The 54,268-nt window shown below is 67.0% G+C and carries 56 protein-coding genes, 1 pseudogene and 1 riboswitch (2 of these 58 only partly in view); of the genes and pseudogenes, 32 read left to right on the top strand and 25 right to left on the bottom strand.

Going from position 1 to position 54,268, the window contains the following annotated elements; genetic code table 11:
* A protein-coding gene (gene mnmA / locus ACTHQV_RS04625; protein ID WP_440488596.1) for a tRNA 2-thiouridine(34) synthase MnmA crosses the window boundary here: on the bottom strand, positions 1-434 show its 5' end (the start). Its footprint begins 661 nt before the window's first position; the window shows 434 of its 1,095 coding nt (coding positions 1-434); the start codon lies at positions 432-434; its stop codon lies beyond the left edge, outside the window.
* Between the two features lie 178 nt (positions 435-612).
* On the opposite strand from mnmA, the gene ACTHQV_RS04620 reads away from it, so the two are divergent.
* The 3 genes from ACTHQV_RS04620 (at position 613) to ACTHQV_RS04610 (ending at position 1,580) form a co-directional block, all read left to right on the top strand.
* Positions 613-816 carry a hypothetical protein gene (locus tag ACTHQV_RS04620; protein WP_440488595.1) on the top strand — a complete coding sequence of 68 codons (204 nt, stop codon included), beginning with the start codon at positions 613-615 and terminating at the stop codon, positions 814-816.
* 100 nt (positions 817-916) lie between these two features.
* Positions 917-1,219 (top strand): CtrA inhibitor SciP, encoded by a 303-nt coding sequence (gene sciP, locus ACTHQV_RS04615; RefSeq protein WP_440488594.1) that lies wholly within the window; start codon positions 917-919, stop codon positions 1,217-1,219.
* A 109-nt stretch (positions 1,220-1,328) separates the two neighbouring features.
* Positions 1,329-1,580, top strand: a complete 252-nt coding sequence (locus ACTHQV_RS04610) for a GlsB/YeaQ/YmgE family stress response membrane protein (protein ID WP_056458690.1) — start codon at positions 1,329-1,331, stop codon at positions 1,578-1,580.
* Positions 1,581-1,682: 102 nt separating this feature from the next.
* Here the strand turns inward: ACTHQV_RS04610 and ACTHQV_RS04605 are convergent, their stop codons facing one another.
* Both ACTHQV_RS04605 and msrA read right to left on the bottom strand, forming a co-directional pair.
* Positions 1,683-3,653, bottom strand: a complete 1,971-nt coding sequence (locus ACTHQV_RS04605) for a GAF domain-containing protein (RefSeq protein ID WP_440488593.1) — start codon at positions 3,651-3,653, stop codon at positions 1,683-1,685.
* Positions 3,654-3,795: 142 nt separating this feature from the next.
* Positions 3,796-4,338, bottom strand: a complete 543-nt coding sequence (gene msrA / locus ACTHQV_RS04600; protein ID WP_440488592.1) for a peptide-methionine (S)-S-oxide reductase MsrA — start codon at positions 4,336-4,338, stop codon at positions 3,796-3,798.
* A 65-nt stretch (positions 4,339-4,403) separates the two neighbouring features.
* Between msrA and galE the strand changes: the two genes are divergently transcribed.
* Positions 4,404-5,405 (top strand): UDP-glucose 4-epimerase GalE, encoded by a 1,002-nt coding sequence (gene galE / locus ACTHQV_RS04595; protein WP_440488591.1) that lies wholly within the window; start codon positions 4,404-4,406, stop codon positions 5,403-5,405.
* On the opposite strand, the gene ligD is transcribed toward galE, so the two are convergent.
* Positions 5,406-7,817, bottom strand: a complete 2,412-nt coding sequence (gene ligD, locus ACTHQV_RS04590; protein ID WP_440488590.1) for a DNA ligase D — start codon at positions 7,815-7,817, stop codon at positions 5,406-5,408.
* A gap of 1 nt (position 7,818) precedes the next feature.
* Positions 7,819-8,718, bottom strand: coding sequence for a non-homologous end joining protein Ku (gene ku / locus ACTHQV_RS04585; RefSeq protein WP_440488589.1), 900 nt, complete (start codon positions 8,716-8,718; stop codon positions 7,819-7,821).
* Positions 8,719-8,835: 117 nt separating this feature from the next.
* On the opposite strand from ku, the gene pdxH reads away from it, so the two are divergent.
* From pdxH to ACTHQV_RS04565, 4 genes are all read left to right on the top strand, one after another.
* The gene (gene pdxH, locus ACTHQV_RS04580) at positions 8,836-9,411 is read left to right on the top strand and encodes a pyridoxamine 5'-phosphate oxidase (protein ID WP_440488588.1); all 576 of its coding nucleotides are present in this window, start codon (positions 8,836-8,838) and stop codon (positions 9,409-9,411) included.
* Complete coding sequence (locus ACTHQV_RS04575) at positions 9,408-10,364, top strand: cation diffusion facilitator family transporter (RefSeq protein ID WP_440488587.1); 957 nt, start codon at positions 9,408-9,410, stop codon at positions 10,362-10,364. The genes pdxH and ACTHQV_RS04575 overlap by 4 nt, the downstream gene beginning before the upstream one ends.
* A complete protein-coding gene (locus ACTHQV_RS04570) occupies positions 10,364-11,146 on the top strand; it encodes a PhzF family phenazine biosynthesis protein (protein WP_440488586.1) in 783 nt (260 codons plus the stop codon). The genes ACTHQV_RS04575 and ACTHQV_RS04570 overlap by 1 nt, the downstream gene beginning before the upstream one ends.
* Positions 11,147-11,212: 66 nt before the next feature.
* Positions 11,213-12,274, top strand: coding sequence for an LLM class flavin-dependent oxidoreductase (locus ACTHQV_RS04565; RefSeq protein ID WP_440488585.1), 1,062 nt, complete (start codon positions 11,213-11,215; stop codon positions 12,272-12,274).
* On the opposite strand, the gene ACTHQV_RS04560 is transcribed toward ACTHQV_RS04565, so the two are convergent.
* The 3 genes from ACTHQV_RS04560 to ACTHQV_RS04550 are packed head-to-tail and all read right to left on the bottom strand — an operon-like array spanning position 12,196 to position 14,602.
* Positions 12,196-13,581, bottom strand: a complete 1,386-nt coding sequence (locus tag ACTHQV_RS04560) for a sensor histidine kinase (protein WP_440488584.1) — start codon at positions 13,579-13,581, stop codon at positions 12,196-12,198. The genes ACTHQV_RS04565 and ACTHQV_RS04560 overlap by 79 nt on opposite strands.
* 11 nt (positions 13,582-13,592) lie before the next feature.
* A complete protein-coding gene (locus ACTHQV_RS04555; protein WP_125661011.1) occupies positions 13,593-14,282 on the bottom strand; it encodes a response regulator transcription factor in 690 nt (229 codons plus the stop codon).
* A 17-nt stretch (positions 14,283-14,299) separates the two neighbouring features.
* The gene (locus ACTHQV_RS04550) at positions 14,300-14,602 is read right to left on the bottom strand and encodes a PepSY domain-containing protein (RefSeq protein ID WP_440488583.1); all 303 of its coding nucleotides are present in this window, start codon (positions 14,600-14,602) and stop codon (positions 14,300-14,302) included.
* A gap of 98 nt (positions 14,603-14,700) precedes the next feature.
* Here ACTHQV_RS04550 and ACTHQV_RS04545 point away from each other — a divergent pair, with 98 nt between their 5' ends.
* Positions 14,701-16,470: an ABC-F family ATP-binding cassette domain-containing protein gene (locus ACTHQV_RS04545; RefSeq protein WP_440488582.1), complete on the top strand. Its 1,770-nt coding sequence runs from the start codon at positions 14,701-14,703 to the stop codon at positions 16,468-16,470.
* A gap of 24 nt (positions 16,471-16,494) precedes the next feature.
* On the opposite strand, the gene ACTHQV_RS04540 is transcribed toward ACTHQV_RS04545, so the two are convergent.
* The 5 genes from ACTHQV_RS04540 to ACTHQV_RS04520 are packed head-to-tail and all read right to left on the bottom strand — an operon-like array spanning position 16,495 to position 24,156.
* Positions 16,495-17,304 carry a DUF815 domain-containing protein gene (locus tag ACTHQV_RS04540; protein ID WP_440488581.1) on the bottom strand — a complete coding sequence of 270 codons (810 nt, stop codon included), beginning with the start codon at positions 17,302-17,304 and terminating at the stop codon, positions 16,495-16,497.
* A 20-nt stretch (positions 17,305-17,324) separates the two neighbouring features.
* The gene (locus ACTHQV_RS04535) at positions 17,325-19,379 is read right to left on the bottom strand and encodes a tetratricopeptide repeat protein (RefSeq protein ID WP_440488580.1); all 2,055 of its coding nucleotides are present in this window, start codon (positions 19,377-19,379) and stop codon (positions 17,325-17,327) included.
* Positions 19,363-20,718, bottom strand: coding sequence for a PEP-CTERM-box response regulator transcription factor (prsR, locus tag ACTHQV_RS04530; protein ID WP_440488579.1), 1,356 nt, complete (start codon positions 20,716-20,718; stop codon positions 19,363-19,365). Before prsR ends, ACTHQV_RS04535 begins: the two co-directional genes overlap by 17 nt.
* Positions 20,715-22,763 (bottom strand): XrtA/PEP-CTERM system histidine kinase PrsK, encoded by a 2,049-nt coding sequence (prsK, locus tag ACTHQV_RS04525; protein WP_440488578.1) that lies wholly within the window; start codon positions 22,761-22,763, stop codon positions 20,715-20,717. The genes prsR and prsK overlap by 4 nt, the downstream gene beginning before the upstream one ends.
* Before the next feature lie 4 nt (positions 22,764-22,767).
* Positions 22,768-24,156, bottom strand: a complete 1,389-nt coding sequence (locus ACTHQV_RS04520; RefSeq protein ID WP_440488577.1) for a TIGR03013 family XrtA/PEP-CTERM system glycosyltransferase — start codon at positions 24,154-24,156, stop codon at positions 22,768-22,770.
* Between the two features lie 179 nt (positions 24,157-24,335).
* Between ACTHQV_RS04520 and ACTHQV_RS04515 the strand changes: the two genes are divergently transcribed.
* The 5 genes from ACTHQV_RS04515 to ACTHQV_RS04495 all read left to right on the top strand — a co-directional run bounded on the left by ACTHQV_RS04515 (position 24,336) and on the right by ACTHQV_RS04495 (position 28,360).
* Complete coding sequence (locus ACTHQV_RS04515; RefSeq protein WP_440488576.1) at positions 24,336-25,391, top strand: mannose-1-phosphate guanylyltransferase/mannose-6-phosphate isomerase; 1,056 nt, start codon at positions 24,336-24,338, stop codon at positions 25,389-25,391.
* Positions 25,392-25,519: 128 nt separating this feature from the next.
* Positions 25,520-26,962, top strand: coding sequence for a S41 family peptidase (locus ACTHQV_RS04510; RefSeq protein WP_440488880.1), 1,443 nt, complete (start codon positions 25,520-25,522; stop codon positions 26,960-26,962).
* 41 nt (positions 26,963-27,003) lie between these two features.
* Complete coding sequence (locus ACTHQV_RS04505) at positions 27,004-27,309, top strand: alkylphosphonate utilization protein (protein WP_440488575.1); 306 nt, start codon at positions 27,004-27,006, stop codon at positions 27,307-27,309.
* Positions 27,306-28,034 (top strand): uracil-DNA glycosylase, encoded by a 729-nt coding sequence (gene ung, locus ACTHQV_RS04500; RefSeq protein ID WP_440488574.1) that lies wholly within the window; start codon positions 27,306-27,308, stop codon positions 28,032-28,034. The genes ACTHQV_RS04505 and ung overlap by 4 nt, the downstream gene beginning before the upstream one ends.
* Before the next feature lie 47 nt (positions 28,035-28,081).
* The gene (locus tag ACTHQV_RS04495; protein ID WP_440488573.1) at positions 28,082-28,360 is read left to right on the top strand and encodes a hypothetical protein; all 279 of its coding nucleotides are present in this window, start codon (positions 28,082-28,084) and stop codon (positions 28,358-28,360) included.
* Between the two features lie 284 nt (positions 28,361-28,644).
* On the opposite strand, the gene ACTHQV_RS04490 is transcribed toward ACTHQV_RS04495, so the two are convergent.
* Positions 28,645-29,544 (bottom strand): hypothetical protein, encoded by a 900-nt coding sequence (locus ACTHQV_RS04490; RefSeq protein ID WP_440488572.1) that lies wholly within the window; start codon positions 29,542-29,544, stop codon positions 28,645-28,647.
* An 88-nt stretch (positions 29,545-29,632) separates the two neighbouring features.
* Here ACTHQV_RS04490 and ACTHQV_RS04485 point away from each other — a divergent pair, with 88 nt between their 5' ends.
* Together ACTHQV_RS04485 and ACTHQV_RS04480 are read left to right on the top strand one after the other, a co-directional pair.
* Positions 29,633-29,878 carry a type II toxin-antitoxin system Phd/YefM family antitoxin gene (locus ACTHQV_RS04485; protein ID WP_242119535.1) on the top strand — a complete coding sequence of 82 codons (246 nt, stop codon included), beginning with the start codon at positions 29,633-29,635 and terminating at the stop codon, positions 29,876-29,878.
* Positions 29,875-30,141: pseudogene (locus ACTHQV_RS04480) on the top strand (Txe/YoeB family addiction module toxin). Before ACTHQV_RS04485 ends, ACTHQV_RS04480 begins: the two are co-directional and overlap by 4 nt.
* Before the next feature lie 70 nt (positions 30,142-30,211).
* Here the strand turns inward: ACTHQV_RS04480 and ACTHQV_RS04475 are convergent.
* From ACTHQV_RS04475 to ACTHQV_RS04460, 4 genes are all read right to left on the bottom strand, one after another.
* Complete coding sequence (locus ACTHQV_RS04475; protein WP_440488571.1) at positions 30,212-30,799, bottom strand: hypothetical protein; 588 nt, start codon at positions 30,797-30,799, stop codon at positions 30,212-30,214.
* An 82-nt stretch (positions 30,800-30,881) separates the two neighbouring features.
* Positions 30,882-32,768, bottom strand: a complete 1,887-nt coding sequence (gene thiC, locus ACTHQV_RS04470; protein WP_440488570.1) for a phosphomethylpyrimidine synthase ThiC — start codon at positions 32,766-32,768, stop codon at positions 30,882-30,884.
* A gap of 27 nt (positions 32,769-32,795) precedes the next feature.
* A riboswitch (TPP riboswitch) is annotated at positions 32,796-32,904 on the bottom strand.
* A gap of 28 nt (positions 32,905-32,932) precedes the next feature.
* Complete coding sequence (gene dinB, locus ACTHQV_RS04465; RefSeq protein ID WP_440488569.1) at positions 32,933-34,003, bottom strand: DNA polymerase IV; 1,071 nt, start codon at positions 34,001-34,003, stop codon at positions 32,933-32,935.
* A gap of 138 nt (positions 34,004-34,141) precedes the next feature.
* Positions 34,142-35,077, bottom strand: a complete 936-nt coding sequence (locus ACTHQV_RS04460) for an ABC transporter ATP-binding protein (protein WP_440488568.1) — start codon at positions 35,075-35,077, stop codon at positions 34,142-34,144.
* Positions 35,078-35,158: 81 nt separating this feature from the next.
* Between ACTHQV_RS04460 and ACTHQV_RS04455 the strand changes: the two genes are divergently transcribed.
* The 14 genes from ACTHQV_RS04455 to ACTHQV_RS04390 all read left to right on the top strand — a co-directional run bounded on the left by ACTHQV_RS04455 (position 35,159) and on the right by ACTHQV_RS04390 (position 47,627).
* A complete protein-coding gene (locus tag ACTHQV_RS04455) occupies positions 35,159-35,386 on the top strand; it encodes a zinc-finger domain-containing protein (RefSeq protein WP_440488567.1) in 228 nt (75 codons plus the stop codon).
* Positions 35,387-35,428: 42 nt separating this feature from the next.
* Positions 35,429-35,653: a hypothetical protein gene (locus ACTHQV_RS04450; RefSeq protein ID WP_440488566.1), complete on the top strand. Its 225-nt coding sequence runs from the start codon at positions 35,429-35,431 to the stop codon at positions 35,651-35,653.
* 217 nt (positions 35,654-35,870) lie between these two features.
* Positions 35,871-36,035, top strand: coding sequence for a hypothetical protein (locus tag ACTHQV_RS04445; protein ID WP_440488565.1), 165 nt, complete (start codon positions 35,871-35,873; stop codon positions 36,033-36,035).
* A gap of 45 nt (positions 36,036-36,080) precedes the next feature.
* Entirely contained in the window at positions 36,081-37,502 is a 1,422-nt protein-coding gene (tldD, locus tag ACTHQV_RS04440; RefSeq protein WP_440488564.1) for a metalloprotease TldD, read from the top strand.
* Positions 37,502-37,705 (top strand): putative signal transducing protein, encoded by a 204-nt coding sequence (locus ACTHQV_RS04435; protein WP_440488563.1) that lies wholly within the window; start codon positions 37,502-37,504, stop codon positions 37,703-37,705. The genes tldD and ACTHQV_RS04435 overlap by 1 nt, the downstream gene beginning before the upstream one ends.
* Positions 37,706-37,851: 146 nt before the next feature.
* Positions 37,852-38,190, top strand: coding sequence for a P-II family nitrogen regulator (locus ACTHQV_RS04430; RefSeq protein WP_056458445.1), 339 nt, complete (start codon positions 37,852-37,854; stop codon positions 38,188-38,190).
* Positions 38,191-38,201: 11 nt separating this feature from the next.
* Positions 38,202-39,566 carry an ammonium transporter gene (locus ACTHQV_RS04425; protein WP_440488562.1) on the top strand — a complete coding sequence of 455 codons (1,365 nt, stop codon included), beginning with the start codon at positions 38,202-38,204 and terminating at the stop codon, positions 39,564-39,566.
* A 321-nt stretch (positions 39,567-39,887) separates the two neighbouring features.
* On the top strand, positions 39,888-40,682 hold the full coding sequence (locus ACTHQV_RS04420; protein ID WP_440488561.1) for a thymidylate synthase: 795 nt from the start codon (positions 39,888-39,890) through the stop codon (positions 40,680-40,682).
* Positions 40,679-41,158, top strand: coding sequence for a dihydrofolate reductase (locus tag ACTHQV_RS04415; protein ID WP_440488560.1), 480 nt, complete (start codon positions 40,679-40,681; stop codon positions 41,156-41,158). The genes ACTHQV_RS04420 and ACTHQV_RS04415 overlap by 4 nt, the downstream gene beginning before the upstream one ends.
* Positions 41,159-41,204: 46 nt before the next feature.
* Complete coding sequence (locus ACTHQV_RS04410; RefSeq protein ID WP_440488559.1) at positions 41,205-42,401, top strand: dipeptidase; 1,197 nt, start codon at positions 41,205-41,207, stop codon at positions 42,399-42,401.
* Positions 42,402-42,410: 9 nt separating this feature from the next.
* The gene (locus tag ACTHQV_RS04405; RefSeq protein WP_440488558.1) at positions 42,411-43,337 is read left to right on the top strand and encodes a bifunctional riboflavin kinase/FAD synthetase; all 927 of its coding nucleotides are present in this window, start codon (positions 42,411-42,413) and stop codon (positions 43,335-43,337) included.
* A 432-nt stretch (positions 43,338-43,769) separates the two neighbouring features.
* A complete protein-coding gene (ileS, locus tag ACTHQV_RS04400; protein ID WP_440488557.1) occupies positions 43,770-46,730 on the top strand; it encodes an isoleucine--tRNA ligase in 2,961 nt (986 codons plus the stop codon).
* Positions 46,730-47,233, top strand: coding sequence for a signal peptidase II (gene lspA / locus ACTHQV_RS04395; RefSeq protein ID WP_345877385.1), 504 nt, complete (start codon positions 46,730-46,732; stop codon positions 47,231-47,233). The genes ileS and lspA overlap by 1 nt, the downstream gene beginning before the upstream one ends.
* Positions 47,226-47,627, top strand: coding sequence for a DUF3035 domain-containing protein (locus ACTHQV_RS04390; RefSeq protein ID WP_440488556.1), 402 nt, complete (start codon positions 47,226-47,228; stop codon positions 47,625-47,627). The genes lspA and ACTHQV_RS04390 overlap by 8 nt, the downstream gene beginning before the upstream one ends.
* Positions 47,628-48,016: 389 nt before the next feature.
* Here ACTHQV_RS04390 and ACTHQV_RS04385 read toward each other — a convergent pair whose 3' ends face one another.
* The 4 genes from ACTHQV_RS04385 to ACTHQV_RS04370 form a co-directional block, all read right to left on the bottom strand.
* Entirely contained in the window at positions 48,017-48,850 is an 834-nt protein-coding gene (locus tag ACTHQV_RS04385) for a TorF family putative porin (protein WP_440488555.1), read from the bottom strand.
* A gap of 199 nt (positions 48,851-49,049) precedes the next feature.
* Positions 49,050-49,514 carry a RidA family protein gene (locus tag ACTHQV_RS04380; protein WP_055998998.1) on the bottom strand — a complete coding sequence of 155 codons (465 nt, stop codon included), beginning with the start codon at positions 49,512-49,514 and terminating at the stop codon, positions 49,050-49,052.
* Between the two features lie 33 nt (positions 49,515-49,547).
* Positions 49,548-50,171: an HAD family hydrolase gene (locus ACTHQV_RS04375; RefSeq protein ID WP_440488554.1), complete on the bottom strand. Its 624-nt coding sequence runs from the start codon at positions 50,169-50,171 to the stop codon at positions 49,548-49,550.
* Positions 50,168-50,440, bottom strand: coding sequence for a DUF3572 domain-containing protein (locus ACTHQV_RS04370; RefSeq protein ID WP_440488553.1), 273 nt, complete (start codon positions 50,438-50,440; stop codon positions 50,168-50,170). Before ACTHQV_RS04370 ends, ACTHQV_RS04375 begins: the two co-directional genes overlap by 4 nt.
* A gap of 41 nt (positions 50,441-50,481) precedes the next feature.
* Here ACTHQV_RS04370 and ACTHQV_RS04365 point away from each other — a divergent pair, with 41 nt between their 5' ends.
* The gene (locus ACTHQV_RS04365) at positions 50,482-50,856 is read left to right on the top strand and encodes a response regulator (RefSeq protein ID WP_440488552.1); all 375 of its coding nucleotides are present in this window, start codon (positions 50,482-50,484) and stop codon (positions 50,854-50,856) included.
* Positions 50,857-51,051: 195 nt separating this feature from the next.
* Here ACTHQV_RS04365 and ACTHQV_RS04360 read toward each other — a convergent pair whose 3' ends face one another.
* Positions 51,052-51,708 (bottom strand): YoaK family protein, encoded by a 657-nt coding sequence (locus ACTHQV_RS04360; protein ID WP_440488551.1) that lies wholly within the window; start codon positions 51,706-51,708, stop codon positions 51,052-51,054.
* Between the two features lie 80 nt (positions 51,709-51,788).
* Between ACTHQV_RS04360 and ACTHQV_RS04355 the strand changes: the two genes are divergently transcribed.
* The gene (locus tag ACTHQV_RS04355) at positions 51,789-52,418 is read left to right on the top strand and encodes a trimeric intracellular cation channel family protein (RefSeq protein ID WP_440488550.1); all 630 of its coding nucleotides are present in this window, start codon (positions 51,789-51,791) and stop codon (positions 52,416-52,418) included.
* Between the two features lie 236 nt (positions 52,419-52,654).
* Here ACTHQV_RS04355 and ACTHQV_RS04350 read toward each other — a convergent pair whose 3' ends face one another.
* On the bottom strand, positions 52,655-53,218 hold the full coding sequence (locus tag ACTHQV_RS04350; RefSeq protein WP_440488549.1) for an N-acetyltransferase family protein: 564 nt from the start codon (positions 53,216-53,218) through the stop codon (positions 52,655-52,657).
* Positions 53,215-54,268 carry the 3' portion of a signal peptide peptidase SppA gene (gene sppA, locus ACTHQV_RS04345; protein WP_440488548.1) on the bottom strand. Its footprint extends 830 nt past the window's final position, so 1,054 of the gene's 1,884 nt are visible here — the last part of the coding sequence; the start codon falls outside the window, past its right edge; its stop codon occupies positions 53,215-53,217. The genes ACTHQV_RS04350 and sppA overlap by 4 nt, the downstream gene beginning before the upstream one ends.

The raw sequence follows: 54,268 nt of genomic DNA, 5'->3' as shown, positions 1-54,268 counted from the left end.
ACCACCCGCCGGATATAATGGCCGGTCGCAAGGCAATCGGCGCCCAGATCGCGGGCCAGCGCGAACAGGTCGGTGAATTTCGGCCCCATATTGCACTTCACGCACGGGATCGGGGTGCGCCCGGCCAGATAGGCGTCGGCGAAATCGTCGATCACCGTCTCGCGAAAGCTGGTTTCGTGGTCGAAGACATAATGGGCGATGCCCAGCCGGTCGCACACCGCGCGGGCGTCACGAATGTCGCGCCCGGCACAGCACGATCCTGCACGCCCGACCGCCGCGCCATGGTCATAGAGTTGCAGGGTGACGCCGATCGTCTCTGCACCGGTCGCATGGGCGAGGGCAGCGACGACCGAACTGTCGACCCCGCCCGACATGGCGACGACGATCCGCCGCGCGGCGATCGGCGATTCGAGTTGGAAATCAGCGGCATTCATCGTGCCGCCGATAATCCTTTCGGACGCGGCTTGCAAAAATGCCGCTCCATTTACCGGACCTTCAGGTGTGTAGCGTAGCTATGTGGTTAGAAACCCATAAGGGAAATACGCATTGGACCTGAGTTTCGCCCGTTTTGACCGTGGTTTAGCGGCCACGCCGTTGCCGACCGAGCTGGCCGTGTTGCTGGCTGCGGCGACGGGGCGGCAGGCGGCGACGCCGACGGCCCGGTTGCAGACGCGCCTCGCGTGGAAACGCGCGCCGGTATCGCTGCTGACCCCGACCGACGGCGCGTTCAACGGCTGGACGGCGACCTTGCTCGAACCGCGTATCGTGGTGGAACACCACTCCATCCCGAAACCCGCATGGGCATCGCTCGAATGAAGACCATGTTTACCTAGCCGTTTTAGCCCATGTTCAAACGTAAGCCCGCATGACCGCAGAAGTAGGTTTCAGGGGTCCCCACCCCGGCTCGAGGTCCAGTATGATTGAGAACCAGAAAATCCGTCCGGCAAAGGTGATCGGTCCGCTTGGCGAACCGCTCACGATCGATTCGCTGCCCCCGCCCGACACGACCCGCTGGGTCGTGCGGCGCAAGGCGGAAGTGGTCGCGGCGGTCAATGGCGGGTTGATGAGCGTCGACGACGTCTGCATGCGTTACAATCTGTCGGCGGAGGAATTCGCCGGATGGCAGCGTGCGGTCGATCGGTCGGGCATGCCGGGGCTGCGGGTAACCCGGATCCAGCACTACAAGACGCTCTACGAACGGCAGCAGCGTAAATATTGACTATCCATTAAATACGGAGGCGGAACAAGCCAGTCCCTTATGAGTCTTTCCCTGAGTACGACCGGTACGAACAGCGCCGGGTCGCAGGCACCAAATGGAGGGACATCATATGGGTATCATTCTCTGGCTCATCGTTGGCGGTGTCGTTGGTTGGCTGGCCAGCATCATCATGCGCACCGACGCGCAGCAGGGTATCTTCCTGAATATCGTCGTCGGGATCGTCGGCGCGGTGATCGCGGGCTTCGTCACCGGTGCGAACATCAACAACGGCATCACCGTCACCAGCTTCCTGTATTCGCTGGTCGGTGCGATCGTCCTGCTGGCGATCGTCAACCTCGTCCGTCGCGGTACGGTGCGCTAAGCACTGCCTCTCGACGGAGACGAACGGGCCGCCCCTTACCGGGCGGCCTTTTTGTTTTCGACTTGTGCGTATCGCTGGACAGCGGTTCGCGAAAGGTAACAGTCAGCTGGCGGTCAAGTCGGGCAGCGCGGCGCGCATTGTTACCGCGACCCCGGCAGGATCGAAGCAGGTCTCGCTGTCGCCATTGCCGGTCAGCCCCAAGCGCAACAGCTTCGACCCAAAACCGCGCCGGCTGGGTGCCCAGACCGGTGGACCGCCGCTCTCGCACCAATTGAAACGGAGCACGCCGTCGGTCACGCTCCAGTCTACCGACACTTGGCCTGTGCCGTTCGACAACGCGCCATATTTGACGGCGTTGGTGCCCAACTCGTGCAGGATCAGCGCCAGCGACAGCGCCGCGCGCGCGCCGAGCGCGACATCGGGTCCCGACAGGGCGATGCGATCGTCGCAGCCGAATACCGCCAACACCTGCCCGATCGTCGCCCGCATGTCGGCACCGACCCAGTTGCGATCGACCAGCACGTCGTGGGCGACGCCCAATGCCTGCAACCGCCGTTCGAACGCGGCCAGCGGCTCGCGATCGACCGCGCCGCGCAACGTCTGCGACGCGATCGCCTGCACCATCGACAGCGTATTCTTCAACCGATGGGCCAGTTCCTGGATCAGGATGCTCTGACGCGCCTCCGATTCGACTTGGGCCATCCCGACCTCGACCCGGTCGGCGACCTTGCGCAGGAAGACGATCTCTTCGGGCCGCCAGCGGCGCGGCGCCGGGTCATGGACCAGAAATGCCGACACGGTACGGCCGTCGCGACGCACGGGCACGATGACGAACGCGCCGATCGGCATCGCCAGCAGCGCATCGGCGCGGCCGAGCGTCCGTGAATCGGTCTGCACATCGCGCACGACCACCGCCTCCCCGCGCTCGATCGCGCCGTGCAGCGCGCCGAAATCAGCGAGGGTGCGACGCCCGGCGAGCATCGGTCCGCCGATGCGGGTCCAGTCGGGCTCGATCTCGATCTGCGTCGTCGTCGCGTCGATGCGGCCGAACCCCGCCCCGGCAACGTCGAGCGTCTCGCCGACCAGCGTCGATGCGACCTGCGCCACGGCGGCGGCATCATGGCAGTCGCGCAGCACGTCGCCGAGCTGGATCAGCGCGCTCTGCCGCCCCTCGGCACTGCGTTCGTCGGTAATGTCCTGCAGGATCGCGCCGAAGCGTTCGTCGTCGATGCGGAAACAATGGCCGCGAAACCAGCGGCGCAGTGCCGGGATGTGGTGGACGAAGCCGACCGGGGTGCCGTCACGCAACAGCCCGTGCAGGTCGTCGGCCCAGCGCGCCGGCGCAGCCAGGTCGAGCACCCGCCCGGTTTTCGCCAGCATCGTCGCGCGGTCGATGCCCCACAGCGCATACCATGCCGGATTGGCGTCGAAGAACTGCCAGTCGACCACCCGGCCGTCCTTGCCGCGCAATGCCTCGCCCAGCGCGAAGCCGTCGCCGAGATTTTCGAACAGTCCCTGCCAACGCTGCTCGTTGCCGCTCAGCGCCGTCTCGGCAGCGGTGATCCGCGCCAGCGTGGCGTCGCGTTCGGCGAGCAGCCGCCGCATCTCCAGCGTCGTCACCACTTGCCGCGCGAGGCTGCGCATCATCTCGCGCTGAAGGTCGTTCAACCCCTCCGGCCGCGGCGCGATGTCGAGCACGCACAGCGTTCCGATCGCGACGCCGTTCAAGCGCAGCGGCACGCCGGCATAGAATCGCACCATCGGTCCGGCGGTGACGATGCCGCTGTCGCGGGTGCGCGGATCGAGCGACAGGTCGGGGACGACCAGCATGTCGTCGGCATGAAGGGCATGGACGCAGATCGCATCGTCGAGCGAGGTGCCGGGGGCATCGGTGCCGACCCGGGCGGAAAACCACTGCCAATCGGCCTCGATGACGGTGACGAGCGCCACCGGCGCCGCACATATCTGTGCCGCCAGCCGTACCAGATCGTCCTGCGCCGCGTCACCGGTCGGCTGTATCAGGCGATAGTCGCGTATCGCCGCCAGTCGTTCCGCCGTCGCGGGGTCGTCCATCGCCCCCATGTCCTATGCCCCCAAGGCCATGTTCCGAATAGCAATTCCCCAGGGACGACACAAGGGCCGCGCCATGGTTGGCACGGCCCTTGCACCTTTGACCGCCACAGGTCAGCGGCAGTTACATCGGTTTCGGTTGCGATCAGGCGGTCTCGGCGCTCCGCGTCCGTGCCGCGAAGCTCTTGCGCAGCTTCTGGAGCTTGGGCGGGATGACCGCGAGGCAATAGGGATTGCGCTGTCCTTCGCCTTCCCAATATTCCTGATGATAGTCCTCGGCCGGATACCAGGTCGACGCGGGCTCGATCGTAGTCACGATCTTGCCGCGACCTTCGCCCGCACGCTCGATCCCGGCGCGTGCCGCCGCTTCCTGTTCGGGCGACAGCGGGAAGATCGCCGATCGATATTGCGTGCCGACGTCATTGCCCTGGCGATTGAGCTGCGTCGGATCGTGCGTCGCGAAGAAGATGTCGAGCAGGTCGTCATAGCCGATCACGGCAGGGTCGTAGGTCACGCGGATCGCTTCGGCATGGCCGGTATCGCCGCCGCAGACCTGCTTGTAGGTCGGATGCTCGGTCGTGCCGCCGAGATAACCGCTTTCGACCTGTTCGACGCCGATCACATCGCGAAATACCGCTTCGGTACACCAAAAACATCCGCCGGCGAAGATCGCCTGTTCGGTAGCCATTGCGTAATCTCCTTCTGTCAGGGAGATAGGCGCGCGCTGCGGCGGTACAATCGGGGACAGACAAGATGAGCGACGGCAAGGTTCTGGTTACGGGCGGGGCGGGGTATATCGGCAGCCATGCGGTGCTGGCGTTGCTCGACGCCGGACATGATGTCGTCGTGATCGACAATCTGGTCACCGGCTTCGACTGGGCGGTAGATTCGCGCGCCGCGCTGGTCGTCGCCGACATCGCCGACGACAATGCCGTCCGCGCGGCGCTGCGCGAGCACAAGGTCCATGCCATCCTCCACTTCGCCGGATCGGTCGTCGTGCCCGAATCGGTCGAGAACCCGCTCAAATATTACCGCAACAACACCGCCGCCTCGCGCAGCCTGATCGAGAGCGCGGTCGCCGAGGGGGTAAAGCACTTCATCTTCTCCTCGACCGCGGCGACCTATGGCATTCCCGAAGTCGTGCCGGTGCGCGAAGACAGCCCGAAACAGCCGATCAATCCGTACGGCATGTCGAAGCTGATGACCGAGATCATGCTGGCCGACGTCGCCGCCGCGCACCCGATCAACTATGCCGCGCTGCGCTATTTCAACGTGGCGGGGGCCGATCCCCAAGGCCGCTCGGGCCAGTCGACGGCGGGCGCCACCCACCTCATCAAGGTCGCGGTCGAGGCGGCGATCGGCAAGCGCAGCCATGTCGGCGTCTATGGCACCGATTTCGCGACGCCCGACGGCACCGGCGTGCGCGACTATATCCACGTCACCGACCTCGCCAATGCCCATGTCCACGCGCTCGACCTGCTGATGGCCGATCCGACCAAGAACCACACGATGAACGCCGGCTATGGCCGCGGCTATTCGGTCCTCGAAGTGCTCGACGCCGTCGACCGGGTCACCAACCTGACCATCGACCGCCGGCTCGAAGGGCGTCGCGCGGGCGATCCCGACGCGCTGGTCGCCGATAACAGCACCATCCTGTCGACGCTGCCCTGGCGCCCGCAACATGCCGATCTCGACCAGATCGTCCGCGACGCGCTGTCGTGGGAACGCGCGCTGGCGGAGCGCCGCGCGCAGTAATCACCGGTCGGGCAACACCTGATCGGCGACGCCCCAGCCGGCGAGCAGCCGGCTGTCGGCGCGTTTCAGCAATTCCGTAGCGTCGCGGATCGTCCAGTGCGCCGGGCTGTCGATGTCGTCGAGTTCGCGCCATGCGACCGGGGCCGCGACCGGCGCCCCTGCCCTCGCCCGCGCCGAATAGGGGAGCACGGCGGTGCTGCCGCGCTGGTTGCGCAGCCAGTCGATGAAGATCCGCCCTTTCCGCTTCGCCTTCGCCATCGTCGCGACGAAGCGATCGGGTTCGGCCTGCGCCAGTGCGCGCGAGAACCGGTCGGCGAAGTCCTTAACCACCGGCCACTGCGCCTGCGGGGTCAGCGGCACGACGACATGTATCCCCTTGCCGCCCGACAGCATCGCGAAGCTCGCCAGCCCTAGATCGGCGAGATGCTGGTGCAAGTCGTGCGCCGCGCGCTTCACATCGGCAAAGTCCAGCCCCTCATCGGGGTCGAGGTCGAACACCATCCGGTCGGGCCGCTCGACATCGCCGACCCCCGCCCCCCAGCCGTGAAACTCGATCGTCCCCATTTGCACGCAGGCCAGCAGCCCGGCGGCGTCGCGGACGAAAAGATAGGGTTCGCGCCCGCCATCCTTCTCGGCAATCTCGACGCGGTCGACGGCATCACCGAAGCTGCCCGCATCATGTTTCTGGAAAAAGCACGCTTTCGCCCGCCCCTGCGGACAGCGCACCAGACTGATCGGCCGGTTCGCCGCCCATGGCAGCAATAGCGGCGCGACCGCATCCACATAGTCGGCGAGATCGCCTTTGGTCAGCCGGTCGCCGGGGAAAATCACCCGGTCGGCACTGGTGATCCGCACAGCGGATGTCCGCTCGACCGGCGCCGGCGTCTCGCGCACGACGTCCTTGGCCGCCTTGTCGCCGCGCAGCCCCAGAAAGCTGGCGTGGCGGACGATATTGTCGGCAGTGAATTCGGCAAAGGCGATCTCTGCGACCAGTTCGGGCTTCACGAAGCGCGCCCCGCGCCGCACCGGTGCCGGCAGGTCGAGCGGCGCGGTCTTGCGTTCCAGCGGCGCCAGCGCGTCGCGCACCTCGGCCATCGTCGCCGCATCGAAGCCGGTGCCGACCCGCCCGGCATAGCGCAGCCCGTCCTCCCCCTGCACCGCCAGCAACAGCGACTTGAACGGTCGCCCGCGCGCATCGCTGGGGGTCCAGCCGACCAGTATGAATTCCTGCCGATGGGTGCATTTGACCTTCACCCATGCCTTGCTCCGGGTGCCGCGATAGGGGGCGTCGGCCGCTTTCGACACGATCCCCTCATATCCCTCACGGCACATCGCCGCGAACAACTGCTCGCCCGACCCGGTGACATGCTCGGAATAGGCCAGCCGCGCATCGGCATCGGCCAGCACCGCCTGTAACCGTTCCTTGCGCCGCACCAGCGGTTCGTCGCGGCGGTCGCCTTCGCCATCCGTCAACAGGTCGAACAGGAAGCAGCGCATGTCGCCGCCTTCCTTGATCGCCGCCTGCAGCGTCGAGAAATCGGGCTTGCCGTCGTGCAGCGCCACGACCTCGCCATCGAGCAACAACCCCGGCGGAAGGCTCCGTGCAGCTTCGGCGATGCCGGGAAACTTGGTCGTCCAGTCCAGCCCGGTGCGGGTGTAGAGGCGCGGGCCGTCGCCGCCGGTCGCAATCAGGATGCGATAGCCGTCATATTTCACCTCGTGCAGCCAGTTGCTGCCCGCCGGCACGCTGTCGACCAATGTCGCCAGTTGCGGTTCGGTAAAGGCCGGGCGGTCCGCCTTGGCCTTTGCGCGCTTCTTGGGCTTCACCGGCGGCTTGTCGGCGGCGATCTCCTCCATCGTCCGCCCGGTCTTGACGCTGGTCAGCAGGGTATCGGTGAGCGTGTCGGTGCCGCCCGCCTCGCTGTCGGCGACCTTGCGCAACAGCCAGTTCTCGCGCTTCTCCTTGCCCCGCGGTTTCAGGCGGACCAGCAGCCATTCGCCGCGCATCCGCGTGCCCGCCAGCACGAAATGGAGATGCCCCTTCTCTATATCCTTCGCCGACTTGCCCTTGATCGGCGACCATGTCCCCTCGTCCCACAGCATCACCGTGCCGCCGCCATATTCGCCCGCCGGGATCACGCCTTCGAATTCCGCATAGGATAAAGGATGATCCTCGGTGCGGACGGCGAGACGCTTCTGATCGGGATCGATGCTGGGGCCGCGCGTCACCGCCCAGCTTTTGAGCACGCCATCGATCTCGAGCCGGAAATCATAGTGCAGCCGGGTGGCGTCGTGCTTCTGGACGATGAAGCGGTTGCCCTTGCCTTTCGCCAGCGTCCCGGCCGGTTCGGCGGTTCGTGCAAAGTCACGCTTGGCGTTATAGCTTGCCAGCGGATCGGATTTGCCGGCCATGTCAGGCGCGCTTGCGCGCCGCCGGCTTGCGGGCGGTGGTCTTGGCGGCTGGCTTGGCCTTGGGGGCGGCGCGTTTCTTGGGCGCGGGCTTGTCGTCGCTCGTCTTTGCCGCGCCGCCCTTCTCCAGCGATTTCTTGAGCGCGGCCATCAGGTCGACGACATTGCCGCCGCTCGGGCGGTCCTCCTCCTGCGTGTCGACGATCTTGCGCCCCTTGGCCTTCACCTTGCGCTCGACCAGATCCTTCAGCGCATCGACATAGCGGTCGTGAAACTCCTGCGGGTCGAACTTCGCGGTCTTTTTGGCGATCAGCGTCTCGGCAAGGTCCAGCAGGTCCTCGTCGGGCTTGGCATCGGGAATGTCGCGGAAATAGCCCTGCGCGCGATTGACCTCATCGGCATAGCGCAGCGTTTCGAGCACCAGCCCGCGGCCACATGGTTTGAGGCTGACGACATATTCGCGCCCGCGCAGCGCCAACTGGCCCAATCCGACCTTCTTCGTCCGCTTCAGTGCCTCGCGCAACACGATGAACGCTTCTTCGGCCAGGTCGTCGGCGGGCACCACGAAATAGGGTTTTTCGTAATAAATCACGTCGATCTCGTGCGCGTCGACGAACTGGGTCAGTTCCAGCGTCTTTTTCGACTCCAGCTTGACTGCGTCGATCTCCTCCTGATCGAGCAGGACATACTCACCCTTCTCGATCTGATACCCCTTCATGATCTCGTCGGGGTCGACGGGTCCGATGCCGGTCACCGATTTTTCGTAATGGATCGGCTTGCCGCTGGGTTCGTGGATCTGGCGAAAGCTGATGCTCGCCCCCGATTTGGTGGCGCTATAGATTTCGACCGGGATCGATACGAGGGCGAGGCGGATCTGCCCCTGCCAATATGCGCGCGCCGCCATCGCCATTTCCCCCTGAATCGTTGCTCAACCGATTCAATTCGCAGCGGAATGAGTCGTTCCGCGCGCATCGATCGCGCCGGGGTGAAATCGTCGGCGAAAGGGCGTATGTGGCGCCGCATGACCGATCCTTTCGACCTGTTCGATCAATGGTTCGCCGAAGCCAGAACCAGCGAACCCAATGATCCCAATGCGATGGCGCTGGCGACCGCCGATGCCGCCGGACGGCCGTCGGTGCGGATGGTGCTGCTGAAGGGTCATGGCCCCGATGGTTTCGTCTTCTACACCAATCGCGAGGGGCGCAAGGCCGCCGATCTCGCCGCCAATCCCGCTGCTGCCTTGCTCTTCCACTGGAAATCGCTGCGGCGACAGGTTCGGATCGAAGGGCCAGTCACCCGGGCGACCGATGCCGAGTCGGACGCCTATTTCGCGTCGCGCAGCCGCGACTCGCAACTCGGCGCATGGGCATCCGACCAGTCGCGCCCGCTCGATTCCCGGGAAACATTCGAAGCGCGCTTCGCCGGGATGTCGGCACGGTTCGAAGGCAGGGACGTGCCACGCCCACCCTTTTGGGGCGGTTATCGCGTGACGCCCAAGGCGATCGAATTCTGGCAGGATCGCGCGCACCGGCTGCACGAACGGCGCGTCTTTACGGCGGTCGAGGGTGGCTGGAGCGAAGGGTTGCTGTTCCCATGACCGAGACCGAACGCAAACGGGTGATCCCGCTCGCCACCCGCGCCGCCATCGCGTCGGTGACGATGGCAATGTTCCTGCTGGGGCTGAAGGGCTTTGCCGCATGGCATACCGGATCGGTGGCGATGCTCGGCAGCCTTGCCGACACCGCGCTCGACCTGCTCGCCAGCCTCGTGACGCTGTACGGCGTGCGCCTCGCCGCGACGCCCGCTGACCACGACCACCGCTTCGGCCATGGCAAGGCGGAGGCGCTGGCGGCGCTGTTTCAGGTGATGTTGATCACCGCCTCCGCAGCCGGCATCGCATGGCGGGCCATCGCCGCCTTCGGCGCGCCGGGCGAGACACAGGACGTCGAATTCGGCATCGGCGTGTCGGTGATCGCGATGATCGCGACCTTTGCGCTGCTTGCCTACCAGAAATCGATCATCAACCGCACCGGATCGGTCGCGATCCGCGCCGACAATGTCCATTACCAGTCCGACCTGCTGCTCAACCTCGCGGTGATCGTCGCGATGGTCCTCGACCAGGTCTTCCACATTCGCGGCGCCGATCCGGTGATGGGCATATTGATCGCGCTGTGGCTGGGCTGGGGTGCGTTCCAGGCGTCGAGCCAGGCGATCGACCAGTTGATGGACAAGGAATGGCCGGAAGAGGAGCGCCGCGCGTTCCTCGAGGTCGCCGCCCGGCAGGAGGGGTTGCGCGGCATCCACGACTTCCGCACGCGCCGCTCGGGCAGCCACGACTTCGCGCAATTCCATATGGAGGTCGCGCGCGACATGACCGTCGCCGATGCGCACGACGTGGTCGAGAATGTCGAACATGCGCTGCGCCGCGCCTTTCCCAAGGTGGAGGTACTTATACATCTCGATCCCGAAGGCCATGTCGACACCGACAACCCGCTGGTCGAGGCGGACGTGACGCCGCACTGGTTCGGCAAGCGCGTGGGAAGTTACTGATGGCGATGCCCTTCACCGTCGTCGATGCGTTCACCGACCGGCCGTTCGCGGGCAATCCGGCGGCGGTCATGCTGCTCGACGCATGGCCCGACGACGCGCTGCTCCAGTCGATCGCGCTCGAACACAATCTGTCGGAGACCGCGTTCCTCGTGCCGTCCGCCGGGGAGCCCGATTACGAGCTGCGCTGGTTCACGCCGACCGTCGAGATCGTGATGTGCGGCCATGCGACGCTGGCGAGCGGTCATATTGTGCTAGGTGATCGCGACGCCGTTCGCTTCGCCACGCGCAAGGCAGGGGTGCTGACGGTCGGGCGCGACAGCGATGGCTATACGCTTGATCTGCCGGTGACGCGCGTTGCGCCGGCACCGGATGCGGCGTTGCTCGCGGCGCTGAGGTGCGAGGGCGAGGTCTTCGCCAGCGTTGCGGGCGCGCAGCAGACCAGCATCATCCTCTTGCCCGATGCCGCGGCGGTGCGGGCCTGTACGCCCGACATGGCGGCGTTGGCGGCGTGCGAGGTGATGGCGATCGTGACCGCGCCGGGCGACGTCGCCGATGTCGTCAGCCGGGTGTTCGTGCCTGCCTGGGGCGTCGACGAGGACCCGGTGACCGGATCGGCCCATGCCGCACTCACGCCCTTCTGGGCCGAACGGCTGGGGCGCGAACGCCTCACCGCCTATCAGGCGAGCGCGCGGGGCGGGCATTTGACCTGTACGCTGGCCGGCGAGCGTGCGGTGCTGGGCGGGCAGTGCGTCACGGTGATGCGAGGCGAGTTGCTGCTGTAGCTTTGCTTGGGGACGGGCAATGCGGAGTTGGGTAGCAATCGGCAACCGACGCCCCATCTCATTCCCATGACCCGCTATTCGATGCTCGACCTCGTCCCCGTCCGCCAGGGGGGCACTTCCGGCGAAGCGCTGGCCGCTGCCGCCGACCTTGCCGCCCATGCCGAACGCGAGGGCTATTACCGTTATTGGGTTGCCGAACATCACGGCATGCCCGGCATCGCCAGTGCCGCGACGGCGGTGGTGATCGGCCATATCGCCGCCGCCACGAAGGCGATCCGCGTCGGTGCGGGCGGGATCATGCTACCCAACCATGCGCCGCTGACCATCGCCGAACAGTTCGGCACGCTCGACGCGCTGTATCCGGGGCGAATCGACCTTGGTTTGGGTCGTGCTCCGGGATCGGACCAGATCGTCGCCCGCGCACTGCGTCGGACCCTGGACAGCGATCCCAACGCCTTCCCGCAGGACGTGGTCGAGTTGCAGCGCTACTTCGCCGATGATGCGCGCGGCGGCATTCGCGCGGTGCCAGGGGCCGGAGCGAAGGTCGATCTGTGGATCCTCGGGTCGTCGCTGTTCGGCGCGCAGCTGGCCGCGATGCTCGGCCTGCCCTATGCCTTCGCCTCGCACTTCGCGCCGGCCGCGCTCGATCAGGCGCTGGAGGCGTATCGGCGCAACTTCCGGCCGTCGGCAGTACTCGACAAACCCTATGCTGCCGCCGCGTTCAACGTGCTGGCCGCCGATACCGATACGGAGGCCCGGCTGCTCGCCAGTTCGACCGAACAGATGTTCGTCGCGATCCGTACCGGCCAGCCGATCGAGCTGCCCCCGCCGGTCGACGGCTATCGCGAGCGGCTCGGTGCGCAGGGCAATGCGATCCTCGACCATGTCCTCGAATGTTCGGCAATCGGGGGGCCAGAGACGGTACGCGCGGGGCTGGCCAGGTTCATCGATCGCACGCAGGTCGATGAGGTCATCGTTACCGGCGCGATGTTTGATCCGGCAGCGCGCCAGCGCAGCGTGACGATCGCGGCGGAGGCGATGCGCGACCTTCAGGCAGCGGGCAGCCGTAACCTGACCAGCAGCCCGCCCAGATCCTCGCTTTCCTCGAGAGAGGCGGTGCCCTCGTAAATCTCGGCGACGTCGCGGACGATGGCGAGGCCGAGGCCGGTGCCGGGCTTGCCCGAATCGAGCCGGACGCCGCGATCGAAGATGCGCAGCCGGTCGGCCTCCGGGATGCCGCGGCCATCGTCCTCGACCAGCAGTTCGACGAAGCCAGCATCGGCGCGCACCGTCACGAACACGCTGCCCCCGCCATATTTGGCGGCGTTCTCGACCAGATTGCCGAGAATTTCGTCGAGGTCCTGCCGCTCGATCCGCGCGACCAGATCCTTCTGCCCGTCGATATCGATGCGGACATTGGGATAGAGGCGGGCGACGGCGCGCTCGACCGCCTCAACCGAGGTCCAGACCTCCGCCCGGCTATGCGCCGAACCACGCCGCCCGACTGCACGGGCGCGGGCGAGGTGGTGATCGACCTGCCGCCGCATCGTCCGCGCCTCCCGGATGACGGTATCGGCCAGGTCGTCCTGCCCCGCCGCGGCGGCGTTCATGATGACGGTCAGCGGTGTTTTCAGCGCATGGGCGAGGTTGCCAGCATGGCGCCGCGCCTCCTCCGCCTGCCGATCGTTATGTTCGACCAGCGCGTTCAGTTCCTCGACCAGCGGTGCGACCTCGGCGGGCATCGCCCCTTCGACCCGTGCCGACTGCCCGGCGCGCAGCCGCGCAATCGCGTCGCGGACGGCACGCAAGGGGAGCAGCCCGTACCACGTCTGCAACGCGGCCATGACGATCAACCCCAGTCCCAGCAACGCGAACGAACGCACCAGCGTCTTGCGCAGCGCCGCAATCAGCCCGTCGAGCACGTCGCGCGACTCGGCCACCTGGAACCGCCACACGGTCGGCGATCCGGGCAGCGTCAGGTCGCGCTCGACGATGCGGAGCTTCTGTTCGGGGAAGGGCTTGGCGTCATAGACGCGGATGTCGGTATAACGGTGTCCGGTATCGACCGGCAGCTTGCGGTCCCATAGCGAGCGTGACGGCCACGTCTCGTGCCCCGGGCCGCTCACCTGCCAATACAATCCCGAATAGGGTTCGAGAAACCGCTGGTCGGACAGCTGGCGATTGAACGTCACCTCGCCGGTCGAATCGATCTCCGCCGACACGATCAGCGAGTTGAGCAGATATTCGAGCCCGTCATCGGTGTTGCGCGTCACCGCCGACACCAGAACCCGATCGAGCGCGAAGCCGCCGCCGGCCAGCAACAGCATGATCCACAGCGCCGCGACGACGATCATCCGCCGCGACAGCGACCCCGTCACCCGGACATAGGGACGCGGCGCCGGCGCGCGGGGAGCAGGGTCGGCGCCGGTCGCCATCACGTGTGCCTTCAGTCCTCGGCGCCCGCCGGCTTCGGCGCGCCCGGTTCGTCGAGGCTGTAGCCCAAGCCCCGGATCGTCGTGATGACGTCGGCGCCCAGCTTCTTGCGGATGCGCGTCACGAACACTTCGATGGTGTTCGAATCGCGATCGAAATCCTGATCGTAAATATGTTCGATCAATTCGGTGCGGCTGACGACCTTGCCCTTGTGATGGAGCAGGTAGCTCAGCAGCTTGTACTCCTGCGCGGTCAGCTTGACGGGCTCGCCCGCCCGCGTGACCTTGCCCGAGCGGGTGTCGAGGCGGATATCGCCCGCGGTCAGTTCGGCCGAGGCATTGCCCGAGGCACGGCGGATCAGCGCGCGCAGGCGGGCGATCAATTCCTCGGTCTGGAACGGCTTGGCGACATAGTCGTCGGCACCGGCATCGAGCCCCGCGACCTTGTCCGACCAGCTGTCGCGTGCGGTCAGGACCAGCACCGGGGCGGTGCGCCCTTCCTTGCGCCAGCGGTCGAGCACGGTCAGCCCGTCGATCTCGGGCAGGCCGAGGTCGAGGATGATCGCGTCATAGGTTTCGGTGGACCCGAGGAAATGACCTTCCTCGCCATCGGTGGCGAGGTCGACGGCATAGCCCGCGCCCTCCAGCGTGGCGCGCAGCTGGCGGCCGAGATTGGGTTCGTCCTCGACGATCAGGACGCGCATCGGCTTACTCCCCTAGTTTAACGGCTGCGGCCGGTGATCTGGCCGGTACGGGCATCGACATCGACCCAGATCACCGCCCCATCGCGCAGGAATTTGAGCGTGTAAATCCCGCGATCGGGATCATAGTCGAAGCCGAGATACTGGGCACCGCGCACCTGTGGCACGACGCGGCGCTCGATCTCGCGCAGCGGCAGGATCCTGCCTTCCGCCCGCGCCGTCCGGGCCGCCTGATGATCGCGCAGCAACTGATCGGGCATCGCCTGCGCAACACCCGATACCGCCAGCAATCCCGGAACGAGGAACCGAACGACCATCGACATGCGGCGTGGCATAGGGGCAAGGCGTTGAACAGCCCGTGAATAGGGCAGACAGGCTGGCGTAACTTGCTTCGTTCGCGACTGCGGCTTACCTGCCACACATGGCTGCACCGATATTGTCCTATGAGGGCCTTGGATTGATCCAGGGCAATGGCTGGCTGTTTCGCGGGCTCGACATTCATGTCGGGCAGCGGGACCGGCTGGCGCTGATCGGGCGCAATGGTGCCGGCAAGACGACGCTGTTGAAGCTGATCGCCGGATCGATCGATGCCGATGAAGGGCGGCGGACGATCGTGCCGGGCACGCATGTCGTGCTGTTGGAACAGGACCCGAAGGTCGACGGCTATGCGACGCTGCGCGATTTCGCGCTCCGTGGCCCCCACGCGCCGGCCGAGCATGAGGTCGATGCGATCGCCGACCAGCTGGGCATCGACCTGAACCGCGAGGCGGCGACGGCATCGGGCGGCGAGCGGCGGCGGGCGGCGATCGCGCGGGCGCTGGCCGAGAATCCCGACGTGCTGCTGCTCGACGAACCGACCAACCATCTCGACCTGTCGGCGATCGAATGGCTGGAGGAATGGCTGAACCGCTTCAACGGCGCGTTCATCGTCATCAGCCACGACCGTACCTTCCTGACGCGGCTGACCAAATCGACGCTGTGGCTGGATCGCGGCGGTATCCGTCGTGCGGAGATCGGCTTTGGCGGGTTCGAGGCGTGGATGGAACAGGCGGCGGCCGAGGAGGAACGCGCGGCGCAGCGGCTCGATGCGAAGCTCAAGATCGAGGAGCATTGGCTCCACCGCGGCGTGACCGCGCGGCGCAAGCGCAACATGGGGCGGCTGGAAAAGCTGCACGAACTCCGGGCGCAGCGTGCGGCGATGCAGGGGCCGCAGGGTACCGCCAAGATCCAGGTCGAGGCCGACGACACCAAGACCAAGGTCGTGATCGACGCCGAGCATGTAACCAAGGCGTTCGGCGACCGCACGGTGCTCAAGGACTTTTCGCTGCGGGTGCGGCGCGGCGACCGGATCGGCATCGTCGGCGGCAATGGCGCGGGCAAGACGACGCTGCTGCGCCTGCTGACCGGTGATCTGGAGCCAGATGCGGGCACGATCATGCGCGCGCAGACGCTCGACGGGATCGTCATCGACCAGCAGCGCAAGCTGATGGCGCCCGAAAAGCGCGTGCGCGACGTGCTGGCCGATGGCGGCGACTGGATCGAGGTCAACGGCTCCAAGAAGCACGTCCATGGCTATCTCAAGGAGTTCCTGTTCGATCCGTCGATCGCCGAGGCGCGGATCGGCACGCTGTCGGGCGGCGAGCGGTCGCGGCTGCTGCTGGCACGCGAATTCGCGCGGCCGTCGAACCTGCTGGTGCTCGACGAGCCGACCAACGATCTCGACCTCGAGACGCTCGATCTGTTGCAGGAGGTGATCGGCGATTATGCCGGCACGGTGCTGATCGTCAGCCACGACCGCGACTTTCTCGACCGGACGGTGACAGTGACGCTGGGGCTGGACGGTTCGGGCCATGTCGATGTCGTGCCGGGCGGCTATGCCGACTGGGTCGCCAAGCGGCGCGAGCGGACGGTGGCGAAGGCCAAGGCGAAGCCGGTCGAGGCGGCGGCGCCCAAGCCCAAATCGACCAAGATGAGCTACAAGGACCAGCGTGACCTCGATATCCTGCCCGGCCGGATCGAGGAACTGGAGGCGGCGATCGCGCGGGATGAGGCGCTCCTGGCCGATCCGGCGCTGTACACGAAGGACCCGAAGCGCTTCGCGGCGCTGACTGCGCAGATCGACACGGCACGGGCCGAAAAGGACGCGGCGGAGGAGCGCTGGCTGGCGCTGGCGGAGATGGCCGAGGCGTAAGCTCTTCCCCGTGCCGGGGAGGATTTAGATTGCCTTGCCGTGCCGGCCCGCCAGCTCGGTCACATATTGCCACGCCACGCGGCCCGAGCGGCTGCCGCGTTTCGTAGCCCAGTTGATCGCTTCCTGTCCGTCGAACGGCAGGCCGTAGGCCGCGCAATAGCGTTCGACGATCGCGACATACTGGTCCTGATCGACGACGTGGAAGCCGAGCGACAGGCCGAACCGGTCGGCGAGCGCTAGCGCATCGTCGATGCCGTCGCGCGGGTTGATGGCGCTGTCTTGCTCTTTCAGATCGCGCGGCACGAGGTGGCGGCGGTTGGCGGTGACGATCAGCCGGACGTTCGGCGGGCGCCCCTCCGCGCCACCCTCCAGCAACGATCGCAGCGCGCGGCCATCGGCGGGCGTGTCGAAGCCCAGATCGTCGACGAACACCACGAACGACCGCTCGACCGATGAGAGCAGCGCGAACAGCGCGGGCAGTCTGGCGAGCGCGGTCGCCGGTGCCTCGACCAGTGCCAGCCTGCCGCCATCGGCCTGCACCTGACCCACCGCCGCCTTGACCAGCGCCGACTTGCCGGTGCCGCGCGCGCCCCAGAGCAGCACGTCATGCGCCGCTGCCCCCGCCGCCAGCCGCGCGAGATTGGCGGTCAGCGCGTCGCGTTGCGCATCGATCCCGACCAGCCGCCCGATCGGCAGCGGCCGGAACCCGCGCGCGGCCGACAGCACCGCCCCGTCCCAGCCATAGGCCGGATGCGTCAGCGGATCGGCGGCGGGCGGCGGCGATGGCGACAGGCGTTCGAGCGCGGCGGCGATGCGAAGGAGCGGATCGGTCATGCCGCCGCCCTAACCAGCCGCTACCCCGCGATCAACGCCTGCGCCGCGGCGCGATCGGCAAAGCCCTTGTCTGCCAATGCCGCGCGGGCATTGGCGATGGCCGCCGGACGGTCCCCGGCGGCGGCGGCGATCTGCGCCATGTGCCAGCGGATGCCGGCATGGGCGGGCGCGATCCGCACCGCCTTCGCCATCACCGGAATCGCCGCGCCAATATTATCGTTGGTGAACAGTGCCCAGCCGAGCGTGTCGGCGACCAGCGGATTGGCCGGCGCGATCCGATAGGCGGCGGCGGCATAATCCTGCGCGATGCCCGGTTGTCCGGTACCGGCATAGGCGTTGGCGAGTCCGGCCAGCACCGCCGCATCGCCATCGCCGACCAGCGCGCGCAGCCGTTCGAGCGTGTCGATCGCGGCAGCGTCTTCGCCGGCCGCCGCCTGCCACTGCCCGGCCAGCCGCAGCGCGGCGATGCTGGCCGGGTTCTGCGCGAAATAGAGCGACAGGGTGGCGCTCGCCTGCGCGCGCTGCCCGGCGCGGTCGCGCGCGTCGACCAGCCGCAGCATCGTCGCCTCGTCGAACCGGGTCGCGGCGGCACGCGCATAGGCATCGGCCGCCTCGCCCATCCGTCCCGCCGCGGACAGCGTATCGCCCAGCACCAGCTGCGCGGCGGGCGCGCCGGGATTGGCCGTCGCCACCCGCCGGGCCGCCGCCACTGCCTCGGCCGTGTCGCCGGCTGCGGCCAGCGCGCGGATATAGGGGACAGCCGCCGCCGGATCGCCGGGGGTCAGCCGTGCATCCTCGGCCAGCATCGCCAGATCGTCGTCGGGCGCGAACGCGCTCGAACGGCCGCGCGCGGGCGAGGCCGCACGGTCAAGCATCGCCGCCGCCCCCGCCCGGTCGCCCAGCCGCTCCATCGCTCGCGCAGCCAGCGTCAGCGTATAGCTGTCGGCATCGCCACGCGCCGCCGCGGGGCGGATATAGTCGAGCGCTTCCTGCGCGGCATTGCCCTGCAACAGCGCCTGCGCCAGCAGCTTGCGCGCGGTAACGTTGGTCGGTTGCCGCGCGACCAGTTCGCGCAGTGCGACCGCCGCCTGCCCGGCTTTGCCCTGCGCCAAATCGATCGACCCGCTCAGCAGCAGCGCGCCGGGCACTCCGGCGACGCCACGCCCGGTCCGGTCGAGGATGCTGCGGGCGGTATCGTAATCGCCGGCCCGAGCCGCCAGCACGGCCTGCAGATAATAGCCCTGCGCGCTGTCGGGGCGAACCGCCATCGCCCGGCGCACCGCATCCAGCATCGCGGTCGCGCGGCCGGCATCGCCGAGCGTTGCGGCATATTCGATCAGCGTGTCATAGCGATAGGGATCGCGCTGCAACGCCGCTTCGAACCACGGCAGGGCCGCGACCAGCCCATATTGGGTGCGCACCGTTTCGGCGCGCAACCGCAAGGCATCGGGGGACGAAGGCGCTGCCTGCACCGCAGCCGCCGCGGCATTGACCGCACCGACCATGTCGCCGGCGCCCATCCGCAACTGGCCGAGCGCGACCCAGGCCTCCGCATCCTGTGGGGTGCGGGCGACGATTGCTTCCAGCGCGTTCAGCCCGGCGGCGACGTCGCCGCCTGCCGCCAGCGCCTGCGCGCGGATGCGGTCGGCATAGGGGCGATAGCGCGCCGTTGTCCGGTCAGCCTCGGCGATGGCGCCGGTCGCGTCGCCCTGCAACAACTGGGCATGGGCGCGGAGTTGATGGATGCGGTCGGGATCGAAGCCCGCCGCCACCGCCCGGTCGATCGCGCCCTGTGCCGCGACCCCTTCGCCGAGTGCTAGGTGGGTGCGCGCGAGTACCGCCTGTGCCAAGCCGAATTTCGGATCGGTGGCGGTCGCCGCCTGCGCCGCTTCGCGTGCCTGCGTCCAGTGGCCGCCCTCATATTGCGCCAGCGCCTGCGCGAGTTTGATCTGCGCATCGGCGGCGTCGGCGCGCGCGGGCAGCGCGCCCCCGATCGTGGCGAGCATCCCCGCCACGATCGCCAGCCCGCCCATGCCGAGCAGCGCGCGGATCGACCGGTCAGGGTTGCAGGTCATAGCTTTTCATCAGATCGTAGAGCGTCGGGCGGCTGATGCCGAGCAGCCGCGCCGTGCCCGAGATATTGCCCTGCGCCTGCGCCAGTGCCGAGCGGATCGCGGCGCGGTCCGCCGCCTCGCGCACCGCCTTCAGGTTGATCGGTCCCGACACCGCCTGTGCGGGATTGAGGTCGAGGTCGGCGGCGGTCACCGCCTTGCCATCGGCCATGATCGCGGCGCGCTTCACCCGGTTTTCGAGTTCGCGGACGTTGCCCGGCCAGCCCCATGCCTCGATCGCCGCCAGCGCATCGGCGGCGAAGCGCTTCGGCCCCAGCCCCATCTGTGCGGCATGCCGGTCGAGGAAATGGCGCGCGAGCAGCGCCGGATCGCCCGGCCGTTCGGAGAGCGACGGGATGCGCACCACGATCTCGGCCAGCCGGTAATACAGGTCCTCGCGGAACCGGCCATCGGCGACCATCGCGTCGATATCCTGATGCGTCGCGCAGACGATGCGCGTGTCGACTGGGATCGGCTTGCGCCCGCCGATCCGCTCGATCACCCGTTCCTGGAGGAAACGCAGCAGCTTGACCTGCAAGGGCAGCGGCACGTCGCCGATCTCGTCGAGGAACAACGTGCCGTCCGCCGCCTGTTCGATCTTGCCCTCGGTCGTCTTGACCGCGCCGGTGAACGCGCCCTTCTCATGCCCGAACAACTCGCTTTCGAGCAGTGTTTCGGGGATGGCGGCGCAGTTGATCGCGATGAAATTGCCGCGCTTGCGCCGCGATGCGTCGTGCACCCCGCGCGCCAGCAATTCCTTGCCGGTGCCCGACGCGCCCAGCAGCATCACCGACACGTCGGCCGGGGCGACGCGCTCGATCGTCCGCGTCACCTTCAGCATTTCGGGGGCGGCGGTAATCATGCCCCCCAGCACCGCCTGCCCCTCGATCCGGTCGGCGAGGCGACGGTTCTCCGCCTCCAGCGCATGGACGTGGAAGGCGCGCGCGACGATCAGGCCCAGCGCGTCGATATCGATCGGCTTGGCGTAGAAATCCCATGCGCCAAGGTCGATGGCGCGCAGCGCGCTCGCCCGGTCGCCATGGCCGCTGGCGACGACGATCTTGGTATCGGGTTTGATCGCAAGGATCGCCTCCATCGTCGCGAAGCCTTCGGTCACGCCGTCGGGATCGGGCGGCAGGCCGAGGTCGAGCGTCACGACCTGCGGTTCCTCGGCCCGGACCGCGGCGATCGCCGCCTCGCGGTCGCCCGCGACGATAATGTCATAGCCGTCATAGGCCCAGCGCAACTGGCGTTGCAGCCCGGCATCGTCCTCGACGATCAAGAGGCACTTGCGCATCGTCATGCCGCTTGCTCCAGCACGGGGACAGCCGCCGCCAGCGTCACGCGGAAGCGCGATCCCCGGCCGGGCTGGCTGTCGACATCGATCCGGCCGCCCATGGCGACCGCCAACTGGCGCGCTTCGAACGCACCGATGCCGAAGCCCGACGGCTTCGACGATACGAACGGCCGGAACAGCTCGTCGCGGATGAACTGTCCGGTCATGCCGATGCCGGTGTCGATCACCTCGACCCAGACCGAGTCGCCCGCCGCGCCCAACACGATGCGGACCGGATCGCTGCCGTTCGCGTCGAGTGCATTGTGGACCAGATGGTCGACCACCTGCTGCAACCGCGCCGGATCGGCCGCGGCATGCAGCGTCGCCGGCCCCTCGACCGCCACCGCGCCGCGCGCGCGGAAGCGCGCCGCCGATCCCGCCGCCACGCTCGCCAATGGAACCGGGCGCAGCGCCTGTTCGCGGGCGGGTTCGCGTTCGGAGAGGCGGGCGAGGAGGTCGTTCATGCGGGTGGCGGACTCGTTCAAGGTCGCGACCATGTCGGCGCGGAAATCGGGATTGTCGGCGTGGCGCACGGCGTTGCGGGCGACGAGGCTCAGCTGGCTGACGATGTTCTTCACATCGTGCAGGATGAAGGCGAAGCGGCGGTTGAACTCCTCGAACCGGCGCGCTTCGGCCAGCGCCGATTGCGCACGTTCCTCGGCCAGATAGCTCGCCACCTGTCGCCCGGCGATGCGTAGCAGGTCGAAATCCTCCCAGTCGAGCGCACGCGCGACCAGCGGTCGCGCCAGCAGGATCGCGCCGGCCAGCTGCCCCAGATGCGGCAGCGGCACGACCACCCATGCATCGTCATGCGCCAGCATCGCCGCCGGGACCGCCGCCCCGTCCGCGCCATCGGGACGATCGCGCAGGGAATCTAGTTCGAGGATGCGGCCGGTCGCGCGCAGATGTCTGGCCAGCGCGACGCCGGCGGTGGCATCGCCCAGCGCGTTGCCCTCCCAACGCCACGACGCCTCGATAGCCAGCCCGTCGCCCTGCGCCACCAGCAGTAGCCCGGCGGGAGAGTCGGTCAGGTCTGCGACCGCCTTGACCAGGCGTTCGTCGAGCGGTGCTGCGCCCTTGGGCTCGCCCAGCGTCTCGGTAAAGCGGGTCCATTCGGCGCGATAGTCGTAGCGATGGGTGAAGAGGTGCTTGACCAGCTTGACCTTCACCCATGCCCTGAGCCAGCCCGACGAGGCGGCGGTCAGCACCGCCACGGTCGATCCGAAGACGAACGCGGTTTGGCCGATGCGGGCATAGGCACCGCCCAGCGTCGCGATCAGGCTGGTCGCCATGATCGTCACCGCGAAATAGGCGATCAGCCCCAGCACCGACAGCGTATGGAAGGTCGCGGTCCGCGAGAGCTGCACCCCGCCCTCGCCCGGCCGCGACAGTGCGAGTGCGACGAGGAGCGCCATCGCCGCCAGCGCGATACCGCGCGCCGCGATCAGCTCGCCCGGCGCCTGCCCGAGTAGATAGGCGGCGATGCACAGATTGACGTCGATCAGCCAGAAGGCACCGGCGGCGAGCAGCACCAGTCGCGTCGCCGCACTGGCGGCGGCCGGGAACATGCCGTGGAGCAGCAGCAGCGCGCCGAGTGCCGCGAGCGCACCGAGCACGGTCGATACCTGCGCGATCATCGCCGCCGCCTGTGTCGCCGGGGCCGCGGCGGCAGCGAAGTCGAGCACCAGCCGCGCCATGTCGACCGCGGCGACGCTGCCATAGGCGAGCGTCCGGCCCAGCCCGGCGTCATTGGCCCCGGCGCGGTGCTGGATCGTGATCAACAGCACCAGCCAGCCGAGCGTGCGCAACCCGGCGAACAGATGCGAGATCGCTTGCGCATCGCCGATCCCGGCGACCGAAAGCGTCCACAGCGCGGTCAGCGCCAGCGCCAGCGACAGCCAGCCGCGGGGCAGCGCGGCATCGGCCGCACCGCGATCGGCGGTCCAGAAGGCGAGCGCGCCGAACAGCAGCGCGGCGATCGCATGGCCCCAGACGATGATCCCGATCAGCATCGGCTCACCGCGCACCACCCGACCAGATCACGACACGCAGCGTCTGGAGCAGGATCAGCAGGTCGAGGAAGGGCGAATAATTCTTGGCGTAATAGAGGTCGTATTCGAGCTTTTGCCGGGCATCGTCGATCGACGCACCATAGGGATAGTTGATCTGCGCCCAGCCGGTGATGCCGGGCTTCACCATATGGCGTTCGGCGTAATAAGGCAGCTTGTCCTCCAGCGCCGATACGAATTCGGGGCGTTCGGGGCGGGGGCCGACGAAGCTCATCTCGCCGATCAGCACGCTCCAGCATTGCGGCAGTTCGTCGATCCGCGTCTTGCGCAGGATACGGCCAATGCGGGTGATGCGCGGGTCGTTCTTCTCCGCCCAGACGGCGTTACCCGCCGCTTCGGCATCGGTGCGCATCGAACGCAGTTTGGGGATGTCGAAGCCGGTGCTGTACAGTCCGACGCGGCGCTGGCGGTAGAAGACCGGCCCGCGACTGTCGAGCTTCACCGCGATGGCGGCGACGATGAGCACCGGCAGCGTCAGCGTCAGCAGCAACAGGCTGGCGGCGATATCGAACAGCCGCTTGAACGCGCTCGACACCATTCGCCCCGACGAAAAGCCGTCGGAGAAGATCAGCCACGACGGGCTGACGCTGTCGAGGTCGACGCGGCCGGTCTCGCGTTCGAGGAAGGTCGAGATCTCGTTGACGTGCACCCCGGTCGTGCGGATGCGCAGCAGGTCCTTGAGCGGCAGGGCGTTGCGCCGTTCCTCCAGCGCCAGCACCACTTCGGAGGCGCCGAGCAGCACGACATGGTCGGCGAGGTTGTAGATCGCGTCGCGGGCGATCGCCTCCGGGATCACCCGGTTCGCCTCGCTCATCGCGATATAGCCGACGACGACGAAGCCGGCACCGGGCGTCTGGCCAAGGTCCTTCAGCCGCTGTGCCCGCGGCCCGGCGCCCAGCACGATCACCCGCCGCTTGAACGCCTGCCCGCCGAGCAGCGCGCCGGTGAGCACGCGCAGCACCAGCAGCAGCACCGCCGCGAAGCCGAGCGCATAGACGAGGTTGGAGCGCCAGAAGGTGATCGAGGGCGCGATGAAGAACACGACCGCCAGCAGGATCGCGCCGACGCCGACCGCGACGATCAGCCGCGCCGCGGCGAACTTGATCGATTGCAGTGCGTCGGTGCCGTAGATGCCGACCGCGACCAAGGCGGTTTCGAGGCTGATCGCGAAGCTGAGCAGTTGCGGGATGCGGGTGTGGATCGGCTCGATCCCCATGTCGATCTGCATCGCCCGCGTGACCCAGCCGAGCTCGGCCGACACCAGCAACGCCAGGAAGTCTAGCAACCCCAGCAGCAATACGGCGTGCGGGATATAATGTTTGAACAGCCGAATCATCGCTGGGCTCTCGATACGCTTGTAAGCCAGTCCGACACCCAGCCCGTATCGCGCGAAAGCGCAAAGAAATACTGAACGCGATGGATACGCATTGTCACATCGTTGTTGTATCGCAACAGTCGCTTGCCCGTCCGGGCGGGCGGTTTTCGCCTGCCTGATCCTTTTCGGAGATCCGATCCATGCCCGTTTCGCCCGCCATCGTCCCCGTCATTCTGTCCGGGGGCGCGGGCACCCGTCTTTGGCCGATGTCGCGTCCCGAACGTCCCAAGCAGTTCCTGGCCCTGACCGCCGCCGAGACGATGTTGCAGCTGACCGCGCGCCGCGCCGCGGGCGACGGCTTTGCCGCGCCGATCGTCGTCGCCAATGCCGCGCATGCCGATCCGGTCGCCGAACAGCTTTCCGCGATCGGTTCGGCGCCGCAGGCGATCATCCTCGAACCGATGGGGCGCAACACCGCACCGGCCATCGCGCTGGCGGCGATCGCCGCGGGCGGCGGGGACGCGCCGCTGCTGGTGATGCCGTCGGACCATGTCATCCACGACCTGGACGCCTTTCGCGCCGCGATCGACCGCGCACTGCCGCTGGTCGAGGATGGCTGGATGGTGACGTTCGGCATCGCCCCCGACGCGCCCGAGACCGGCTATGGCTGGATCAAGGTCGGCGAACCGCTGGCCGACGGCGTGCACCGCGTCGATCGCTTCGTCGAGAAGCCGCCGCTCGATGCGGCGCAGGCGATGCTGGCATCGGGCGACCATGCGTGGAACGGCGGCATCTTCCTGTTCCGCGCCGACCGGTTCCTGGAGGCGATCGGCCGGTTCGTGCCGGCGATGCTCGACGCCGCGCAAAGCGCGATGGACCAGGCGGCGCGCGACGGCATCTGCATCCGCCCCGACGCCGAAGCGTTCGCCGCCAGCCCGTCCGATTCGATCGACTATGCGGTGATGGAGCGCGACGACCGGGTCGCGGTCGCGCCGGTGGCGATGGGGTGGAGCGATGTCGGCAGCTGGGATGCGCTGCACATGATCAGCGACCGCGACGATGCGCACAACGCGACCGGCGGCGACGTGACGCTGCTCGACGCGACCGGCTGCCTCGTCCGGTCGGACGGGGTGCGCATTGCCATGGTCGGGGTCAGCGACCTGATCGTCGTCGCCAGCGGCAACGACGTGCTGATCCTGCCGCGCGGCCGGTCGCAGGAAGTCAAGCGGCTGCTCGACGCGATGAAGGGGAACTGAACCGGCGCAGTACGTTAGCGCACGGGCGAATCCCCCTTCCCTTCGCCGGTGCGCGGCCTAGGCTGTCGCGACAGGATGGAGTGCGCGTTGTGCGGGTAGGATTCGGTGCGGCGTTGGGCGTGTTGGCGATGCTGTCGGCCTGCGGCGGTGGCGGGGGCGGCAGCGTCCTAGGCGGGGGCAGCAGCAGCGGGGTCTCGCCCACCCCGTCCGCGACTCCCACCCCGACTCCGACCAGCACCGCGGGTTGTTCGCTGCGTGAGCGACAGGACTGGGCGCTGGCGCAGTTGCGCGAATGGTATCTGTTCCCCGAAACGCTGCCCGCCAGCCTCGATCCTACGCCCTATGCCACGGTCGATGCCTATATCGACGCGCTGACCGCGACCGCGCGGGCGCAGCGGCGCGACCGGTACTTCACCTATCTGACCTCGATCGCCGAGGAAGACGCCTATTATGATGCGGGTGCGACCGCGGGCTTCGGCACCCGCTTCGCGCTCGACACGACCGGTCGCCGCCTGTTCGTGATCGAATCGTTCGAAGGCGCGCCCGCGCTCAATGCCGGCATCGATCGCGGGACCGAGATCCTGCAGATCGGCACGAGCAGCGGCAATCTGCGCAGCGTGTCGGCGATCATCGACGCCGGCGGCACCGACGGGCTGAACGACGCGCTCGGCCCCGATACGGTCGGCACCGCGCGCACCTTCCAGTTCCGCACCGCGGAGGGCACGACCCGCACCGAGACCGTCGCCAAGGCCGATTACGCGCTGTTGCCGGTATCGACCCGCTATGGTGCCAAGGTGCTGACCGATGGCGGCAAGAAGGTCGGTTACATCAACCTGCGCACCTTCATCACCACCGCCAACCAGCCGCTGCGCGATGCGTTCGCCGGTTTCCGAGCGCAGGGGATCACCGAGTTCGTCATCGATTTCCGCTATAATGGCGGCGGGCTGATCTCGGTCGCCGACCTGATGGGCGACCTGTTGGGCGGCGGCAAATCGACCAGCCAAGTCTATAGCTACACGACGTTCCGCCCCGAAAAGTCGTCGGAGAACGAGACCCGGTATTTCGCCCCGACCGCGCAGTCGGTGACGCCGACCAAGATCGCCTTCATCGGCACCGGCCGCACCGCATCGGCGAGCGAACTGGTCATCAACGCCTTCGTCCCCTATCTCGGCAACAACATGGCGCTGATCGGCACCAACACCTATGGCAAGCCGGTCGGGCAGATCGCGGTGGACAAGGCGGCATGCGACGACCGGCTGCGCGTCGTCGCGCTGGCGGTGCAGAATTCGGCGCGCTCGGCGGCCTATTATGACGGGCTCGCCACGGTCGTCCCCAATACCTGCGTCGCGAACGACGACATCAACTATCCGCTAGGTGACGAGCGCGAACAGTCGGTCGCCCGCGCGCTCGACTTCCTTGCCGGGCGGAGCTGTTCGCGGATCGGGTCGGCGGCGGCGACCGCATCGACCCGCGATGGTCTCCGCGTCGGTGGCGACGGCATCGAGGGCCGCACGCTGTTGCAGCCCGAGCGTCCGTCGACCGTGCAGCGCGAGGTGCCGGGCTTGTTCTGACCCGGCCCGCTCGGCTACCCCGCAGCGGCAAAGGGGACGGCATGAGCGACGACGACTATATCTATGACGAGGCGAGCGGCGAATGGGTGCCGGCGTCGCAGGCGGCGGGACCCGCGACCGAGGACGACGCGGTCGTGGTGCGCGACGCGGTCGGCAACGTGCTGGCCGATGGCGATCAGGTGACGCTGATCAAGGACCTGACCGTCAAGGGCGCGGGCCAGACGCTGAAACGCGGCACGCTGATCAAGTCGATCCGCCTGACCGGCGATGCGCAGGAGATCGACTGCAAGTATGACGGGATCAAGGGGCTGGTGCTGCGCGCCGAGTTCGTGCGCAAGCGGACATGATCGCCGGGATCGATCCGAGCTGGGAAGCGGCGCTGGCTCCGGTGCTGGCCGGCGACACCATGGCGGCGCTGCGCGAGTTCCTGACGGCGGAGAAGGCGGCGGGCAAGCGCATCCTGCCGCATTCGCGCGACTGGTTCGCGGCGCTGGCACTGACCCCGCTCGACAGGGTGCGGGTCGTGATCCTCGGGCAGGACCCCTATCACGGGCCGGGACAGGCGCATGGCTTGTCCTTTTCGGTCCGGCCCGGCGTCGCGGTGCCGCCGTCGCTGCGCAACATCTTCAAGGAACTGCACAGCGACCTGGGGATCACGCCGCCGGCGCATGGGTTCCTCGAACATTGGGCGCGGCAGGGGGTGCTGCTGCTCAACACCGTGCTGACCGTCGAGCAGCACCGCGCCGCATCGCATGCCGGGCGGGGGTGGGAGGCGTTCACCGACGCGGTGGTCCATGCCGTGGCCGACCGCGCCGAGCCGAGCGTGTTCCTGCTATGGGGCGCGCATGCGCAGAAGAAGGCGGCGTTCGTCCGCGATCGTAGCGCGGGGGGCCGGCACCTCGTGCTGCGCGCGCGCCACCCCTCGCCGCTGTCGGCGCATAGCGGCTGGTTCGGCAGCCGGCCGTTCAGCCAGGCCAATGCCTTTCTGGCCGCACAGGGCCGCGGCACGATCGACTGGTCGCTGCCCGCGCTCGATACGGTGCCGGAACCATCCGCCGCCACCAGCGATTGATGCGCCCGACCGCCAATCCGGCGGGATGACATGAAAAGGGATTTGCCATGAAGACGATGATGACGGCGACCGGCCTGGCCGCGCTGATGCTGCTGGGCGCGTGCGGTGGCAATGCCGACGACAAGGCCGCCGACAATATCGAGGCGATGACCGAGAACAAGGCCGACGCGCTGGAAGACCAGGCCGACATGACCAGCAACGAACAGGTCGAGGACGCGCTGGAAGCGCAGGCCGAAAACGTTCGCGACATGGGCGAGGACGCCGCCGACAAGGCCGACGACGACGACAATGCCATGGTCGAACAGGCCGTGAAGAACGCGATGTAAATCGCGCCACGGGGCATGACGGACCGGGGGGCGCCGCGCAGGACATGCGCGGCGCCCCTTTTGCGTTTGCGCTCCCCGTCACCCGAGACCTGATCCGGGGCGACGGGGGAATGGCGGTCCCCTCGCCCCCAATCGTCACCCCAGCACAAGCCGGGGGCTCTCGCGGCTCCGGCGGCACGTCAGTACCAGGAGACCCCAGCCTGCGCTGCGGTGACGTCCGTGGCGGTTGGGGTCGACGGTTGGCGGGGCGCAGCGTCCTTCGTCGCGTCCAAAGTTCACGAAGTTCACACTCGACGCTGCGCGCGACGCGCGCGGCGATTGGGCTTTGGCTTAGGCCGGGGAACGACGACGCCGCGCTTGGCCAGTTCGAGTTCGATCTCGAACGCCTCGCCCAGCGGGCCGGGTTCGCCGATATAGAAATCGTCCTGCGCGTCGGGCGCGTCGTCGAGCGGCGGTTCGGCCCGCCTAGCCGCGACGGGTTCGATGCGGCGATGGGGGTCGAGCCAGCCGGGCAGGCTGCCGTCGTTCAGATCGGCAACCTCGATTGCGACGTCGAGATCGGCGGGCGACATCAGCTTTTCCGGCTCGGTGGGGGGCACGGGGGACAGGGCGTCGAGCGCCTCGGCGACGCTCTGGGTCGGAGCCGGGGGCGACGCCTCTGCCTTGCCCTGCGCCAGCCGGCGTCGCTGCTGCTTGCCGTAGCGGTCGGGATAATGGGCGGCGAGCAGGAACATCAGCATGCGGTCGCCGGGGCGATGGCGCGAGCCGATGCGGCGGCCATCGGCATCGAGCACCGGCTCGACCGTGCCGTTGATCGCGCGGTCGAACGCGACATCGACCAGCATCGCCACCGCCTGTGCGACGGCGGCATCCCATGCGCGCGCGAACGCCTCGCCGCCGGGCGAGCGGCGCAGGCGATAGGCGCTGCTGGGCGACATATGGACCGCGCGTGCGGCTTCGGCGACCGATCCGCCATCGGCGAGCGCCTCGATAAAGTCGCGCTGCTTCGCCTCCGACCAGCCGTCGCTGCGCGGTTTGCGCAGGACCGGGACCCATTGATAGGCGGCGGGGTCATAGCCGTTGGCGTCGAGATACGGCGTCTCTGACGCGACGGTCAGGTTCGAGGGGTCGAGCGCCGGTGCGGGCGCGGGCGAATGCTCCGGGAGCTGGGTGTCGTTGCGCATGGTCGCGAGGGGAACATATTGGGAACTTGTAGGACAGGGGTTTTTGCATGGCCCTTGCCTTCTGTACAATGTTCCGTACGTTGGCTTCATGGAATCGATCAGCTTCACCGAGTCTCGCGCCAATCTGAAATCGGTCATGGACCGGGTCGTCGCCGACCGGGTGCCGGTGGCCATTACCCGTCAGCGTGGCGAGGGCGTCGTGATGATTTCCGCGAGCGAATGGGCGTCGATCGAAGAGACACTGTACTTGCTGCGCTCTCCGAAGAATGCGGAGCGGTTGCTGGAAGCAGTGCGCGGTTTTGAACAGGGCGACGAAGGCGTTCCCTTTCCGTGAAGGTCGCGTTCTGGCCGACGGCTTGGGACGATTACCGCTATTGGCAGGCGAACGATGCCAAGATGGTCGAGAAGATCAACGGGCTGATCGAAGAATGCCGGCGGCATCCGTTCAAGGGGACCGGCAAACCCGAGCCGTTGGGCGGCAACCTGTCAGGCTAGTGGTCGCGTCGGATCAGCCATGAGCATCGGCTGGTGTATCGGGTGACAGGGGCTGGAGCCGAGCAAGCAGTTCAAGTCGCGCAGTGCCGGTATCATTACTAAAACCACAGGCGTCAATTCATTTTGCGATCGTATCGATTTTGCGAAATCTGATTAATTAGACTTAAGACTACTAACCGATTTGCTGCACAACAAAAGCACCTATTATCCTTTGCTGTGCGCCGGACAAGCACCAGCCCCATGCTAACGCAAAGACAGAGAGTTCGGCGAGCGAAACTCCATGCTCCTTACCATCCTCAGATTTTGTCTTCCCCCAGGTGGCCGCTATCCTTTCAGTAGCCGGTTGTGAGCAAACAGCGATGTAAATCAAAAAAACAGTCCAATACGCAATATCTAGCAGCGATCCATTGTAACTTCCGTTGACATAACGTGTACTTTTTACCAAAGGTTCAGCCGCAATCTGCGCGAAAATTAACATGCATGCTGAAGCCAGTACTAGCGCGATCGAAAACCCTCCAACCACCGTTTTTCTAAATATCGGTCTACATAACGTAGCAGTCACCGAGGCCCCAGTTACCAACAAAGCTAGGGGAATGCTTGCAGATGATGCAGAGTATTTAAACCCGCCTCCCGAGGGCGGGACAACAGAACCCCATGCAGCCAAACCGATAGCCAGACCTATCGATATACATTGGGCAAAAATAGCAGCTGGTTGGCGCTCCCAGTCCTGCTTCATTCGGTTTAGCAAAGAATCAGCCATTTACCGATTATGCGACCCAGCTATCGGCGCGTAAACATTGTTCAAACTCCTCCCCGCAAAGCGGGGAGGAGTTTAGGCCGCCTCACTCCGCTGGCAGATACACCTCGCTGCCCTTCTCACGGAACTTCTCGCTCATTTCCGCCATGCCGGCATCCGCCGCAGCCGATCCGCCCGCGAAGGCCGCGCGCTCCGCGTCCGCCTTGTCGGCGGCAATGAACGTGTCGGCCGGGGCGTTCTGCTTGGCGGCGAAGTCGCGGACTTCCTGCGTGATCTTCATCGAGCAGAATTTCGGGCCGCACATCGAACAGAAATGCGCGGTCTTGGCGCCTTCGGCCGGGAGCGTCTGGTCGTGGTAGCTCTCCGCCGTGTCGGGGTCGAGCGACAGGTTGAACTGGTCGCGCCAGCGGAATTCGAAGCGGGCGCGGCTGAGCGCATCGTCGCGCATCTTGGCGGCGGGGTGGCCTTTCGCCAGATCGGCGGCATGGGCGGCGAGCTTGTAGGTGACCACGCCGACCTTCACATCGTCGCGGTCGGGCAGGCCCAGATGCTCCTTGGGCGTGACGTAGCAGAGCATTGCCGTGCCGTACCAGCCGATCATCGCCGCGCCGATGCCGCTGGTGATATGGTCATAGCCCGGCGCGATGTCGGTGGTGAGCGGCCCCAAGGTATAGAAGGGCGCTTCGCCGCAGACCTGCAGCTGCTTGTCCATATTCTCCTTGATCTTGTGCATCGGCACATGGCCGGGGCCTTCGATCATGACCTGCACGTCCTGTGCCCAGGCGCGGTGGGTCAGTTCGCCAAGCGTATAGAGCTCGCTGAACTGCGCTTCGTCATTGGCGTCGGCGATCGATCCGGGGCGCAGGCCATCGCCCAGCGAATAGGCGATGTCATACGCCTTCATGATCTCGGTGATCTCGTCGAAATGTTCGTAGAGAAACGATTCGCGGTGATGGGCGAGGCACCATTTCGCCATGATCGACCCGCCGCGCGACACGATGCCGGTCACGCGCTTCGCGGTCATCGGGATATAGGGCAGGCGGACGCCGGCATGGATGGTGAAGTAATCCACCCCCTGTTCGGCCTGTTCGATCAGCGTGTCGCGGAAGATGTCCCAGGTCAGTTCCTCGGCGATGCCGCCGACCTTTTCCAGCGCCTGATAGATCGGCACGGTGCCGATCGGCACCGGCGAGTTGCGCAGGATCCATTCGCGCGTGTCGTGGATGTTGCGGCCGGTCGACAGGTCCATGACGGTGTCGGCGCCCCAGCGGATCGACCAGACCAGCTTGTCGACTTCGGCGGCGACGTTCGATGCGACCGCGCTGTTGCCGATATTGGCGTTGATCTTGACCAGGAAGTTGCGGCCGATCGCCATCGGTTCGGTTTCGGGGTGGTTGATGTTGTTGGGGATGATCGCCCGGCCGCGCGCCACTTCGTCACGGACGAATTCGGGGGTCACGTAATCGGGGATCGCCGCGCCGAAGCTCTCGCCGTCGCGGACATAGTCGCGCAGCATCTCGCGGCCGAGATTTTCGCGGGTGGCGACATATTCCATTTCCGGCGTGATGATGCCGCGGCGGGCATAGTGCATCTGGCTGACGTTCGCGCCGGCCTTGGCGCGCAGCGGGCGCTTGACGACGTTAGGGAAGGGCTGGACGCCGCCCGAACGGTCGGGACCGAGCTGGCCATTATCCTCGGGGCGGATTTCGCGGGCGTCGTAGCTCTCCACGTCACCGCGCGCGAGAATCCAGTCGCGGCGCAGTTGCGGCAGGCCGGCCATGATATCGATGCGCGCGTTCGGATCGGTGTACGGCCCCGACGTGTCGTAGACGTTGAGCGGCGGTTCGCCGCACGACGGATCGAGGTCGATCGCGCGCATCGCGACGTTCAGGGGACCGACATGGATCTTGCGGCTGCCACGGATTGCTCCGGTGGTGACGCCGATTTCGGTGCGTGCGGGGATGTCTGCCATATTCCACTCCATGCGGAGGGGGCGGAACTGAATTGGCCGCTCCCTCCCTACGCCGGTGTCAGCCGGATCAGGTTCAGCGGGTCGAAGGCTGCGGCCTTCCTCTCAAGCGTGACGAAACGCTCCCCCGGGGACGGGTGCGGTTGTAGGCGCGTTGGGGCGATGCGTCAAAGCAGATCGAGCTGGCCGCTGGGCGGATCGCCCGCGCCGAAGCCGGCCATCGTCACCCCGACCAGCCGCAATCCCATGCGCAAGGGGTAGAGCGTCGCGATCAGCGCGCGGGCCGTCGCGTGGAGGGTCGCTCGGTCGTGGACCGGGGCGGTCAGCGTGCGGCTGCGGGTGACGATGCGGAAATCGGCGTACTTTGCCTTCACGGTGACGGTGCGGCCGTGCTGGCCGGTCTTTTCGACCCAGTCCCACACATCGTCGGCCATCGCCAGCACCCGTTCCTCGATCGCCGCCGGATCGGTCAGGTCGTGGTGGAAGGTGGTTTCGGAGCCCGACGACTTGCGCACGCGGTTGGGGCGGACCGGGCGGTGGTCCTCGGCGCGGGCGATGCCGTGATACCAGCTGCCCGCCTTGCCGAAGGTGCGTTGCAGGTCGGGGAGGCTCCAGCCGGCTAGGTCGGCGCCGGTGCGGATGCCGAGTGCCTCCATCCGCTCGACCGTCTTGGGGCCGATGCCGTGGAACTTGCCGACCGGGAGCGACGCGACGACGCGCGGGCCGGCCTTTACGGGAATCACGAACTGGCCGTTGGGCTTGTTCATGTCGGAGGCCAGCTTGGCGAGGAACTTGTTGTAGCTGATCCCGGCGGAAGCAGTGAGGCCGGTGGTTTCGAGGATGCGGGCGCGGATTTCCTGCGCGGTCGCGGTGGCGCTCGGCAAGCCGCGGCGGTTGGCAGTGACGTCGAGATAGGCTTCGTCGAGCGACAGCGGCTCGACCAGATCGGTATAGTCGTGGAAGATCTCGCGGATCTGGCCGCTGACCGCCTTGTACACCTCGAAGCGGGGCCGCACGAAGATCAAGTCGGGACAGCGCCGGATCGCGGTGACCGATGGCATGGCGGAGCGCACCCCGAACACGCGTGCTTCGTAGGAGGCGGCGGCGACCACCCCGCGCCCGCTCGCCCCGCCGACCGCGACCGGCTTGCCCTTCAGCTCGGGCGCATCGCGCTGTTCGACCGACGCGAAGAAGGCGTCCATGTCGACATGGATGATCTTGCGGGTCTGCTCCGACATGCTGCGCGATTTCAGTAGCCTGCGCGCGGTTTGCCCGTTGAGCGCAGGGTGCGCAAGAACAAAAGGCGAATGAAGTCCCGGCACGCTTGACGTACTCCCCCGCCTGCGCGGGGGAGCGTCGGCACTGGGGCTGCCGCCTCAGTTGTTCGTCAGGTTGAGGAACACGTCTTCCAGATCGGCCTCGCGGGTAACCACGTCGACGATGCCGTAGCCTTGCGCGGTCACCGCCGCCAGCACCTCGCCGGCGTTCGCCACGTCCTTGCGATAGGTGATCGCGAGCAGCCGGTCGCCCTTGCGCTCGACCTTTTCGAAACATTGCGCGTCGGGCAGGTCGGTCAGGTCGCGGTCGAGGGTCAGTTCGACCGCCTTTTCCTGCGCCATGCCGACCAGTGCGCGGGTCGGCTGGTTGGCGACGACGCGGCCATGGTTGATGATGGCGATGCGGTCGCACAGCTCCTCGGCCTCCTCGAGGTAATGCGTCGTCAGCACCACCGTCACGCCATCGGCATTGAGTTCGCGGACATAGTCCCACAGTTGCTGACGCAGCTGGATATCGACGCCCGCGGTCGGTTCGTCGAGGACGAGGACCGGCGGCGAGTGGACCATCGCCTTGGCGACCATCAGCCGCCGCTTCATGCCGCCCGAGAGCGTCCGGGCATAGGCGTTCGCCTTGTCCTCCAGATGCACCGCGCGCAGCAGGTCCATGGTGCGGCGCTTTGCCTTGGGCACGCCGTACAGCCCGGCCTGGATCTCCAGCGTCTCGGCGGGGGTAAAGAAGGGGTCGAACAAGATTTCCTGATTGACGATGCCGATCGACGCCTTGGCATTGCGCGGATGCTGGTCGATGTCGAAGCCCCAGATCGATGCCGATCCGCTGGTCTTGTTGACGAGGCCCGCCAGCGTGTTGATGAGCGTCGACTTGCCCGCGCCATTGGGGCCCAGCAGGCCGAAGATCTGCCCACGCGGCACATCGAACGACACGCCGTCGAGTGCCACCTTTGCAGGCGCCCCGCCCTTCCCCGCGGCGTAGGTCTTGCACAGGTCGCGGATCGAGATGGCGGCTTGGGTTTCCATGGGGTCGTCCGATACGCCCGCCCCGTCGCCAAGCCAAGCACCGACTTGTCGAGGGTTCGCGGCATTGCTATTCGCCCAGACATGCTGCCTCCGCCCGAACTCCTCCGCGTCTCCACCCCCCGCGTCGCCTGCGACGGAGCCGGCGAAATCGCCCCCGCGCTCGGCCATCCGCGCGTGTGGTTGCAGATCGACGAAACGGGCTATGTCGATTGCGGCTATTGCGACCGGCGCTTCGTGCTGATCGGTGGTCCGGCGGACGGGGCGGATCAAAGCAAGCTGAAGGATCATGGGGATGGTGCCGGGCGCTGATTGCAGCTATCATCCTTTGCCGAACGGCTGACGGACGATAGCATGAATGCGCCCATCAACCCGCGATCGATCTCCGCTCCGCCGACGCGGGAGGAGATATTTGAGCTGGTCAGTCCTTTGTTCAGCGCGGTGAACAGTCAGCATCTGGCGATCAACGAACTGATAGCGGAAGACCGACCAGCGGCGTTGACGGCCCTCCGCGAGAGTGAACAGGCGCTCGACGAAGCGCTGGCTGCCTTCAAGCAATTCCTCGGCGTCGCGCCATGAGCACCGTCGACCACCGGCTACTGGACTGCGCGAACTGGAACGTCGCGCCACCGAACGCGCGACAGCTGGTGGCTTGAACAGCGGCGGTGGCGACGGCACCACGGGCGGCATAAGCGAAGACTAGAAGAAATCAGTCGACGAACGACTGAAACAGCAAGCGGACGATCTTCGCTCGCTGCTGCGGGGCATCATTGCTGCGGACCTGATCCTCGTCGGATTGATCGTCGGACTCTACGCCTATGTCGGCAACAAGATCGATATGGTGTCCAACCAGATCACGGCGGCTCGGGTCGAGCAGGCGAATGTACGCGGCGACGCGAAAGTTCAGGCCGAAGCGACCAATGGCAGATTGCTGCGGATCGAGGATCGTTTGCCGAAATAGAACAGTCGCGGGTGACGTGACCCGAGCGCACCCTATATTAAAGCAATGACCCCGACCGATCCCCGCTCGTACCTGTACTCCGGCGACCTCGACCCAGCCGCCGCGCTGCGCGCCACGCAGGCGACGCTCGCGAATGCCGAGGATGGCGAACTCTATCTCCAGTATCGCCGCTCGGAAGCGTTCGGCTTCGATGACGGGCGGTTGAAGACCGCGTCCTACGACACCCATGCCGGCTTTGGTCTCCGCGCGGTGTCGGGGGAGACGACCGCCTTCGCTCATGCCAACGAACTGTCCGAGGCGGCGATTCGGCGTGCCGGGCAGACGATGGCGCTGATCGATCCGGCGAAGGGCACGAAGGCACCGCCGCCGCGCGGGAACAACCGTCACCTCTATACCGCCGCCGATCCGCTCGACCTGATCCCCTTCGCGGACAAGGTGGCGCTGTGCCAGTTGATCGATGCCGCCGCGCGCGCGCGCGATCCCCGCGTGGTGCAGGTTTCGGCCAGCCTGCTCGGTTCGTGGAGCGTGGTCGAGATCGTGCGGCCCGACGGCTTTATCGCCACCGATGTTCGCCCGCTGGTGCGGCTGAACGTGTCGATCGTGGTTGAATCGAACGGGCGTCGCGAAAGCGGCAGCTTCGGGATCGGCGGGCGCTATCTGTACGATTCGCTGTTCGCGCCCGAGACGTGGAATCGCGCGATCGACGTTGCCCTCTCGCAGGCGCTGGTCAATCTGGAGGCGGTCGACGCGCCGGCGGGTGAGATGACGGTGCTGCTCGGTAGCGGCTGGCCCGGCATCCTGCTGCACGAGGCGATCGGCCATGGGCTGGAGGGCGATTTCAACCGCAAGGGCACCAGCGCCTTTACGGGGCGGATCGGCGAACGGGTCGCGGCGCCGGGCGTGACGGTGATCGACGACGGATCGATCGCCGACCGGCGCGGATCGCTGTCGATCGACGACGAGGGCACGCCGACCCAGGAGAATATCCTGATCGAGGACGGCATCCTGAAAGGCTATATCCACGACCGGCTGAACGCGCGGCTGATGGGCGTCGCGCCGACCGGCAATGGCCGGCGTCAGGATTTTTCCCACGCGCCGATGCCGCGCATGACGAACACTTTCCTGTCGGGCGGCAAGGACGATCCCGCCGAGCTGCTGTCGCGCGTCAGACAAGGCATCTTCGCCAAGTCGTTCGGCGGGGGCCAAGTCGATATCGTGTCGGGCAAGTTCGTGTTTTCGTGCACCGAAGCGTACCGCGTCGAGAATGGCCGGATCGGTGCGCCGATCAAGGGCGCGACGCTGATCGGCGACGGGCCGGAGGTGCTGAAACAGGTGCGCGGAATCGGCAACGACTTCGCGCTCGACGAAGGCGTCGGGATGTGCGGCAAATCCGGGCAGTCGGTGCCCGCAGGGGTCGGACAGCCGACGCTGCTGATCGACGGGCTGACCGTCGGCGGCACCGCCTGATGCCGCTGGCGGAACTCGGCCGTTTCCCGCGCGTCGAGGCGCAGATCATCGTCGGGCGGCTGGAGAGCGAAGGCATCCCGGCGGTCGCGTTCGACGGCGAGGCGAGCATCGGCGACGGCAGCTGGCTGCTGATTCCGGTGCGGGTGATGGTCGATGCCGACGACCTCGGCGACGCGCGGGCGATCGTCGACGAGCCTGCCTGAAAAACAGGCAATTGTGCCGCGTTGCACAAATTAACCGCTTGGTAACGATGATGACCGTCCGATAAGTCATCGAAAACGGGCCGAATGCGATTTGGCATGGAGGTTGCGAAGCTATTCCTCGAGCAATCATGCGACGAGGGGGCGACATGAAATTAGTCATCGCCATCATCAAGCCGTTCAAGCTGGATGAGGTACGCGAGGCACTGACCGAGATCGGTGTCGCGGGCATGACCGTGACCGAGGTCAAGGGGTTCGGCCGGCAAAAGGGCCAGACCGAAATCTATCGCGGCGCGGAATACAGCACCAACATGGTGCCCAAGATCAAGATCGAGGTCGTGTGCGACAGCGACATCGCCGCGCGCGTCGTCGAAGCGGTGCAGGCCGCCGCCAACACCGGCGCGATCGGCGATGGCAAGATCTTCGTTCTCGACGTCGGACAGGCGGTGCGCATCCGCACCGGCGAAACCGACCTGACCGCGCTGTGATGGGGGGCGTCATGCAACATCCGAAGAAATTGATGGCGGGCGCGGCACTGAGCCTGTTCGCCGCGCTGCCCGCCTGGGCACAGGACGCCGCGCTGCAGGCGCCGGCCGCCGCCGCCGCGCCGGTCGCGACGGTGAACAAGGGCGACACGGCGTGGATGATGGTGTCGACCGTCCTCGTGCTGATGATGATCGTTCCCGGCCTCGCGCTGTTCTATGGCGGTCTGACCCGGACCAAGAACATGCTGTCGGTGATGACGCAGATCGGCGCTGTCGCGTCGCTCGCGATGCTCATCTGGGTGATGTACGGTTATTCGCTGGCCTTCGGTCCCGACGTGACCAACGCGACGCTGTCGAACTTCATCTCCAGCCCGGGCAAGGCGTTCCTGGCGGGCGTCACCGCCGCGTCGCAGGCGGCGACCTTCACCGCCGGCGTCGAAATCCCGGAATATGTTTTCATCTGCTTCCAGATGACCTTTGCCGCCATCACCATCGCGCTGGTGCTGGGATCGGTGGTCGAGCGCATCAAGTTCTCGGCGGTGATCGCGTTCGCGGCGGTGTGGCTGACGATCACCTATCTGCCGATCGCGCACATGGTGTGGGCGGCGAGCGGCTATTTCTTCAAGGCGGGTGCGCTCGACTTTGCCGGTGGCACCGTCGTCCACATAAATGCCGGCGTGTCGTCGCTGGTGCTTGCCATCCTGCTCGGCAAGCGGATCGGGTTCCCGACCGAGCGCATGGCGCCGCATTCGCTGACGCTGACCATGGTCGGCACCGGTCTGCTGTGGGTGGGCTGGTTCGGCTTCAACGCCGGCTCGGCGCTGGAAGCCAACGGCACCGCGGGTCTGGCGATGATCAACACCTTCGTCGCCACCGCTTCGGCCGGGCTGTTCTGGATGCTGGCCGAGAAGTTCTCGGGGCATAAGGGTTCGGCGCTGGGCTTCTGCTCGGGCATCATCGCCGGTCTGGTCGCGGTGACCCCGGCGGCGGGCAATTCGGGGCCGTTCGGTGCCATCGTGCTGGGTGCCGTCGCTTCGGTCGTCTGCTTCTTCGCGGTGACCGTGGTGAAGCCGAAGCTCGGCTATGACGACTCGCTCGATGCGTTCGGCATCCACGGCGTCGGCGGGATCATCGGCGCGATCGGTACCGCGGTCGTCTATGCCCCGTCGCTCGGCGGTCCCGGTGCGGCCGACTACGACATGGGCGCCAAGCTCGGCGTGCAGGTGTTCGCGGTGCTGGTCACCATCGTCTGGGCCTCGGTCGGCACCGCGATCGCATGGTTCGTCGCCAAGGCGCTGACCGGCGGCCGGGTCTCGAAGGAAGTCGAACTGGAAGGTCTCGACCTCGGCGAGCATGGCGAGCGCGCGTACAACTACTGAGTTTCTCCTCTTCCGGGCGGCGGCCTAGTCCCCTGCCGCCCGGTCACCACTTTCCTCCTGCGGAAAACCCCTGGGCCGGTGCGGAAACGCATCGGCCCTTTTTTTGGCAGAAGAAGAAGGGGGTTCACGCGGAGGCGCGGAGACGCGGAGGGGTTGCGTTCGGGGAGCGGTTGCGCGTCAGCGCTATCGGTCCGTCCGGTTGCAGCGAGGAATGAGGCCGCTGGCGCGGGGGACGGTTCGGAAACCGCAACTCCTCCGCGCCTCCGCGCCTCCGCGCGAACCCCTTTTCCTTCTTCTGCTTTGCAGCCTAAGACGACCGCCATGACGCCCTATCTCGACCTCATGCAACGCGCTCTCGACCACGGCGTACCGACCGATGACCGGACCGGGGTCGGCACCCGGTCGGTGTTCGGGCACCAGATGCGCTTCGACCTGTCCGCCGGGTTCCCTGTGCTGACGACCAAGAAGCTGCATCTTCGATCGATCATCGTCGAGCTGCTGTGGTTCCTGCGCGGCGATACCAATGTGCGCTGGTTGCAGGAGCAGCGGGTGAGCATCTGGGACGAATGGGCCGACCAGAACGGTGATCTGGGTCCGGTCTATGGCAAGCAGTGGCGCGACTGGGCGGCGGCGGACGGGCGGCATATCGACCAGATCGCCGAGCTGATCCACACCATCCGGACCAATCCCGCGTCGCGCCGGCAGATCGTGACCGCGTGGAACCCGGGCGAGCTGCAGGCGATGGCGCTGTCCCCGTGCCACTGCCTGTTCCAGACCCATGTTGCGAACGGTCGGCTGTCGTTGCAGCTGTATCAGCGCAGCGCCGACATCTTTCTGGGCGTGCCGTTCAATATCGCGAGCTATGCGCTGCTGACGCACATGCTGGCGCAGCAATGCGATCTGGCGGTCGGAGAGTTCATCTGGACCGGTGGCGATTGCCACCTGTACGAAAACCATCTCGATCAGGCGCGCGAACAGTTGAGCCGTACGCCCGGCGCGCTACCCCGGTTGGAGATCGCCCGGAAGCCGGATGCGATCGACGGTTACCAGCTCGAGGATTTCGTGCTGCACGATTATGTCGCGCAACCGCATATCAAGGCGGCGGTGGCGATATGATCGAAGCGATCCTAGCCCGCGCCGACAATGGCGTGATCGGTGTCGACGGGCGACTGCCTTGGCACCTGCCCGCCGATCTCAAGCGGTTCAAGGCGCTGACCATGGGTCGGGCGATGGTGATGGGGCGCAAGACGTTCGAGAGTTTCCCCTCGCCGCTGCCGGGTCGCCGCCACATCGTCCTGACCCGCGACAGCGACTGGCGGGCGGCGGGGGCAGAGGTCGCGCACGACGCCGAGTCGGCGCTGGCGTTGGCCGGTCCGCAAGCGGCGGTGATCGGCGGCGCGGAGATCTTCGCGCTGCTGCTGCCGCGGATCCAGCGGGTCGAGCTGACCGAGGTCCATGCTGCCCCCGCAGGCGATGCGGTGGTGCCGCCCTTTACCGGCTGGCACGAAGCGTGGCGCGAGGACCACAGTGCGGCGGCAGATCGTCCGGCGTACAGCTTCGTCACGTTGCTCCGTCCGGCCACGACCGCGTAAGGGACGGATCGGCGCCGAGTCCGGTGCTGCGGGGGCTAAACGACGGATGCGCAAGGCGGTTTGGTGGGGCGTCGCGTTGCTCGCGGTTCTGGCGGCTGCCTTCTTCTCGCTGGCGCCGGGCATCGTCGAGCGATCGATGAACAAGGTCGAGCCGTCTGCGGCGCTGGCGCAGCGGATGGCGACCCCGCCACGACCGAGCTTTGCCGCGCCGATCGTAGACCTGCATGCCGACACGCTGCTGTGGTCGCGCGACCTGCTGACGCGGGCGACGCGCGGACAGGTCGACCTGCCGCGATTGCAGGAGGGCAATGTCGCGCTGCAGATCTTTTCGTCGGTGACGAAGACGCCGCGCGAGCAGAATTACGATGCGAACGACGCGAACAGCGACAATATCACCCCGCTGGTGATCGCGCAGTTGCAGCCGGTCAGGACCTGGGGGTCGCTGCTCAACCGGTCGCTGTGGCACGCCACCCGGCTCAGGCGCGCGGCCAAGGCGTCGGGCGGGCAGCTGCGGGTGGTGACCAGCCCCGGTGAGCTCGACGCGCTGCTAGCGGCGCGGGCGGCGGGCGGGCCGGTGCGACCGGTCGGCGGCATGCTGTCGATCGAGGGGCTGAACGGGCTGGAGGGCAATCTCGGCAATCTCGACCGGCTGTATCGCAGCGGGTTCCGCATGGCCGGGCTGACCCATTTCTACGACAACGAGGTCGCCGGATCGATGCACGGCGTGGCGAAGCGCGGGCTGACGCCGTTCGGGCGACAGGTGGTCGCGCGGATGGAGGCGATGGGCATGATCGTCGACGTCGCCCATGCCAGCCACGCCGCGCTGGCCGATGTGCTGGCGGTGGCAAAGCGGCCGGTGGTGTCGAGCCACGGCGGGGTGAAGGCGACGTGCCGGGTCAACCGCAACCTGACCGATGCCGAGGTGCGCGGTATCGCCCGCACCGGCGGGGTCGTCGGCATCGGATACTGGCCGGGCGCGGTGTGTTCGACCGATCCGCAGGCGATCGCCCGCGCGATCATCCATGTCCGCGCCATCGCCGGGATCGATCATGTCGCTTTGGGGTCCGATTTCGACGGGGCGGTGACGACCGGGTTCGATACCGCATGGGTCGCGCTGGTCGCCGAGGCGCTGCGCGCGCAGGGTTTGAGCGAGGGCGAGATCGGTAAGGTCATGGGCGGCAACGCGCTGCGGCTGCTGCGCGCCGGCTTGCAGCCCCTTTCGTCGGCGCGCGCCGGACGCTAGGGGGCGGCGATGCAGCGTCTCGACGGAGGCGCGGTGATTCCGGCGGCGATGCGCGGGGGGATCGTCGCGCTCGGCAATTTCGACGGCTTCCATGCCGGGCACCAGGCGGTGGTCGCCCGCGTCGTCGCGCGCGCGCGGGCCGAGGGGCGGCCGGCGATCGTCGCGACGTTCGACCCGCATCCGCGCCGCTATTTCCAGCCGCACCTGCCGCCGTTCCGGCTGACCAATCTCGACCAGCGCGAGCGGCTGTTCGCGGCGGCCGGGGCCGATGCGATGCTGGTGTTCGGATTCGATGCGGCGCTGGCCGGGCTGTCGGCTGAGGCGTTCGCCGCCGAACGGCTGGCGGGCATGGCCGGGGCGGTGGGGGTCGTCACCGGCACCGACTTCACCTTCGGCAAGGGGCGGAGCGGCGACGTTGCGGTGCTGAAGGCGCTGGGGGAGCGATATGGCTTCACCGCCGAGACGGTCGCGCCGGTCGATGACGGACAGGCGGTGGTGTCGTCGTCGCGCATCCGCGATGCGCTGCGGGAAGGGCGCCCGCGCGAGGCGGCGGCGATGCTGACCCGGCCGTTCGCGGTCGAGGGGGTGGTCGAACCGGGCGCGCAGCTGGGGCGGCAACTTGGCTATCCGACCGCCAACTTGTCGATGGGCAAGTATCTGCGGCCGGCATACGGCATCTATGCGGTGACCGGGCGGTTGCCCGATGGGCGGGTGCTGAAGGGTGCGGCGAATCTGGGCATCCGGCCGACGATCGCGGGCGAGCCCGTCGAGCTGCTCGAGCCGTATTTCTTTGATTTCTCGGGCGATCTGTACGGGCAGACGATTGAGGTCGCGTTGATCGACTATCTGCGGGCGGAGGCGAAGTTCGAGTCGCTCGATGCGCTGAAGGTGCAGATGGCGCTGGATTGCGAACACGCACGGGCGGTGCTGGGGTAGCGGCGGAAGTTGGCGAAGGTGACCCGGTTCTTGGTTTGAATCGGGGCGTTCGTTTCTGTTTTTTCAGTAGCTTAGCGGGTTGGGCTGTCACTTTCGGGCGCTTAAGTTGGTGGCGCGGTCGGAAGAAGAGATTGGGCTCGCGCGAAGGCGCCAATGACGCGAAGGGGTTGCGTTCCGGGCGATCCCGGCCGCCTCAGCGGTCGTTCGTTGTTTGCGCGGGCGACAGGGTCTCCCGATCGCGGGACACCTGCCCGGACGCGACCCCTTTGCGCCTTTGCGCGAACATTTTCTGTCCGACATGGCAGGGGCGATCGACGATGCAAAGAACCTGACCAGTCTGACCGGCTGGCCCGGTGTAGGAAAGCGCCCGCCATTACCGCGATAGGAGCCGCTGGCGTAGCGGCGCGGCATGGGCTAATCGCGGGCGCTCCTATGACCGATACGCCCGACACCACGCGCGACTGGCGCGACACCGTCTTCCTGCCGAAGACCGACTTCCCGATGAAGGCGGGCCTTGCCGCCAAGGAACCGGCGATCCTCGATCGCTGGGCGCGGATCGGGCTGTACGAGCGGCTGCGCGCCGAACGCGCGGGGCGCGAACGCTTCCTGCTGCACGACGGCCCACCCTACGCCAATGGCGACATCCATATGGGCCATGCGATGAACAAGGTGCTCAAGGACATCGTCGTCCGCACCCAGTCGCTGATGGGCAAGGACGCGCCGTACATCCCGGGCTGGGACTGTCACGGCCTGCCGATCGAATGGAAGATCGAGGAGGCGTATCGCGCCAAGAAGCGCAACAAGGACGAAGTGCCGCCGGCCGAGTTCCGCGCCGAATGCCGCGCCTATGCCGCCAAATGGGTCGATGTGCAGAAGGGCCAGTTCCAGCGCCTTGGCATCATGGGCGACTGGGACGACCCGTATCTGACCATGAAGTTCGACGCCGAGGCGACGATCGCCGAGGAATTGCTGAAGTTCGCGATGAGCGGGCAACTGTATCGCGGGGCCAAGCCGGTGATGTGGTCGCCGGTCGAAAAGACCGCGCTGGCCGAGGCCGAGGTCGAATATGAGGATGTCGTTTCCACTCAAATTGACGTGGCATTCGAGATTGTCGATGCGCCGAATTCGCCTTGGTTGGTAGGTGCCTACGCCGTAATCTGGACTACTACTCCCTGGACCATTCCGGTTAACCAGGCGCTGGCCTACGGACCGGACGTTGAGTACGTCCTACTGACGCCTAGCTATGGGCGCGAGCTTACCGACGCTTCGTTCGAGAATTCGGACGCAGTCTCGGACAAGAAGCTATTGATTGCTCGGGAATTGATACCGGCTACTCAAAGGCGTCTTGGTTTCACGGCCATCTCCGAACACTGGTCTGGTAAGGGCTCCGACCTTGCCGGCGCGACGGCCCGCCATCCGATGCACGCGCGCGGCGGGTTCTTTGCCAAGCCCCGTCCGCTGCTGCCGGGCGACTTCGTCACGACCGATGCCGGGACCGGGCTGGTCCATATGGCGCCCGACCATGGCGAGGACGATTTCGAGCTGTGCAAGGCGCACGGCATCGAGCCGGTGTTCGCTGTGCAGGGCGATGGGCGCTATCGTGACGACTGGGCGTGGCTGGGCGGCGAAGGCAGCGTCATCAACCCGAAATTCGTTGCCGCTGGGCGTGGCGGCAAGCTGGAGGAAGGGCCGATCTGTCGCGACCTGCGCGAGGCGGGCGCGCTGCTGGCGGCGTCGGACGACTTTGCGCACAGCTATCCGCATAGCTGGCGGTCGAAGGCGAAGGTGATTTTCCGGGCTACGCCGCAGTGGTTCATTCCGATGGACCGGCCTTCTTCTAAGCCCTCTCCCCTTCAGGGGAGAGGGTTGGGAGAGGGGGTGTCGGGTGACCCGTTGCTCGATGTGACCAACCTCTCCGCACTTCCCCTCTCCCCGACCCTCTCCCCTGAAGGGGAGAGGGAGGGGAATGGCGCTACGTTGCGTGAAATCGCGATGGATGCGATCGCGCATACGCGGTTCGTGCCGGAGAAGGGGCGCAACCGGATCGGGGCGATGGTGTCGGGGCGGCCGGATTGGGTCATCAGCCGGCAGCGCGCTTGGGGCGTGCCGATCGCGCTGTACGTCAACCGGGCGACCGGCGATTATTTGCGCGATCCGGCCGTGAACGAGCGCATCCTGGCCGCCTTCCGCGAGGGCGGGGCCGATGCGTGGTATGCGGCCGATCATCAGGCGCTGCTTGGGTCCGATTACGACCTCGCCGACTATGAGGTCGTCACCGACATTCTCGATGTGTGGTTCGATTCGGGCTGCACCCATGTGTTCACCATCGAGAAGCGCTTCGGCGAGGGCACGCGCGCCGACCTGTATCTCGAAGGGTCGGACCAGCATCGCGGCTGGTTCCAGTCGTCGCTGCTGGAAAGTTCGGGCACACGGGGGCAGGCACCGTACAAGGCGGTGCTGACCCATGGCTTCGCACTCGACGGCAATGGCCGGAAGATGTCGAAATCGCTCGGCAATGTCGTCGATCCGTTGAAGGTGATCGGCGAATCGGGCGCGGATATCCTCCGGCTGTGGGTCGCGCAAACCGATTATTTCGAGGATGTGCGGATCGGCAAGGAAGTGCTGGCCGGCACCGGCGATACCTATCGCAAGCTGCGCAACACGTTCCGCTATATGCTGGGCGCGCTCGACGGATTCAGCGACGACGAACGGGTGCCGGTCGCGGAGATGCCGGGGCTGGAACGCTATGTCCTGCATCTGCTGGGGCAGCTCGACACCGAGTTGCGCAGTGCGGCGGAAGCGTTCGAGTTCAACCGCTATGCCCGCGCGCTGACCGATTTCGCCAACGAAGATCTGTCGGCGTTCTTCTTCGATATCCGCAAGGATTCGCTCTATTGCGATGCGGAGGGTGACGTGCGGCGGCGGGCGTATCGGACGGTGCTGGACGTGCTGTTCCACGCACTGGTCCGCTATGCCGCACCGATCCTGGCGTTCACGGCGGAAGAGGTTTGGCAGGCGCGGTTCCCGAGCGAGGACGGGTCGGTGCATCTGCTCGAATGGCCCGAACTGCCGCAGCTGCCCGCCGACCAGCCGCTCGGCACCGAATGGGCCGATGTGCGGCGACTGCGCCAGCAGGTGACCGAGGCGATCGAGCCGCTGCGCCGCGCGAAGACGGTGCGCTCGAGCCTGGAGGCCGAGGTCACCGTGCCGACGCTGCCGCTGCCGGCCGACGAACTGGCCGAGCTGTTCATCGTGGCGAAAGTCACGCAGAGCGATGGCGAGATCGCGGTGACGCGGACCGGGGAAGCGAAGTGCGGGCGCTGCTGGCGGCATCTGCCCGATGTCGCGACCGACGGCGATCTGTGCGGGCGATGCGCGAAGGTGGTGGCGTGATGCGAAAGATGGCGATCGGGATCGCGCTGCTCGTCTTCGCGGTCGACCAGCTGGTGAAATACTGGGTCACCGGGCCGATGGGCATCGACTATCCGGGCGCCGAGCTGAACGTGCTGCCGATCTTCACGCTGCGCTTCGTGCAGAATTTCGGCGTGTCGCTGGGGCTGTTGCAGGCGGGGAGCGAGACCGCACGCTGGGCATTGGTGGCGATGACCGCGCTGATCGCGACCGGGGTGGCGGTGTGGATCCGGCGCGAGACGCAGAAGCCCGAGCTGATCGGGCTGGGGCTGGTGCTGGGTGGGGCGCTGGGCAATATCGTCGACCGGGTGCGCTTCGGCTATGTCGTCGATTATGCCGACCTGCATGTTTTCGGCTACAGCCTGTTTCTGGTATTCAACATCGCCGATGCGGCGATTTCGATCGGCGTCGTGATCCTGCTCGTCCGGGCATTGTTCACGCCCAAGCCGAAGACCGATGTTCCTGTGGAGAAGGCCAATGCGTAACTTCATCATTCTCGGCAGCCTGGGCCTGCTCCTCGCCGGGTGTCAGGGCAATGCCCTCAACCGCACGCGCCCCGACGAATTCGCGGTCGCACGGCAGGCGCCGCTGGTGATCCCGCCCGATTATTCGCTGGTCCCGCCGCAGCCGGGCGCGGCGCGTCCGCAGGATACCGCCGCGTCGACGCAGGCGATGCAGGCGCTATTCGGCGGCCCGGCCCCGCGCAGCGCGACCGAGCGGCTGACGCTGGAACAGGCGGGCAATGCCGACGCCGATACCGGCATCCGGTCGGGCGTGGCCGATCCGAATACCAATGTGGTCGACAAGGGTGCGACGACGCGCGACATTATCGCGGCGCCGGCGGGTGACGGGCAGACGGCGCGGACGACCACGCCGTAAGGGGTGGGGTTTGCAGATACGGGAAAGGCCGGTCACCCGAGGTGGTGGCCGGCCTTTTTTTGTCCTCTTACCCTCCACCCCGTTCGCTTCGAGCGGAGGTTCGAGCCTGTCGAGAACCGTAGTCGAGAAGGGGTTGCCCTGAACGACCTCGTTCTCGACAGACGCTTCTCGACAAGCTCGAAGCTGCTCGAACCGAACGGGATGACGGAAGGTGCCAAAGGCCGCTTGCGAACCTGTGTTTCACCCCGACCAGCAACGTCACCCCAGCGCAGGCTGGGGTCTCCCGGGACAAGGGTGTCCTGCTATCCGCAGGAGATCCCAACCTGCGCTGGGATGACGTCGGGATGGACCGCAGTCCGGTTGGCGGGCGGCGTTCCGCCCGCCCCCGATCAGAACGCCGCGGTCAGCGATACCACCACCGTGCTCGCCGCGATCGGGCTGCCGTTGGTGGTCTTGCTGAAATTCGGTTGGAGATAGGCCGATTCGGCGCGCGAGATGTCGGTATCGACATAGGCGACGCCGAGCGTCAGATTCTTGTAGGTATAGTCGGCACCGATCAGCCAGTCCCAATATTTGCCGGTGGGCGCGAGGCTGGTGCCGTTGGGGCCGAGGCCGGGATTGCCGTCCGAATAGCCGATATGCGCCTTCAGCGTCACCGGGGTTTCGGGGATGCCGGCGGCGGCGTCGCCCGAGAGGTACAGGTTCTTCTGGCGGCTGCCGTCCCCTTCGACCAGCGGGGTGGCCGAGGCGGTGAAGTACCCGAGCGAGGTCTGCTTGGGCGCATAGAACACGCCGGCGGTCAGCGTGGCGGGACCGGCGGTGCCCGACAGCTTGCCATAGAATTCGACGACGTCGGTTTCGTCGGCACCGCCCGGATAGGTGTACCAGGTGACGCCGGCATCGACGGTCGCGGTGCCGAAGGTCTTCTTGTAGCCCGCGATCAGATCGAGTTCGAGGTTCGCGCCGCCGAACGTGCCCCAGCCGGCGAGGTTCGAGCCCCAAGTGCCGATATAGACGCCGCTTTCATGGGCGATGGTGATGCCGCCCTGCACTGCCACGTTCTTGTCGCTCTGCGACACGCCGCGGAAGCGATAGTCGGACGCGACCGAGGCGCTGCCGCTGATGGTGATCGGTTCGGGCGGAGCGGTTTCTTCCTGCGCAAAGGCAGGCACCGCGGTGGTGGCGGCCAGGATGGCGGCCGGGATCAAGGTCGAGAATCGCATCGTAAACCCTTTCTAGGTTCCGTGGTGATTCTCCTGCGTTCGAACGTCGCCGCGATTCGGTGGACCTTGCCGGTCCGTGCGGTCTGACGCCCTGCGACCGAATATGTCCCAGCGTGCCGCGGCGCACAACGGAAATTGCCTGTACGACACAGACGAAACCCCCGCTGTTGCGCGATCGCAACAGCGGGGGTTGGAGAGCTTACGCGCGAATGGCGAGGATCGCGTCGATTTCGACCACGGCGCCAAGCGGCAGGACGGGCACGCCGACCGCGCTGCGGGCGTGGCGGCCGGCATCGCCAAACAGCTCGACCATCAGTTCCGATGCGCCGTTGGCGACCTTGGGCTGGTCGGTGAAGCTGCCGGCCGAATTGACGAACACGCCGAGCTTCACGACGCGCTCGATTCGGTCGAGGCTGCCCAGCGCCTTTTCGGCCTGGGCGAGGATCATCAGCGCGCATTTCTGGGCGGCGCTGGTCGCATAGGCGAGGTCGCGGTCTTCGCCGGCGCGGCCGGTCATCAGATTGCCGTCCTCGAAGGGCAGCTGGCCCGACAGGTGGAGCAGCCCGCCGGCCTCGACCGCCGGGACATAGGCGGCGACCGGGGCGGCGGCGGCGGGGAGCGAAAGGCCGCGTTCGGCCAGCTTTGCGGGGATGTCATATGCCATGGTTGCGTTCCTTTCCGTTGATCGGGGACGAGGTCAAGCCTGCGCACCGCGCCCTTCGGCGAAGCGGGCCTCGATCCATTGCTGTGCCTCTACCCAGTCGTCGATGCGGGCATGGGCGGCGGGTGCCGGAGCGACATGGACGGCGAGGTCGGGTTCGGACACCATGTGCAGGCGGAACACCTCCGGTGCGGTATCGGCGACCGACTGGTGATGGACCGCCAGGTCGTCGACGAAGACGGTGACGCTGGGGGCGTATTCGGCGACCAGCCGCGCGACCGGCGGGCCCTTGCCCCCCTGATTGCATTCGACGCGGTGGGCGATGCCGTGCGCCGCCAGCTGGTCGACGCGGTGGGTGCGGCAATGATCCTGCAAATTGGTGAGCACGACGATATCGGCCTGTTCGGCAAGCGCCGCCAGCGCCTCGCGCGCGTGCGGGACCAGCGTCTGGCGCGCCATCTCGCCGGGGAAGAAGCCGTCGAGCAGGCCCCACATTTCCTCGCGTTCGAGCACGCTGCCATCGGCGCGGGTCATGGCGTTGGCGAAGTCGCCGCCCTGCATGCGAAAATCGATGGCGTGCGCGTCGTTCAACCAGGTGCCGAAATGGCGGACCATGTGCAGCAGGACTTCGTCGCAATCGGTGATGAGCAGCGGTTTCATGCATTCTCCAATTCGGTACGTGCGCTCACCAACGCAGCAGGCGGCACGCCCAGCGCATCGGCACAGGCGATCAGATCGGGTTCGTACGTCTCGAGATGGGCGAGCACCTGCGCGAGGAATGCAGGCTGTCCGGCCCGCGCGCGCAGGTCGGCAGGCTCGATGCCGGTCAGCGCGAGGAAGCGCGTCGCGCGCGTCTCGTCGCCGATAATCCAGCCAAGTGCCTGTAAAGCCAATGTTGCTGCGTCTTGATTTGTCTCGTGCCGCCGCATCGCCTACACCGTCCCCACGATCATCAAAGGATGCAACGCGCGTGGCAAAAAGGGTACTCGTTGTCGAGGACAACGAACTGAACCTGAAGCTGTTCTGCGACCTGCTGCGTGCGCATGGCTATGACACCGAACCGGTCCGCGACGGGCGCGAGGCGGTGACGCGGGCGCGCGGCTTTTCGCCCGACCTCATCATTACCGATATCCAGCTGCCGCACATGACGGGCTTGGAGCTCATCACGATGCTGAAGGGCGATATGCGGCTCAGGACGATCCCGATCATGGCGGTCACGGCCTATTCGGGGCGCGACGACGAAGACCGGGTGCGCGCGGCGGGGGCCAATTCCTATGTGACGAAGCCGATCTCGGTGGTGCGGTTCATCGGCGAGGTGCGCGGGTTGTTGCCGGCGGAGGGGTAGGCTTAGGTTTTCTGCCCGTCCCCAGCCCCTGCTCCAGCCCCAGCCCCAGCCGTTCGCTTCGAGCGGAGGTTCGAGCTTGTCGAGAACCGTAGTCGAGAAGGGAGTGCCCCACGCTATCCGTTCTCGACGGACGCTTCTCGACAAGCTCGAAGCTGCTCGAACCGAACGGGTAAGAGACGGGTGGCGTCGAAGCGGCTATTGCAACTCGACCCTCGCGACGAGCATCGTCAGCAGTGCCGACAGCGCGGCGACGACCCATAGCGCCGCCAGCCCCAGCCAGTTCCAGCCGAGCGCGCCGAGCGTCACCCCGGCGACGAAGCCGAGCCACAACAGCACGTCGCGGCGCAGGCCGGGTGCCGAGCGGTCGCCGAGCAGGCGGCGGGCGAGGCGCTGGCCGATGCGGACCAGCGTGCCGGTCATGTAGGTCAGGCCAATGCGCACCTCGCCATCGGGGGCGACCACGCCGTTCTGCGCGCCCATCGCCGCTGCGAGCATCAGGATGGCCAGCGTCAGCGGTGCGAAGGCAGCCATCGCCGCGCCGATCGCCAGCATCAGCGTGACGAGCCCCATCACCGCCTCGGCCCGCCGCCCCGGCCGCAGCCGCTCGGCCGCCGCCGCGCCGGCGATGGTGCCGAGCATCGCCCCGGCGACGAATGCCAGCACCAGCGCGGCAGCGGTCGCGGCAGTGTAATCCCAGCCATGGGCGAGGCCGACGCCGAACCGCGTCGAATTGCCGCTCATGAACGAGGCGAAGAAGCCGCCAAGGCCGCTGAATGCCAGCGCATCGACGGTACCGGCAAGGGCAGCCAACAGGACGGTGGTAAGCGTGGCGGCGGAGGACAGGCGTCGCATGGAATTCCTTGTGCCCGATCGAACGGTGGCGCGGCAAGCACCCCCTCGCCACCCGCCTTGCCGTACGTTAGCGAGGCGCCATGGTTCCTTCTCCGCTGGCGCTGGGGCAGATGCTCGGCGCGCTCGACATGCTCGGTATCGCGGTGTTCGCCGCGTCGGGGGCGCTGGCGGCGACGCGTGCGGCGCAGACCTTCGTCACCGCCGCCTTCTTTGCGCTGATTACGGGAGTCGGGGGCGGGACGGTCCGCGACCTGCTGATCGGAGCGCCGGTGTTCTGGGTGCATGGATCGCCGGTCGCGGGCATCTGTGTCGGCATGGCGATGCTGGTGTGGATCACCCCCGAACATTGGTGGCGCGACAAGGCGCTCGACTGGCTCGATGCGGCGGGGCTAGCGGCCTATGGCGTGTTCGGCGCGGCCAAGGCGCTGACCTATGGCGTGCCGCCGCTGCAGGCGGCGGTGATGGGGGTGCTGACCGCGTGCGTCGGCGGGATATTGCGCGACGTGCTGGCCGGGGTGCCGTCGATCCTGATGCGGCCGGAGCTGTATGTGACGGCGGCGGCGCTGGCGGCGGGGCTGCATGTGGTGCTGGTGGCGCTGGGGCTGCCGCCGTTCGTGGCGGCGCTGCCGGCGGCGACGGCGGGCTTCGCGCTGCGGGGGGCGGCGATCCGGTTCCGGATCGCGCTGCCGGCGTATCGGGGGAAGCGTTAGGGGGATGGAGGCGTTGTGGCCGGCGTCTTATCCGGGCTCTTCCCTCCCCCTCCACCCCGCCCGTTCGCTTCGAGCGCAGGTTCGAGCTTGTCGAGAACCGCAGTCGAGAAGGGGTTGCCCCAAGAGAGGCGTTCTCGACGGACGCTTCTCGACTTCGCTCGAAGCTGCTCGAACCGAACGGTTGGGGGGGACGAACGCTCGAACCGAACGGGAATTGGACGGGGGCCGTGTAAGGTCTACCCCCGGACCACTCCGACCTCGCGAAACGCCCGCGGTTCCTTCGGCGGCACGGTGCCGTCGTTCAGCCGGCATTGCCAGAAGCCGACATCGATCCAGCGGCCCTGTTTGAAGCCGACTTCGCGGTAGACGCCGGCGCGGCGGAAGCCGACCGCTTCGTGCAGGGTGATCGAGGCGTCGTTGGGGAGCGACAACACGCCGATCGCCTGGGTAAAGCCCTGTGCGCGCAGCGTGTCGATCAGTGCCTCGTACAACAGGCGGCCGGTCCCCTTCTGCTGCGCGCTGCCGGCCATGTAGATCGAGGTTTCGACGACATAGCGATAGGCGGGCCGTTCGCGGAATTTCGTCGCATAGGCATAGCCGAGCACCGCGTCGCCATCCGCCTCGCCGGTGGTCGCGACCAGCCATGGATAGAAGCCGTCGCTGGCGGCCATGCGGTGGCGGATCGCGCGGGTGTCGGGCGCCTCGGTTTCGAACGATACCGTGCCGCCCAGCACATAGGGCGCATAGATCGCCGATATCGCGGCGGCGTCCTCGGGCCGGGCGGCGCGGATCGCGATCATGAGAACAGCCGCGCCACGATCAGGTCGAACAGCGACGCATCCTCGGCCGACGGCGCGACCGGCCCCAGCCCGGCACATTCGAGACAGCGCGCCTGCACGCCCGTACGCGCGGTCAGCATCCGCCGGGCATCGCCCAGCGCCTGCGCCATCAGCGCGCGCTGTTCGATCGCGGCGGCACCGAGCAGGTCGGTGGCGGCATCGGTCGTCTCGCCCTTCTCCCGGTCGGCGAAGCTCTTGAGCAGCTTTTCATAGGCCGAGGGTTCGCGGTCGAGATAGACGGCGCGGACCTTGGCGGGGTCGAGCTTCGCGCGACGTGCCGCCTCGGCGACCGCATCGTTCAGATTGCCGAAGCGGTCGACCAGCCCCAGTTGCCGCGCGGTGCCACCGTCCCACACCCGGCCCTGCCCGATCTGATCGACGCGCTCCGGCGTCAACTTGCGCGAGGCCGCGACGAGGCCGGTGAAACGGCGATAGATGTCCTCGACATTACCCTGCATGATCGCGTCGAACGCCGGGCTGGTGCCGCGCATCACGTCGGGCTGACCGCTCAAGGGCGTGGTGGCGACGCCGTCGGCGGTGACGCCGATCTTGGCGAGGGTATTTTCGAAGGTCGGGATGACCCCGAACACGCCGATCGACCCGGTGATGGTGTTGGGTTCGGCAAAGATCACGTCGCCCGGCGTCGACACCCAATAGCCGCCCGATGCGGCGAGGCCGCCCATCGAGATCACGACCGGAATCTTCGATACCTGCTTTGCCTGCAGGATCGCCTGACGGATGCGTTCGGAAGCGAGCACCGAACCGCCCGGCGAATCGACGCGGACGACCAGTGCCTTGAGGTTCTTGGTTGCCAGACCGTCGAGCAGCAGCTTGGCGATGGTGTCGCCGCCCGCCGTGCCGGCCTTCGCCTCGCCATCGACGATCGTGCCGGCGACGGTGATGACGCCGACCGCGTCGCCGCCGGTCGGGACCGGGTTCGCCGCCAGCCAGTTGTCGTACTTGATGGTGCGGAAGCTGCCCGCGCCCTTGCCCTTGTCCTCGCCCGCCAGC

It is taken from the genome of Sphingomonas sp. SAFR-052 (assembly GCF_051965015.1).
Taxonomy (GTDB): Bacteria; Pseudomonadota; Alphaproteobacteria; order Sphingomonadales; family Sphingomonadaceae; genus Sphingomonas.
Note: the sequence above shows the minus strand (reverse complement) of the source record. Positions and strands in the feature narration are given on the sequence as shown.

What these genes read in the sequence shown, in the direction of transcription:
- ACTHQV_RS04560 (WP_440488584.1), bottom strand. Translation starts at nt 13,581, where the DNA reads ATGGCGACCGGCGCCGACCCTGCTCCCCGCGCGCCGGCGCCGCGTCCC.
- galE (WP_440488591.1), top strand. Translation starts at nt 4,404, where the DNA reads ATGAGCGACGGCAAGGTTCTGGTTACGGGCGGGGCGGGGTATATCGGC.
- ACTHQV_RS04545 (WP_440488582.1), top strand. Translation starts at nt 14,701, where the DNA reads ATGGCTGCACCGATATTGTCCTATGAGGGCCTTGGATTGATCCAGGGC.
- ACTHQV_RS04430 (WP_056458445.1), top strand. Translation starts at nt 37,852, where the DNA reads ATGAAATTAGTCATCGCCATCATCAAGCCGTTCAAGCTGGATGAGGTA.
- tldD (WP_440488564.1), top strand. Translation starts at nt 36,081, where the DNA reads ATGACCCCGACCGATCCCCGCTCGTACCTGTACTCCGGCGACCTCGAC.
- prsK (WP_440488578.1), bottom strand. Translation starts at nt 22,763, where the DNA reads ATGCTGATCGGGATCATCGTCTGGGGCCATGCGATCGCCGCGCTGCTG.
- ACTHQV_RS04610 (WP_056458690.1), top strand. Translation starts at nt 1,329, where the DNA reads ATGGGTATCATTCTCTGGCTCATCGTTGGCGGTGTCGTTGGTTGGCTG.
- ACTHQV_RS04485 (WP_242119535.1), top strand. Translation starts at nt 29,633, where the DNA reads ATGGAATCGATCAGCTTCACCGAGTCTCGCGCCAATCTGAAATCGGTC.
- ACTHQV_RS04475 (WP_440488571.1), bottom strand. Translation starts at nt 30,799, where the DNA reads ATGGCTGATTCTTTGCTAAACCGAATGAAGCAGGACTGGGAGCGCCAA.
- ku (WP_440488589.1), bottom strand. Translation starts at nt 8,718, where the DNA reads ATGGCGGCGCGCGCATATTGGCAGGGGCAGATCCGCCTCGCCCTCGTA.
- ACTHQV_RS04405 (WP_440488558.1), top strand. Translation starts at nt 42,411, where the DNA reads ATGCAGCGTCTCGACGGAGGCGCGGTGATTCCGGCGGCGATGCGCGGG.
- ACTHQV_RS04420 (WP_440488561.1), top strand. Translation starts at nt 39,888, where the DNA reads ATGACGCCCTATCTCGACCTCATGCAACGCGCTCTCGACCACGGCGTA.
- thiC (WP_440488570.1), bottom strand. Translation starts at nt 32,768, where the DNA reads ATGGCAGACATCCCCGCACGCACCGAAATCGGCGTCACCACCGGAGCA.
- ACTHQV_RS04390 (WP_440488556.1), top strand. Translation starts at nt 47,226, where the DNA reads ATGCGTAACTTCATCATTCTCGGCAGCCTGGGCCTGCTCCTCGCCGGG.
- ACTHQV_RS04375 (WP_440488554.1), bottom strand. Translation starts at nt 50,171, where the DNA reads ATGAAACCGCTGCTCATCACCGATTGCGACGAAGTCCTGCTGCACATG.
- prsR (WP_440488579.1), bottom strand. Translation starts at nt 20,718, where the DNA reads ATGACGATGCGCAAGTGCCTCTTGATCGTCGAGGACGATGCCGGGCTG.
- ACTHQV_RS04380 (WP_055998998.1), bottom strand. Translation starts at nt 49,514, where the DNA reads ATGGCATATGACATCCCCGCAAAGCTGGCCGAACGCGGCCTTTCGCTC.
- ACTHQV_RS04535 (WP_440488580.1), bottom strand. Translation starts at nt 19,379, where the DNA reads ATGACCTGCAACCCTGACCGGTCGATCCGCGCGCTGCTCGGCATGGGC.
- ACTHQV_RS04550 (WP_440488583.1), bottom strand. Translation starts at nt 14,602, where the DNA reads ATGTCGATGGTCGTTCGGTTCCTCGTTCCGGGATTGCTGGCGGTATCG.
- ACTHQV_RS04540 (WP_440488581.1), bottom strand. Translation starts at nt 17,304, where the DNA reads ATGACCGATCCGCTCCTTCGCATCGCCGCCGCGCTCGAACGCCTGTCG.
- sciP (WP_440488594.1), top strand. Translation starts at nt 917, where the DNA reads ATGATTGAGAACCAGAAAATCCGTCCGGCAAAGGTGATCGGTCCGCTT.
- lspA (WP_345877385.1), top strand. Translation starts at nt 46,730, where the DNA reads ATGCGAAAGATGGCGATCGGGATCGCGCTGCTCGTCTTCGCGGTCGAC.
- ung (WP_440488574.1), top strand. Translation starts at nt 27,306, where the DNA reads ATGATCGCCGGGATCGATCCGAGCTGGGAAGCGGCGCTGGCTCCGGTG.
- ACTHQV_RS04460 (WP_440488568.1), bottom strand. Translation starts at nt 35,077, where the DNA reads ATGGAAACCCAAGCCGCCATCTCGATCCGCGACCTGTGCAAGACCTAC.
- ACTHQV_RS04555 (WP_125661011.1), bottom strand. Translation starts at nt 14,282, where the DNA reads ATGCGCGTCCTGATCGTCGAGGACGAACCCAATCTCGGCCGCCAGCTG.
- ligD (WP_440488590.1), bottom strand. Translation starts at nt 7,817, where the DNA reads ATGGCCGGCAAATCCGATCCGCTGGCAAGCTATAACGCCAAGCGTGAC.
- ACTHQV_RS04355 (WP_440488550.1), top strand. Translation starts at nt 51,789, where the DNA reads ATGGTTCCTTCTCCGCTGGCGCTGGGGCAGATGCTCGGCGCGCTCGAC.
- ACTHQV_RS04495 (WP_440488573.1), top strand. Translation starts at nt 28,082, where the DNA reads ATGAAGACGATGATGACGGCGACCGGCCTGGCCGCGCTGATGCTGCTG.
- ACTHQV_RS04605 (WP_440488593.1), bottom strand. Translation starts at nt 3,653, where the DNA reads ATGGACGACCCCGCGACGGCGGAACGACTGGCGGCGATACGCGACTAT.
- dinB (WP_440488569.1), bottom strand. Translation starts at nt 34,003, where the DNA reads ATGTCGGAGCAGACCCGCAAGATCATCCATGTCGACATGGACGCCTTC.
- ACTHQV_RS04435 (WP_440488563.1), top strand. Translation starts at nt 37,502, where the DNA reads ATGCCGCTGGCGGAACTCGGCCGTTTCCCGCGCGTCGAGGCGCAGATC.
- ACTHQV_RS04575 (WP_440488587.1), top strand. Translation starts at nt 9,408, where the DNA reads ATGACCGAGACCGAACGCAAACGGGTGATCCCGCTCGCCACCCGCGCC.
- ACTHQV_RS04360 (WP_440488551.1), bottom strand. Translation starts at nt 51,708, where the DNA reads ATGCGACGCCTGTCCTCCGCCGCCACGCTTACCACCGTCCTGTTGGCT.
- ACTHQV_RS04415 (WP_440488560.1), top strand. Translation starts at nt 40,679, where the DNA reads ATGATCGAAGCGATCCTAGCCCGCGCCGACAATGGCGTGATCGGTGTC.
- ACTHQV_RS04565 (WP_440488585.1), top strand. Translation starts at nt 11,213, where the DNA reads ATGACCCGCTATTCGATGCTCGACCTCGTCCCCGTCCGCCAGGGGGGC.
- ACTHQV_RS04385 (WP_440488555.1), bottom strand. Translation starts at nt 48,850, where the DNA reads ATGCGATTCTCGACCTTGATCCCGGCCGCCATCCTGGCCGCCACCACC.
- ACTHQV_RS04370 (WP_440488553.1), bottom strand. Translation starts at nt 50,440, where the DNA reads ATGCGGCGGCACGAGACAAATCAAGACGCAGCAACATTGGCTTTACAG.
- ACTHQV_RS04505 (WP_440488575.1), top strand. Translation starts at nt 27,004, where the DNA reads ATGAGCGACGACGACTATATCTATGACGAGGCGAGCGGCGAATGGGTG.
- ACTHQV_RS04570 (WP_440488586.1), top strand. Translation starts at nt 10,364, where the DNA reads ATGGCGATGCCCTTCACCGTCGTCGATGCGTTCACCGACCGGCCGTTC.
- ACTHQV_RS04350 (WP_440488549.1), bottom strand. Translation starts at nt 53,218, where the DNA reads ATGATCGCGATCCGCGCCGCCCGGCCCGAGGACGCCGCCGCGATATCG.
- ACTHQV_RS04520 (WP_440488577.1), bottom strand. Translation starts at nt 24,156, where the DNA reads ATGATTCGGCTGTTCAAACATTATATCCCGCACGCCGTATTGCTGCTG.
- ACTHQV_RS04490 (WP_440488572.1), bottom strand. Translation starts at nt 29,544, where the DNA reads ATGCGCAACGACACCCAGCTCCCGGAGCATTCGCCCGCGCCCGCACCG.
- ACTHQV_RS04455 (WP_440488567.1), top strand. Translation starts at nt 35,159, where the DNA reads ATGCTGCCTCCGCCCGAACTCCTCCGCGTCTCCACCCCCCGCGTCGCC.
- ACTHQV_RS04425 (WP_440488562.1), top strand. Translation starts at nt 38,202, where the DNA reads ATGCAACATCCGAAGAAATTGATGGCGGGCGCGGCACTGAGCCTGTTC.
- msrA (WP_440488592.1), bottom strand. Translation starts at nt 4,338, where the DNA reads ATGGCTACCGAACAGGCGATCTTCGCCGGCGGATGTTTTTGGTGTACC.
- ACTHQV_RS04450 (WP_440488566.1), top strand. Translation starts at nt 35,429, where the DNA reads ATGAATGCGCCCATCAACCCGCGATCGATCTCCGCTCCGCCGACGCGG.
- ileS (WP_440488557.1), top strand. Translation starts at nt 43,770, where the DNA reads ATGACCGATACGCCCGACACCACGCGCGACTGGCGCGACACCGTCTTC.
- ACTHQV_RS04410 (WP_440488559.1), top strand. Translation starts at nt 41,205, where the DNA reads ATGCGCAAGGCGGTTTGGTGGGGCGTCGCGTTGCTCGCGGTTCTGGCG.
- ACTHQV_RS04515 (WP_440488576.1), top strand. Translation starts at nt 24,336, where the DNA reads ATGCCCGTTTCGCCCGCCATCGTCCCCGTCATTCTGTCCGGGGGCGCG.
- ACTHQV_RS04510 (WP_440488880.1), top strand. Translation starts at nt 25,520, where the DNA reads ATGCTGTCGGCCTGCGGCGGTGGCGGGGGCGGCAGCGTCCTAGGCGGG.
- pdxH (WP_440488588.1), top strand. Translation starts at nt 8,836, where the DNA reads ATGACCGATCCTTTCGACCTGTTCGATCAATGGTTCGCCGAAGCCAGA.